The organism is Paenibacillus lentus (assembly GCF_042714055.1).
Lineage (GTDB): Bacteria > Bacillota > Bacilli > Paenibacillales > Paenibacillaceae > Fontibacillus > Fontibacillus lentus_A.
This window is the reverse complement of the sequence record NZ_JBHGVC010000004.1, coordinates 230686-288356: the sequence shown is the minus strand read 5'-3', so window position 1 is coordinate 288356 and position 57671 is coordinate 230686. Positions and strand designations below refer to the sequence as shown.

The window sequence follows — 57671 nt, the reverse complement described above, 5'->3', positions numbered from 1 at the left end:
AAACCCCAAATTCGTAGGCCTGGATAACTTCAAGCAAATATTCAGCGGGGATGCCAACTTCATGAATGCAAGCTGGTTCACAATCAAATATGCGATTTTGTATATCCTGCTGGTGAATGTGCTGGCGATTCTGCTGGCTCTTGTCCTGGACATGAAGCTGAAATCCACGACCTGGCTAAGAGCCGCCTTTTTCATTCCTTATATTCTTAGCTTGGTTATCGTCGGTTTCATCTGGAAATTTATCTTCATGCAGGGCTTTGAATCGCTCGGAGCGAGCACGGGCTGGGGGATATTCAAGCTTAGCTGGCTGGGCGAACCGAATCTTGCGTTTATTTCCGTGCTGCTCGTCTCCATTTGGCAGTCGGTCGGTTTCTATCTCGTTATTTACATCGCCGGCTTGCAATCGGTGCCGGACGATATGAAAGAAGCAGCTAAAGTGGATGGCGCTGGCCCTGTACGCCGGTTCTTCAGCATTACGCTGCCTTTGCTGGCCCCGTCCATCACCATCTCTGTCTTTATGGCGCTGACGAACTCCATCAAAGTATTCGATGTCATCCTGTCCCTCACGGGCGGCGGACCTGGCGGTACAACCTATAGCGTCGCTTATGACATTTATCGCGATACGTTCCAGAACAATCTGTATGGATATGGTACAGCCAAGGCGCTCATTCTATTTGTCGCGGTGCTGATCATTACCGTGATCCAATTGACGATCTTCAAACGCAGGGAGGTTGAGGCATAATGACGAACAAAAAGGCAGGCCGTATCGTCTTTGAGGTATTCATGGTCATCCTCTCGCTGCTGTTCCTGTACCCATTGTTCTTGACCATTATCAACTCTTTGAAGAGCTTCTCCGAAGTTATGACGGACGTCATTGCTCTTCCGAAAAGCTTGGCCTTCGAGAACTACAGCTATGTATGGAAATACATTAACTATCCGAGATTGTTCTTGAACAATACCGTAATTACCGTGCTCGGGCTGGTCGGGATCATTCTGATCTCCTCCATCGCTGCATATAAGCTGGCTAGAACGAAATCCAAGATGAGTAACCTGATTTACTTCATTTGCATTATGCCGATGCTGATCCCGTTCCAATCGATCATGCTGTCTGTACTGCAAATGGCGAAGAATCTGAATCTTTCGGACAGCACTTGGGGCCTCGGCATCCTGTATTGGGGCTTTGGCGCACCGCTGGCCATGTTCATTTACCACGGCTTCGTGAAGGGGATTCCGAAGGAAATTGACGAGAGTGCGACGATTGACGGCGCTTCCGGTTTCCGCCTGTTCTTCCAGGTAATCTTCCCGCTGCTGAAATCGGTAACGACAACGATCATTATTATTGACGTTATGTGGATCTGGAACGACTTCCTGCTTCCACTTCTTATGGTCAACGGCTCTCCGACCACGAAGACATTAACGTTGGCAGCTTATACCTTCGTAGGACAATACACCTCGGATTGGCAATATGCCATGACGGCGATGGTTATGGCTGTCCTGCCATCCATCATCGTGTTCATGTTCCTGCAAAAGCATATTGTCAAGGGTGTTGTTGCCGGAGCGGTAAAAGGTTAAGCAGTAGAAGCATCTGTTTACAGCATATAAAAAACGCCGGGTTCTGCGGTTTAATTCCGCTACCCGGCGCTTTTCTCTTGCTGCTCCCAGCTATCTCTTCTTGTTGTTAATGATCCCCGCCTGGAAGTTGAGAAGGCTGATCATTTCCTCTGCATTCTGATGAATTCCATCACTTTGCATACTATTTGCCGGACGACTCATATGGTTAGCAGCAGGGGCCGATTCAGCATCCTCCTGAAGCTCACTAATTAATATTTGCGTACCGTCCGCTTTCACTAAATATTGCCTGATATAGCCGCCCTCCCGGCTGGTTACTAGCTTTCCGGAATGATCTTCCTTCTTCTGCTCTTCGTCTGACTCCGATTCCTCTAAGGAAAATTTATATTCTAAGGGAGCCTGACTCCGGCTGATATTCTGCGCCTGTGGAGAAGCAACGTTATAATTGTGCCCTATATTGTTCCCGAATGAGATACGCATATTTAACCTCATCTCTTTAATTAAATTTCACCAGAACGCTCCTAACCTGTATATCGGTAAGATTTTTGAGATACTTTAGCATAAGAACCCTGATGAAGTTCCTTAGCTCTATTCTTCTTAGCATCCTGCCATACCGCTTTCATGCAGGCATCCGGTTTGATACAATTCTAATGAGAGATGATAATGATGAAAAGAGGCTGATTCCCGTGAGAGACGAAATCATCAACAGATTTACCTCCTATGCCCGAATCGATACGCAGTCCAATGAAGATAACGAGATTTGCCCGTCTACTCCTGGACAACTCACTTTGGCGAGACAGCTGGTTCAAGAGCTGCAAGAGATCGGTATGGAGGACGCCAGTATGGACGACAACGGCTATGTCATGGCCACCCTCCCCGGCAACACGGTCAAAGACGTACCGGTTATCGGATTCCTTGCTCATCTGGATACGGCTACCGATTTCTCAGGCGCTAATGTACAGCCGCAAATCGTTGAGAATTACGATGGCGGAGACATTCCATTGGGGGAAGCCGGAAATATCGTGCTATCCCCCCGGGAATTTCCGGAGCTGCACAAATATATAGGACATACGTTGATTACGACAGATGGCACCACCCTGTTGGGCGCTGACGATAAAGCGGGGATTGCCGAAATTATGACCGCGATGGCCTATTTAATTAACCATCCCGAGATCAAGCATGGCACCATCCGGGTCGCCTTTACACCCGACGAGGAAATCGGGAGAGGGCCGGAGCGCTTCGATATAGCTGCTTTTGGCGCCGACTTTGCCTATACGGTGGATGGCGGGCCCTTGGGTGAGCTGGAATATGAAAGCTTCAATGCCGCTACAGCGAAAATTACGTGCAGAGGGGTAAATGTACACCCGGGAACAGCCAAGGGCAAAATGATCAACTCGGCGAAGATCGCCATGGAATTTAACGCCCGGCTTCCGGTCGGCGAAGCGCCCGAGCATACCGAGGGGTACGAGGGCTTCTATCACCTCTCCTCCATCAAGGGGGATGTGGAGCAAACCCGGCTGCAGTACCTCATTCGCGATTTTGACCGCCAGCAATTTGAGGCCCGAAAAGCTAGAATAGAGAGCATTGTCCATGACTTAAAGGCTCAATACGGTCAGGACAAACTTGTCCTCGATATCCGGGACGAATACTACAACATGCGTGAAAAAATCGAGCCGGTCATGGACATCGTGAACGTCGCCGCCGAGGTCATGAAAGGCCTTGGGATCGAGCCGATCATGACCCCGATCCGGGGCGGCACCGACGGCTCCCAGCTATCCTACATGGGACTGCCGACGCCTAACCTGTTTACCGGAGGCGAAAATTATCACGGCAGATTCGAATACATTTCGGTAGATAACATGATCAAGGCAACCGAGGTTATTATCGGTATTGCAAAGCGGTTTGAGGAGCAAGCGCAGTCGTAAGCGGACTGCGTCTTGTTCTTCTTTGTTTAGATAAAAAAATCTACCTCCCATGTTACTGAGGGCGGTAGATGTCTGAGCAGAAATCCGGTTATCGGCTTCCTTTAATATATGGTTCCCCTGCGGCCTTAGGCCCCTCTGCTTTGCCGACGAAGCCGGCCAGTACGATAATCGTGAGCACATATGGCAGCATTTGAATGAATGCAGTAGGAATATAAGCAGAGAACCCAAGCACTTGTGCCGAACTATTCAGTGCCTGCACACACCCGAAGAAGAGGGAAGCGCCCAGCACGCCGAAAGGATTCCATTTTCCGAAAATGACCGCAGCGAGAGCAATGTAACCCTGTCCCGAAATCGTGCTATAGGAGAAGTTACTGGTTGTCGTTAGGGTAATGATCGCTCCGCCTAAACCCGCTAGTGCCCCACTAATCAGCACGCCTGTGTAACGCATTCTTCCAACATGGATCCCCATTGTATCCGCTGCTGCCGGATGCTCGCCAACAGCACGCAGTCGCAAGCCAAATGAGGTCTTAAATAGAAGATACCCGCACAATATGACGACGAGTACCGACAGATAAGAGGTTGGGTACGTCTTGAAGAGCATCGGCCCGAGATAAGGAATTTCGCTTAACCAGAGAATATCCCATTTTGGGATTAGTGTCTTGAGCGTTGTTGTCTGTGCCGACCCGTTAAACAGCTGCTTCGTTAAATAGATGGACAAGCCCAGCGCCAGGAAATTAATCGCCATCCCATTAACGACCTGATGGGCACGAAAGGTTACGGATGCGACAGCATGCAGAATAGATAACAGGACACCTGCCAGTGCGCCTGCAGCCAGCCCGAGCAGCGGAGAATCCGTCCATAAGGTTACGACAGCGCTTGCAAAAGCTCCAATGATCATTAATCCTTCGAGGCCGATATTGACGACACCCGATTTTTCAGAGAAAACCCCGCCAAGCGCTGCGAAGATCAAAGGGGTTGCATATATAACGCCATTATGGATGATCGTTGTGAGAATGCTTAGTAATTCCATGTTTAAGCCCCTCCCTTTCTGCCGGGAAGCGGTATTTTTTTGAAGAGGCCGAGAACGCTCTTGGCAATATCGCTGGAAGCTATAAAGAAAATGATAAACGCAATAACGATGCGGATGATTTCATAAGGAACATCGGAAGCCATTTGCATATTTTGCGCTCCGAAGGTAAGGGCTCCGAACAGGATCGCGCCTAATATAACGCCAATCGGCGTATTCGAACCAATTAATGCAACAGCAATACCGTCGTATCCTACGCCGGGAAACACGCTAGAGATGGTCATATAACCGTAAACGCCAAGGCCTTCCGAGGCTCCACCTAAACCTGCAAGAGCACCGCTGACAAACATCGCCTTTATAATATTGCTCTTAACGTTCATGCCTGCGTACTTGGCAGCCGATGGGTTAGAGCCTACCGCACGCAGTTCAAAGCCTTGCTTCGTTCTCCACAGCAAAAAGTACATCAGGAACGCGAACAGCAGCGCAATGATGATGCCTAAGTGAATACGGGCTCCTTGAAACAAATCACTCAGCCAGCCAAAAGAAATCGACGCCGTCGGCTGAATATCAAGACTTCTTTCCGACTCCGCCTTCATATAGGTACGAATCAAATAATTCGTCAATATAAAAGCAATCCAGTTCATCATAATCGTCGTAATAACCTCATGAACTCCACGCTTAGCCTTCAAATAGCCTGGAATCGCTCCCCATAAACCAGCGGCAATGGCTGCAGCGAGAAGAGCGAGCGGGATATGGAGAAAAAACGGAAGCTTGAAGAAAATACCGACAGCTACCGCGGCTAGCTGCCCAACAAGAAATTGCCCTTCAGCACCGATATTGAACAACCCTGTACGAAACGCAAATGCAACCGCCAGCCCTGTAAAAATCAAAGGTGTTACTTGTCTGATCGTCTCTCCCATCAAATACGGACTGCTGAATATTCCATCAAAGAAGGAAGCGTATGCGCTGATCGGATTATAGCCAGCCAGCAACATAGCTACCGCACCTACTAGCATAGCTAATAGGATCGAGACAAAAGGAACACCTACGTTGTTCTTCTTCATGTTAAGATTCATCTGCGGTCTCCTTCCCCTTGATACGGCCCGACATCAAAAGTCCCAGCTCCTGTTCGGTTGTCTCCTTAGGATCCACAATACCTACAATTCTTCCTTCATAGATGACTGCAATCCGATCGGACAAACTCAATATTTCCTCCAGTTCGAAGGACACTAACAAAACAGCCTTTCCCTGATCACGCTCATGGAGTATTTGACGATGGATAAATTCGATTGCCCCAACATCAAGCCCGCGCGTTGGTTGGGCCGCGATCAGCAGCTGAGGATTGCCTTCGATTTCTCGTGCAATGACCGCCTTCTGCTGATTGCCGCCGGATAAGGCTCGAATCTTGGCGGATTCACTTGGCGTACGAATATCGAACTTGTCGATCAGCTTTCGAGCATGGGACTTAATCGATTTCTCAATTAATAATCCCCGCTTGTTAAATTTCTCTTTGAAATAGCTATTCAGCACTAGATTTTCAGAGAGCGTCATATCCATAACAATGGCCGTACGGTGACGATCTTCTGGAATATGAGCGACTCCCATCTCGTTAATCTGCCTGGTATGAAGTCCTGTAATATGATCTCCGGCCAGGACGATTTCGCCGGATTGAACTTGCCTTAATCCTGTGATGACCTCAACTAACTCCGATTGGCCATTGCCATCAACTCCAGCAATCCCGACGATCTCACCGCCGTATACTTCAAGGTCAATCCCGTGGAGTGCCTCCAATCCACGATTGTCCCGTGCTCGAACATCACGAAGACTTAAAACGAGTCCTTCCCGTTCCTTCTCTTCCTTGTCTAGCTGCAGTGTTACTTTTCGACCTACCATTTTCTCCGCCAACTCTGCTTCATCCGTGTCTTTGACCCTCAAGGAGTCGCATACTTTCCCCCGGCGGATCACGGTTACGGCATCTGCGATGGCTAGTATTTCTTTGAGCTTATGTGTAATAAGAATGACCGTCTTGCCTTCATCCGTCAGATTTTTCATAATGCTCGCTAGCTCCTGAATTTCCTGCGGGGTTAGAACGGCTGTCGGCTCATCAAATATTAGAATATCAGCGCCTCGATACAAGGTTTTCAGAATTTCCACGCGCTGCTGCATACCGATCGAGATATCCCTGACCTGACTGTTAAGGTTGATCTTAAGTCCGTATTGATTCGATAGAGTCTCGATTTCTTTCGAAGCCTTGTGATAATCTATCGAAGTTCCCTTGCGAGGCTCAGCTCCAAGAATGATATTCTCAAGAACTGTAAATTTATCAACGAGCATAAAGTGCTGATGAACCATCCCGATCCCTAGCTGAATAGCCATCTGCGGATCTGATACCTTTACAGGTTTTTCATGAATCCGTATTTCTCCCTGATCAGCTTGATACAATCCGAACAGGATGTTCATCAATGTAGATTTACCGGCTCCGTTCTCACCTAATAACGCATGAATCTCACCCTTCACCACTTGAAAAGAAATATCGTCGTTGGCCTTCATGCCGTAGAACGTTTTGGTGATGTTCTTCATCTCTACTGCAAGAGTCATACCTGCCACCTCCTATGGGTCACTTTGACCACCTGTCCGAAGGAAGGGCATTGCTGCTCTTCCCTCGGACGCTATACGCCGTTCAGATCATGGAAACTGTTTGGAAAATTCATCATGCGTACGAGGAACGACAATTTTGCCATCAATAATTTCCTGACGGAATTGAGTGACTTTCTCCAGGATCTCAGCGGAAACATTGACCGAAGAGGTATCTGCAATCGACACGCCGCCCTCATTCAATCCGTACTGAACCTCCTTGCCTCCCTGGAATCTACCTTCCAAGAAATCCTTGGAGATCTGTATGACTGCGTTATCTACACGCTTGATCATGGAGGTCAGCGTTACTTCTTCGCCAAATCGCAGGGATTGATCCATATCCACCCCGATCACCCACACTTCTTTACCTGCCTTTTTACGCTCAATTGCTTCGTTAAACAAACCGTCTCCAGTCCCGCCTGAAGCGTGAAAAATAATATCGGCACCCTGGTCATACATAGTGGCTGCATTTTGCTTGCCTAAATCCGGAGCCCCGAACGATCCTACGTAAGCGGTTGCAATTTCTGCGTCAGGATTAGATAGCTTTACTCCTGCTTTAAAACCGATTTCAAAACGGTTGATGGTGGCGCTGTCCATGCCGCCAATAAATCCGACTTTGTTCGTCTTGGTCGTCAGTCCCGCAATGACACCCACTAGGAAACTGCCTTGCTCTTCTCTGAAGGTTACAGCTACTACATTGGCGGGGATATCTCCGCCCAGGTTAGAATCGATAATTGCAAACTTCGAGTCAGGATTTGCCCCAGATACTTTCTTAATCGCCTCCTCTAGCGGAAAGCCGATACCGTAGGTTAAATCCCATCCCTGCTTTACAAAATTATTCACATTTGTCTCATAATCGGCGTTAGACTTACTCTCCAAATACTTGACCTTGACGTTTTTCTCTGTCTCGCCAAGCTTCTGCAATCCGCTCCATGCCCCCTGATTAAAGGAGTTATCATTGACACCGCTTGCATCAGTAACCATACCAATTTGCTTAGAGCCTTTAGGATCAGCACCACTATCCCCTGAGCTGCTTCCTTTGGCATTGCCGTTGTTCCCTCCTGCTCCGCAAGCCGACAGAACCAATACACTAATAAGGAGTACCGACAATAACGCATGAAATCTGAAAACAATCTTTTTCATATCCATTTTCCCCCTCAATCTTCTTCATGCCTATTCAGGTAAATGCGGCATCGAGCCGTTCTGCGTTACTACCTTCGATGAAACTTCAATCGCTCTCTGAGCCGATTTTCGAATATCTTGAGTCCTGTAATATTTCGCTAGAAAACTGCCAATAAAAGAATCTCCAGCTCCCGTCACATCAATGGCTTTGACATGCGGCGGCTTCAGATGAATGATGTTTTGTCCCTCCAGAAACAAGCAGCCCCCCTCACCCATTTTCAAAATAGGATGCGGCACAAGTTCAGCAAGCTTCATTAGAATACGTGTTGGTTCAATCGCTCCAGTCAGATACATCCCCTCTTCAAGATTCGGAAACAAGAAAGTGATGCCGTCCAGAAAATCAAACAGAACCTCTTTATGATCTCTTAAGTTATAGGTTGAACTCGGATCCAGCGCGACTGGAATCCCTTGGCTCAGGGCAATTCCTTTGGCGTGGGTAATCGCTTGTCTTGGCTTGTCCGCAAACAAACTGTAGCCGGATAAATAGAGCAGCTTGCTTTGCTCTACATTAACAATATCTTCACTGCCCAGCTCCAAATTAGCGCCACGGTCAACGATCATGGAACGTTCGCCTGTATCGTTATCGATCATGACAATGATTTTTCCGGTAGGATGGAGAGGATCTGCTTTCACCTCGCAGCGAATCCCGTATTTCCTGGCATGAGCCAGGAGATGGAACCCAAAAGGATCATCTCCCACTCTGCCAATCAATTGGCATTCCACACCTTCGTGCGCAATCCAAGCGGCAACATTATTGCCTTGCCCTCCACAGTGCAGCCGAATGGATGCATCGGTATCCGTACCGTAATTCATCACGTCCCGATGGACGATAATATCCGATACTAGGTCACCGATTACCGTAATCATGACCGATGGTAGGCAACCGCAATTTGCGCCGCCGTCAAAGCGTTATTTTTCATCAATTTGATGTTCGACTGCAAGCTTTGTCCGCCTGTACTCTCTTTGATTCGAGTAAGAAGGAACGGGGTAACTTCCTTGCCGTTAATGCCAAGCCCTCCTGCATCTTCAAGCGCCTTCGCAATGGTGGATTCCACTAGCTGAGGATTAAGCTCGGCTTCAACAGGAATCGGAACAGTCACGGAAACAGAACCTTTTAATTGGAGTTCCTCTTTTACTTTAAGCAGCTTGACGAGCTCTTCCTTCTCAATCTTCTCTACAGGCAGTCCAGAATCCCGAACATAGAAGCCAGGATAGCGATCTGTCCCAAAGCCGTATACAGCTACACCAAAAGTCTCCATATATTCCACCGACTTAGGGATATCGAGAATCGACTTTACACCGGAGCTAACAATACAAATATTCAAATCTGCCAACGTTGGCAAGTCTGCCGAAATGTCATATGTTTCATTCACGCCACGGTGAACCCCACCCAATCCGCCTGTCGCAAAGAAACGAATGCCTGCTAATTCAGCAGCATAAGCGGTTGTAGCTACTGTGGTTGCGCCAACCATGCCGAGTGCAAGTACTTTTGGAATATCGCGAATACTTGCTTTGAACACGTTTTTATCCGTACCTAATCGTTCGATTTCTTCCTTTGACAGACCTACACATATTTTGCCATCCATAATCGCAATTGTTGCAGGAACTGCTCCCTCTTCGCGAATCAACTGCTCTACCTCTAATGCCATCTTCACGTTGTCAGGGTACGGCATGCCGTGAGAAATGATCGTAGATTCCAGGGCGACAATCGGTTTGCCTTCTGCCAGCGCAGTTTTGACTTCTTCATTGAGTTTCAGAAATTCCATTTCGGTGTTCCTCCTTGGGTGTGGTTTTATATTCAGTGATGGTTACATCACTTCATATCGCGTTTTGTCTATCGATGGCAATTTGTTTTATAAAAATAGGCCTTAGCCTATTTTTTGTTCTACCAATGATGCTCTGTGGATAAGCGTCGGAGCTACGAGGGTCCTTTTCGCTGCCGGGTCTTCGGAATGAATTTGCTCTATGAGCATATTGAGAGCAAGCTCTGCTATGTCTCGCTTAGGCTGGCCAATGGTACTGAGCGCTGGAAACATGTATTCTCCGGTTCGAATATCATCTACCCCAAGCACCCCGATATCCACTCCTACTCTATATCCACTCTCATATATTGCCCGGTATACGCCTAGGGCACGCTCATCCCCAGATACGAAAATGGCCTTGGTGCCTTCTGACTGAATTTGTCTCAAGCTTTGCTGATAAACAGACTCTAAATCCGATAAACCAAAAATATGCTTGCTCTTGATTCCTTGCTCCAAACAATATTGTTGAAAGCCCGAGGCTCGATCCTGATTAATCGGGGAGCCTTCGCTTCCAAGAAGAAGAACGAAATCCTGATAACCGTAGGAATGAATCGTCTTGGCACCGACATATCCCACATATTGATTGTCTACATCAACATACGAGGTGTCATACCTGCTGACATCCTTGCCAATAACAACAAATGGAACAGAGATATCCTTCAAATAAGTTATTCTCTTATCCCCAATATTGGGATCAAACATGATGGCGCCGTCGCACATCCCATTCTTAACGAGGTAGAACCCATCGTTCTCATCCTCTTCAAAGCTATCGGGTGACGATGGTGAAATCACCATTCGGTATCCCTGCTTCTTCATCACACGGTGAAGCTCATGGAGGAATTCGTTATGAAAGGTTCCCCAGTACATTCCCCGTCTTCGGTCAATGAATACTACAATTTGATTGGTCTTCATCTCTTTCAGGCTTCTAGCCAGCAGGTTGACCTTAAAGCCAAGCTCTTCAATGACCGCTTGCACTTTAGCTCGGGTTTTGTCCTTCACATTCGGATCGTTATTAATAACTCGAGAAACGGTACGAATAGACATTCCGCTTTTTTGCGCCACATCCTTAATCGTTACTCGGCTCATCTGAACACTCCTATAATTCTTTGCCATCGTTGGCATTTCTATTTGACTTTAGAATACTTCCAACTGACTTCTCTGTCAAGCACTTTAATTTTTATATAAAAGGAGCTATTCTGAAAGCTCAGGCAATAAGATTACTGCTGCACTTGCAGTCAAATGCATTTTTTAGCACAATAAGTTCAATCCAATCCATTGAACTGTACTTACAATTCATTCGTACATTAAGGAGGTACTAATGAAAATTAGAGTATCTGCAGTACAATATCATCTTCATACGATCCGCTCGTTCGAGGAATTTGCCGAGCAATGCCGGCATTATGTTAGAACGGCAGCCGAATATGATGCCGAATTCATTTTGTTTCCTGAATTTTTCACGACGCAATTGATGTCGATCGGGGACGAGCAGGGCCATGCGCTGACCATTAACGATCTTCCCGACTTTACGAACCGATATTTAGAGCTCTTCACGGCCCTGGCGAAAGAGAGCGGCACCCATATTATCGGGGGAACCCATGTTGTACGCAAAGCCGGCAAGCTGTATAATTCGGCTCATTTGTTCTATCCGGACGGCAGGATCGCCGAGCAGCCCAAGCTCCACATCACCCCAACAGAAGTGAAGGAATGGAATATGAGCGCGGGCGATGGGCTCCAAGTGTTCGAGACGGACAAAGGGACGATCGCCATGCTAACTTGCTATGATATCGAGTTTCCGGAAATCGTGCGAATGGCCAAAGCCAAAGGTGCGGACGTAATATTCTGCCCATCCTGCACCGACGACCGTCACGGCTTCCATCGCGTTCGCTATACGAGCCATGCCCGAACGATTGAGAACCAAATTTACGTCGTCCTGACGGGAACGGTCGGCTCACTGCCGACGGTGGACTTCATGCGGGCCAATTTCGGACAGGCCGCGATCATTACGCCGAACGACATTCCATTCCCTCCGCGCGGGCTGCTGGCAGAGGGCGAAATCAACCATGACATGATCGTTACCGCCGATCTTGATCTGGAGCTGCTCTACCAAGTCCGAGACAGCGGATCGGTAACAACCTGGCGAGATCGCCGCACCGATTTGTATACGGATTGGAAGTAGCTAACCGGTCATCCTGACGTATCAGCACCAACGATTGTTGGAATTAGCAGGATGATTCGTCATGGAACCTGTCCAACCTGTCTACCTGTCCATCTGCCTGTTAAGGAGGCTTGTTCATGTATCGTAAGGAGCTATATGTGTTTGACGGGAGCCTCCCTGTTCCCGCGGTCATTCGAAATTATGAACAGCGTGACTTCCCCGGTCTGATCGCTATCCAGCAGGAGAGCTTCCCTCCCCCCTTTCCGCCAGAGCTTTGGTGGAATACAGAGCAGCTCGGCAATCACATCAGGCTGTTCCCGGAAGGAGCATTATGTATCGAAGTCGATGGGCAGATCGCCGGCTCGATGACAGGACTGCTTGTCGGGGACGAAGCCGTTCGTCCAGGGCATGCCCATACATGGGAAGAGGTGACGGACGGCGGATATATCTGCAACCATAATCCCCATGGCGACACGCTATACGTTGCCGACATTAGTGTCCGCCCGACTTACCGGAAGCTGGGGCTTGGGAAATGGCTCATGCTGTCAATGTACGACGTCGTTGTCCAGCTCGGACTTCGGCGGCTGCTTGGCGGAGGCCGGATGCCCGGGTATCATCTGCATTCAGAGCAAATGACGGCTGGGGAATACCTCGAAGCCGTGGTCGCTGGCAAGCTGAAGGATCCCATCGTCACATTCATGCTTCGCTGCGGACGTACGCCGGTCGGCGTTGCGGCCAATTATTTAGAAGACGAAGAGTCCTGCCATTACGGGGCGTTAATGGAGTGGCGCAATCCTTTTTACAAGTAAAATAAGAATCGATTAGGAGGCCTTTTGCATGGAATATCATCGCATTACGAATATTGAAGATCCCCTCTTCCGCAGCATGCACGAGCTGATGCAGGAAGTATTCCCGCCGGAGGAGGTGCTAGAGTTCGATTTATGGAAAGAGCCCCTGGAGGATCCGGGCATTCGCGTCTTTGTCGCGGTGCATGAAGGCAAAGTAGTTGGCGCTACAGAATATCGTTACTATGATGATTTTAACGTCGCCATGACGGATTTTACGATTATCGGACGTTCCGGGCTCGGAATCGGTCGCTTTCTTGCCAAGAACCGGGGCAAAGACTTAGAGGCGCTGGCTGCCGCAAACGGCGTGAAGCTGCATGGCATGTTCGCGGAAATCTACGATCCTTACCGGGTAGAAGAGCATGAATTTGGCGGAGTGAAGCCGATGGATCCCTTCGTACGCCGGGAAGTTTTATCGCATCTCGGATATAAACGGCTCGATTTTGAATACGTGCATCCTTCCTGGAACAATGACGGAGAAGCCGTCACAGGGCTGGATTTGTGCTTCCTGCCGACCGATGACGAGCAGGTACAGCTGTCAGCCGAGCTGATCGTTAGCTTCCTGAAGCGCTACTATGCTGTGCTGCCTAACCGGCCGCAATCCTGGTATGACATGGTGGAGCGTCTTGAAGGCCAGACCGAGGTAGCATTGCTGCCTTTGTAACCTAGCCAATATCGCTTGGCGGCGACATGCTTTATTTACTTTAAATAGCTTAAGACCCGTTCCCAGTATCATTCAGATACGAAAGGTCGGGTCTTTTATCTTTTTGGGTAATCGGAAAATAGTGTGGAAAAGTCAGCACCATAGTTGATATTGGTTCTATTTAATATTTGACAAATAGCTAGCTGCTACTTTGTTCAGAAAATAAGTGTAGCCTACTTGCCATTGCTCGAGCACATTTCTATGAAAATCGTCAACGATGAAAAACTCTGTTTGATTCAGAAAGTCTTGCGGTGTTGATGGATGATCTTTTTTTTCTAAAAAGGATAAATGTTCTTTTACACGATCCAAAACTTTTGAATCATTCGGAGAGAAACCCTCTTGTAAAAACCGAATCATATCTTCATTAAATGACTGTGCTTCCATGGCAGAGTCGTTCATTGATTCTACATCAATTGTTTCATTCGACAAGTCCAAATCATATTCTTTTTTCAAATGTTCATTTTGGTCTTTTAAGGCTTCTTGCCATTCTTCTTCAGTTTCAAAACCTTTAAACATTGTTTCCATATCTATATCAACTCCTTCTTTAGTATTTTTAATAGACGAATTGATCGTCTTGACTAGTCCTTTAAATCGATCGATTTTTTGTTCTAGTAAATATTTTTGCTGGATCAAACGTATTTTCCCTGTTGATTTCGCCATTTAATAATTGTTTAATTTCCTTAAGAGGAAAGTCCAATTCTTTGTAAAAAAGTATTTGCTGTAATCGTTCTAAATCTTTTTTTTCATATAAGCGATAGCCGGCCTCTGTCGTTTGCTCCGGAATCAAAAGACCTATTTTGTGATAATGGTGTAATGTCTTTACTGTTGTATGAGCTAGTTTTGCGACTTCATGAACGGTATACAATTTTCCTCCTCCTTTCAATTGCTCTTTATACTAAAGTATCCTCTAAGGTAAGAGTCAACCATCAAATATACTTTGTATAAAAAGTTGAGTTGAAATGAATTTTATACACAACCCTCATTAATACTGATCTCGCCCAAGTGAAAAACGCCCAAGTGAAAACTTGGACGTGGTTCTTTTCGTATTTGTAAATTAATAAAATTACACACAATTATCCGAATACGCCGCCGTGTTTTACTTCGCTACATATCCGCCATCAATCGGCAGCTCGATGCCGGTGATGTAAGAAGATTCATCCGAAGCCAGGAACAATACACCAGCCGCAATATCTTCAGCCTTGCCCAGGCGCGGAAGCGGCGTCATCGACAGGAACCAGTTTCTCATTTTCTCATCAGCCATCATGTCGACAGTCATCGGCGTTTCAATAAAGCCCGGATGGACAGAATTCGCACGAATATTATGCTTCGCAAAGTCAACGGCCGTTGCCTTGGTGAGCATGCGAACGGCTCCTTTACTTGCTGTGTAAGGCCCGGTGCCGCTTCCGCCCGTCAGCCCCGCGATGGAGGAAATATTGATGATTGAGCCGCCGCCATTGTTGATCATGTGCGGGATCACATGCTTTTGCCCAAGAAATACGCCGGTTACGTTAATCGACATCGTCTTCTCCCACTGCTCGAGCGTCAGCTCCAAAAAAGGCGTCGAATTGGAGACCCCGGCATTATTGACAAGAATATCGATCTTACCGAACTTCGCTATCGTCCCCTCTACAACGCGAGTCCAATCCTCCTCAGAAGCTACGTTATGGGCAAAGCCAATGGCCTCCCCGCCCAACTGTTCAATTTCCCGGACGACCTCCTGAATCTTATCCTCCTGAATATCGGAAATGGCCACTTTAGCTCCTTCCTTGGCAAAAAGAAGCGCGTCAGCCTTCCCCATCCCTCCAGCTGCACCTGTAATAATAGCTACTTTGTTCTCTAATCTGCCCATAGTGCATCCTCCTTGTCATTTAACTTTATAATCTTTTACCGACTGGCAGCAGGCTCACCATCTTCTCGTAGGCATTTAACAATGCATCGATCTCTTGCTCTGTCAGGTTGTCCCACAAAGGCTTAGTTAGCTCCTCATACTTTTCGAGCATCCTAGCTTTAACCTCTCGCCCCTGCTCTGTAAGCTGCAGATACACACTTCGCCGATCAGTTTCCGGCGTGATTCGCTCAATGTACCCTTTATCAACTAATTTCTTAGTCAGGTTGGTGACCGCCGGCAGCGTGACATCCAATTCCTCTGCCAGCTCGGAGCAGTTTTTCAGCTCGCTATCATTCAAAATCTGGATGATCAAATACTGAGGTGCCGTCAAATCATGTTCAAGCATCTTGGCATATCCGACTACAAAGCGGTTCATATACTCTGAAATCTGGACTGACAAGCGTTCCTGCTTATTCAGCGTCATCACCTCTATTTGCGACCTTTTCAAATTTAATTAAAGGATATTAATAGTTTAGACCATTTAATTATCATATTTTTATCTTAAATCTAAGGAGATGAAGAGTCAACTGCCCCTTAAATACCCCTTTGTCGATTTTGTGTCTAACTGCCCCATCCTATTCATCGCCAGAAAAAAGAGCATCCCTGAGACATAAACTCCCAGAGATGCTTCATGAATTACAACATGATTACTGTGCGATCATTCCACTCCGCAGGCAACAGCCTCGCATAATGCGGTTGCAGATATCGGTCATCTACCAGCACGAGCAAACCGGTATCCTGCTCAGAACGAATGAGCCGTCCCCCGGCCTGCAGTACCTTATTCATGCCCGGAAATACATAGGCATAGTCAAAACCATTTCTCCCCGTGTGATCAAAATAGTCCCGAATGATATTTCGCTCCAGGCCGATTTGGGGCAGGCCTACGCCGACAATGACTACCCCCGTCAAACGGCTCCCAACTAAGTCAATGCCCTCCGAGAATATACCGCCCATGACGGCAAATCCCACTAACGTCGTTTCTTTGTCGCCTTCCTCAAAGGCAGCTAAATAATTCTCCCGTTCCGCCTCTGTCATTTCCCCATGCTGCAAAATCGTTTCTACCTGCGGATTGCTGGTCATAAAGCGATCATAAATCATATTCATATAGGCATAGGAGGGGAAGAAGAATAAATAATTTCCGGACCTTCCCTCTGCTAATTGCTGCAAATATTCCGCCAGCGGCTCCATCGACACCTCGCGATCGCGATAGCGCGTGGAAAGGGGCAGCAGTACAACCTCCAATTGCTCGCTGGAGAATGGGGATGGAATGGACACCGTGTAATCGTCTCGATCTGCCCCCAGCATATCTCTGTAAAAACCGATCGGCGACAGCGTTGCCGAAAAATAGATATGCGACCGATATCCCTTGCCCATTTCCCGCAGCAGATGAGAGGGATCCAGACAAAATAGCCTGACCCGAACCTCCTGGCTGGAAATGTCCGCATACGTCACGAAGCGCTCATCGTAAAGCTTCCCGATTTTTACGAAATTAACCGCTTCAAAATACGCTTCGAGCAGCAGCGATTCTGTCGCCGGAGCTGCACGGCTCGCACCCGCTGCCAACTCACGCTCGGCCTGCTGGACAAAATCCTCAATAAGCTCCAGCAGCTCAACCGGAGCTTCACGCTCGATCATGTGCTTCTCCTTTGTCTGCTTGCGCAGCCGGATAAAATAGGCATTCACCGCCTTGGCTGCTTCGAACACGCCCTTATTCACGGTTTTATACTCCCGCTGCAAAGCGAGGAATACCGACTTGCTCAGCGCGCTAGAGAACATTTCGCGGGAACGATCTACTAAATTATGCGCTTCATCAATAAGCAGCGCAGTCTGGCGCTTCTGCTCGGCGAACTGCCGCTTTAACGATACCCGCGGGTCAAAAATATAATTATAATCGCAAATCACCGCATCGGCAGCGTAGGCCGCATCCAGCGAAAATTCAAACGGACAGACGCGGTGCTTGCGTGCATAAGCCTCTACGACCTCGCGATCCATAAGCGTCTCGTGCCCGAGCATGTCCAGTATGGCTTCATTTACCCGATCATAGTAACCGTCCGCATAAACGCATTCTTCTTTGCGGCAGTTGATCTGCTCCTGGAAGCAGATCTTCTCCTTCGCCGTTATGGTCAGCGCATGAAGGTGCAGGCCCTGGGATTGCATCCGGGCAAAAGCTTCCTCTGCCGTCGTACGCGTTATCGTCTTGGCTGTAAGATAGAACATTCGCTTCAGCAGTCCCGTACCCATCGCTTTGACGGTCGGAAAAATCGTGGACATCGTCTTGCCTATTCCCGTCGGCGCCTGGGCAAACAGCTTCACCCCTTCAGCAATACTGGTATACACCGAACCCGCCAGCTTGCGCTGCCCTTTCCGGTATGCTGGAAAAGGAAACGCCAGGCTCGCGATGCTCGCATCCCGCTTCGTCCGGTGGCGGTGCAGCATTTCCACATACGGGGCGTATTTCTGAACAACGTCAGTCACGAATGCTTCCAATTGCTCCCGCGCCATCGTCTGAACGAACCGTTTATGCTCCTCCGTATCGACCTGCACATACGTCAGCTGGATGTTTAGTTCGGGGACGTCATGTGTCTTGGCATACATACAGGCATAGCATTTAGCCTGAGCCCAATGAACAGGGAAGGTATCCGAATCGATTCCCTCCAGCTCCATCGCCGTGGATTTGATCTCATCGATTGTGATCGTTCCATCCTCATCGACTAATAGACCGTCACAACGCCCATCTATAACGAACACGAACTCGCCATAGGGAACTTCCATGGACAGATAGACTTCCTTCTGATCCTGTTCGCCGTACTGCTTCTGTATCTTCTGATGCGCTTTCGTGCCTTCCGTCAACGTAGAGACGCTCCGGAAGCCCCCTTCCAGACTTCCGCCCCGGAATACATACTCTACAAGATGGCGGACGGCTACTTCTACCCGATGATTCACGAGTTCACCTGCCGATCATTTAAAGAACGTTTGTTCTCTATAGTATACCATGCGCAATAAGGGTTAGTCCCCATTTTCCCCTACGAACACAAAAAACAGGCAGGTGAACACCTGCCTGTGGCATGATTCCGTTAAACGGCTTATTTATTATTTCACTTTATCCACGCGTATATTATAGTTATATGCATCGATCAGAAGAGACACCTGGGAGAAATAGCTGCTCATTATCATGTTATCCCTATTGATGCTCGTATCACGGGTCTCCAAAATTGTTAAAATATCCGTCGCCGTCCCGATCACCTCTTGCAGGGCAGCGTCCAGCTCCGGAAGCGTTGTCCAGGATTCCTGCTTTCTTCGCTTATCCTCCTTCGCATACTTCATGAACTGCTTTGAGTCATCGACCAGCCTGTCGAACAACCCCCTGTATTCCTCTACATTATAATCCAGAATATTCTCATCATAGATCTCGGCTTCATAAAATGCCTTCTCAATATCCTGAGCGCGCATAACCACACTTAGAGCATAGTACCGGATTAAAAAATCCTGCTCCTTCAGCGTCTCCAGATCCTTCAGCTTTTGCTGTGCCGCAATCTCGTCGAAATCATTATAAAATTGATCGGCCAAAGGCTCGTATGTATTATATTGGGCAATGAATTGACTGTGCAGTTCCTTACCTCTATGGAATTGATCCTCCTTGAAGGTTTGGGCACTATAATAATCAGAGATTTCCTCCATCGTATCCAGTAAATCGAGCATGGCGGGTCCTAGTTGAATGAGCGCTTCATCTGCAGCACCGTATGACGGTTCGCCGGCGGCGCGATCCACTGCCGTATTTACCGTTCTTACCAATCCATCCAGTCCAGGAACGGAGGTAAAACTGTCGAAGTCTTCACCGATATAAATTTCTTCACCCATACCAAATTCGTCAGTATAGCTCTCAATGGCTCTATCGAACATTCCGCCCGTCATTATATTATTTAAGTTAATATAGGCGCTGTATTTGGCTGCGGCATGCTCCTCCTCTACGCTTGCTCCGTTAACATTGGAGCTTCCCTTAAGCTCATCAACCAAGCTGCAGGAGGTTAGCAGGATACAAAACAGTAAACTGGATAATACGAGATGTACGCGTCTCCTCATTTTATTGTAGGCCCCCATTCTATTTACCCATCTGCTTTATTTATCGGCTAAACTTTGGGGATTTTTTACTAACATATCCATTCCTGAACAGGAACAACTCCATTTTATTTCGGTAAAAACAACGGATTAATGCTCTCCCCGCTATTCCTCCCAAAAAAGGTCATTCAACGTCTTGGACAAGGTTTTGCAGATGGCCACGCATAAACTCAAACTAGGATTATATTTTCCCAGCTCGATTAATCCGATTGTTTGTCTGGATACGCCGACAAGCTGGGCCAACTGCTCCTGGGACAAATCCTTTTCGACTCTAGCCAGCTTCATTCTAATATTTTTCATTCGAGCTCATCCTTGTTCACATACGTGCTGGCTTTATTGGCTGCCATATGAAGGCCGAAGGTCAACAACAGGAATACTGGGGCATAAATCATCAAGGAGACTGTAAACACAAGAATGAAGTACCATAGGGATTGCGTTGTCCCATCGGCATATAGGCTTGCGCTGCGGAGGCCGAAAAACAAGGCCAGCCCTAACCCCAAGGCACTGCCTGCTACAATGTTCTTGGTACTCATCTTAAATTTACTGCTGCGATCATGAACCTCAACCGCATCCGAATACACCCCCAGGGAAACGGAGCGAATCAAATAATACAGACTAGAGGCCAGCATAATGACTACCTCTGTAATTACCGAGGTATCCGTCCCCAATGCAACAAATTTAACAATAACCGATAACAAACAGATCAACATCACCAGCGTATATATTTCTTTATAAATTTTGTTCTGTGTATTAACGATTCTCTCATCCATCTGCTTACGCTTGCTCGAAAGCCACGGAAACCATTTCATTCTAGACACCCTCTCCATGTAATAGATACTTCACTTATGCATCAAATTTACTATAAACATGTCTTTATGTCAAATATATATTGCATTATAAATAATATAAATGACAACAGAACTTGACTCACCACAATTAAAAAACGCCCTCCCTCGCCGCCTAAGCTGCGAAAGAGGACGTTCCCTCCCTGAGTTTCCTCAAGGCTTATCCCTGATCGGTCATGTATCAAAACGGGAAAAATAATGGCAGCACCGCCACCATCACTAAGCCGATTAATATCTGCAGCGGGAGGCCGACTTTAATATAATGGCTGAATTTGTAGCGTCCTGCCGACATGACGAGAGCGTTCGGCGGTGTGGAGAACGGGGATGCGAAGCACATGCTCGCCCCGATCGATACCGCAAACAAATAAGGATACGGACTCGCTCCAAGCTGAATCGCCGCGGTCAAAGCAATCGGCGCAAACAGCACCGCGCAAGCCGTATTGCTAATGAACATCGTGAGCAGGGACGTCGTAAAATAAACGCCGGCCAGCAGCGCAATCGGGCCATAGCCTCCAAGCGTGTTGACCAGACCCTCGGACAGCAGAGTAGCGGCTCCGGTCTTCTCAATGGCAATCGACATCGGAATCATTCCGCCAATCAGCACGATACTTTCCCAATTAATGCTTTTATAAGCTTCTTCCATATTACGAACACAGCCAAAAACGACCATTAATACGGCGGCAATCATCACCGCTGCCACCGCGGGCACCAGCTCCGTTATGAGTAAAATAACCATGAGCAGCATAATCCCTGCAGCGATCGGCGCCTTGATATCCATCGTTACCTTGCGCGCTTCTTCGATCGGCTGCCCTACCACAACGACATTTGCCTGATCCGCCGCCAGCAGCGCGATGTCCTTCCACGTGCCTTGAACAAGCAGAGCATCGCCGAATTTCATTCGTTCTTCTTTCAAATTATGCAGCAGATAATGCTCCTTCCGCTGAATGCCGAGAATATTTACCCGATACTTTTCCCGGAATCCCGAATCCTTGACCAATCTGCCGATCAGGGTGGAATTCGGCGTCAGCATCACTTCGGCGATACCGACCTCGCTGGTCGCATACTGTTCCGCTTGCTCCGGCTGCGGCCCGCTTCTTTCCGGGACGTGCTGGTCAAGCAAGGTTAGCCCATAATGCTGGGCAAATTGCTCTGCCCGCTCAAATGTGCCATTCACATACAAAATGTCATCCTCATGTATGACCGTGTCCGGGCCGGCAATTTCCTGGTTAATCGTCTTAAAAAACTGGTTCTTCGCTGATATTTTACGGCGGATTTCTATGACATTGACCTCGAATCTAGCGGAAATGTCCAGCTCCAGCAGCGTTTTGGAGTGAATTGCCGAGTCTTTCCCCACCTGAACACGGAATAGATTCTGCGTTAATTGGTACTGCTTGGCGAGCTCCTTCAGCGAGCGGCCCTTCTTCTTGCGCTTGCCCTCCTCCCTTTGATGATCAGGCAGGAAACGACGCAGAAAAAGGAGGCCGATAACGCCTGTCAGCAAACAGACGATGCCGATGGGCGCAAAGGAAAAGAAGGACAGCCCCTTGTACCCGGCTTGCAGGAGCGTCTCCTGAATAACAAGGTTAGGCGGTGTACCGATTAGCGTAAGCATACCGCCTAAGCTACTGGCAAAGGCGAGCGGCATAAGCAGCTTCCCCGGATGGGTTCCCGCGCTCATCGCCAAGCTCACTACGATCGGCATCATAACGGCAACCGTACCCGTATTGCTGACGAAGGCCCCGATGACCGAGGTAACCAGCATGACCATAATCAGCAGCCGGGTCTCGCTCGTACCGGCCAGGCGCAGCAGCATCCGGCTGGCCATCTTGGCCAAGCCGGTCTGAAATATGCCTCCGCCCACAACGAACAGTCCGATCATCATGATGACAACCGAATTGGAGAAGCCGGATAACGCCTCAGCAGGGGTCAGTATGTTGAGCAGCATCAAAATGATTAACGAACCGATCGCGACAAGATCGGAGCGGATTTTCCCCGAAACAAATAATATCGACGCTGCAAGCAGAACGATAAGAGTGATGATCATAGGGCTATTCACGGTTGTTCCTCCTGTGTAATTCTTAGTTTTATAGTTATGTAAGAACCCTGCTACACTAGCAATATCATAACATTGCGCAAGGCTTCGGAACAGATTTATTGGGCTTGAAATAGACTTTCCGACAAATAGCCTGAATGGACTGCACATCATTTCTGACAGCACAAAAAAATCCCCTTCCGCTGTTCACGAAGCAGAAGGGGAATAGCTTCTTTCAAATCGTGTCTTTATTTCGCACTCTCTCTGACGGCTCTAGTCAGCGTAACCGGCTAAGCCTTTATCCATCAAATAATCCATCTCCAGCTCCAGAATCGTCTCGACGGTCAGCTCGTCCAGCTTCACGTCCGGACGGCTCACCACATAGTCAACGAGTTCATCGCCGTCGATATCGACCTCGCCCTTGGCTCCCTTATGGGCATTGTTAATAAACGCATTCTCATGCTTCAGCACAAGCCGGATCGCCTCCGGCTTGGCCTTGGATCGCTCGGCTATGTATTGAACCAGCTCTTGCTCATTGATTTGTTCGCTCATAGATAGTCAGCTCCTCTTTCACGTTAGGTTATGCGCATCAGCATAAAATCTCATACAGTTTCTAGCTTGCCCTGATGTCTGTCATTGTACCACAGGATAAGGCGGGATTACCCTCCAATTATCATTGCAGCTCGCTTCAATCGTCCCGTGCTCCCGAATATATTCCGCGACCAGCTCAGCCATATCGGCCCCGATTTCGCGCACTACGGGCTTGCCTTTGAACATCTCATAATCTCCCCCGCCCCCGGCCCGGTAGCTATTCATGACAACCTCTGCCTCCATCTCGTCCTCCATGGCCGATCCGTCCAAATATGTCAGCTTCACGACCCGCTGCCCGAGCGGCCTGGAGATATCAAGCTCATACCGAATGCCCTCCCACATATCATAATTGTAATGCTGAGCCTTGGGGGCGATGTAAGCCGGATTGATCGCAAGCCTCCCGTCGGAGCCGACGACGAAGTACGCGGCGGTCTGCTCCAAGGCCGCCCGGATATCCCTCCCCTGAAGACGAAGCACGGTCAGGGTATTGGGGTACATGAAATTGCCCAGCACATCCCGCATGGTGATCGTCGGGCCAAAGCCTTGGGATTCATCACTCAATAGGGCGGCGCAGGATATCGGGGCTCCAGCAACCTCCATTTGCACCTTATTTACGAACTCCATGAACGGATGATCCGCCGTTCGGCAAAGGAACGGACTAGTTATGCGCAAATCTCCCTTCACCTGTCCAATAGGCTGATCCAGCCAGCTCTGCGTCTTAGCCTCCAGGCCGGAGAGCATTGCTAGAATCGTTTCATCCGCACTCACCGATTCATCGACCATCAACAGTTCGGCGGACTTATGCCGAATTTTCCATTGATCCCCTCGCTTCTCCCAATCCACCAATATTCTACCCAAGGCCTGTCCATGGCAGCCAGGCTGGATGACGGTTACCCCGTCCAGCTGAGTCGCCAGCAATCGATGCTGATGCCCGGTAATTAGAACATCAATCCCTTCGATTTCCCGGCAGATCGCATAACCCTGGTTCTCGCCGGTTAGCTTCTCGGTAGCCTCGCCGCTGGCAAGATCGCGCTCGAACCCGCCATGGTAAGAGACAATAAGCAGATCGGGACGCTCTTGCTCGCGGATATGAGATACCCATGCCCTCGTCGTCTCAAGCGCATCTCGAAACTCCAGTCCCTGAAGATGGAGCGGATTCTCCCAATTGGGGATATAATGCGTCGTAACTCCAAGAATCGCTATTTTGACGGGATCGGCGGAAGGACCTGCTTTTTTGACGATATAAGGTCTGCCAAAGGCAGGCTCCCCCGTCAGCCGGTCAATCATTCCCGCCGATAACCAAGGGAAATTAGACTCCTCTATCACACTTCGCAGTATGTCTTGCCCATAGTTGAACTCGTGATTCCCCGGAACGGCAGCATCATAGGCCAGCAGATTCAATACAGCGACCGCAGGGTGGGATTCGCCGCTGCAGTGCTTGACGCAGTACGAGGTCAGCGGAGACCCCTGTATCAAATCACCATTGTCCAGCAGGAGCAAATCGGGTGCGTGCTGCCGTTCCCGCCGAATTAGCGATGCTATTTTCGCCAGGCCGAGGTTCTTGTCCTCTGCGGTTCTGTAATCCGTCGGGTAGATATGCCCGTGAATATCGCTTGTGACGAGTATTTCGCAGACAGCTGTTTGGTTTTTCTTCATCCCCGTCTCCTAACCCCTTCCATATCAAATCCAATCGTCCTTTCTCCTTTAGTCTATCAAGCGAAATCACGTTTTATATTAAATGGGCCGTTTTAAAAATCACAATTTTTTACATAATGCTATATTTCCGCTGACGAGCCGTTAATAAACCTCTCCTATAGTTAAATGAGCAATCCAAAATAGATTTATGGAGGTCATACCGTTTGAGAAAAATAACCCGATTCCTTCTGCCTTTGTTCTTATCCGCCGTCTTCCTTAGCGGCTGCGGTACCAATGCTGCGGTCAGCAACACCGGGAAAGACGCTGCGGCGAACCAATCCGCCAATCAACAGGAGAACCAGCCTGCGAATACACCGGAAGCTACCGGGTATGTACCGGAAACGTTAACCGTTCAATTCGTTCCATCTCAAAATGCGGACACCCTCGAAGCTAAAGCCAAGCCTCTGGAAAAGCTGTTGACAGACCGTCTCGGCATTCCCGTCAAAGTCAGCGTATCGACCGACTACAACACGATTATTGAAGCGATGGCTTCCAAAAAAGTAGATGTCGGCTTCCTTCCGCCGACCGCTTATGTCTTGGCCAAAGAGAAGGGCGCTGCCGAGGTCATTCTGCAAGCTCAACGCTACGGGGTGCAGGATGATACAGGTGCTCCTACCGAAGAGCTCGTCGATTTCTACAAAGCGATGATTATCGTCAAGAAGGACTCCGCTATTCAATCCGTAAGCGATTTGAAGGGGAAACGCATCGCTTATCAGAATGTGACATCCTCCGCAGGATTCGTATGGCCTGCCGGCAAGCTGATGGAAGCTGGACTCGACCCCCTCAAGGACGTTCAAGCCATTACGGTCAAAGGACATGACCAAGGCGTGCTCGCCGTATTGAACGGCGATGTGGATGCCGCGGCGATTTTCCAGGATGCGCGAAATATCGTGAAGGGCGACTATCCGACGGTATTCGAGGATACGCAAGTCCTGACCTTCACCGAACCGATCCCGAACGACACGATTACTGTTCGCACGGACATGAACGCAGAGTGGAGCGAGAAGATCGCCAGCGCCTTCATCGATATCGGCCAGGATGAAGCTGGACGCGCGATCATTCAAGAAATCTACTCCCACGAGGGCTACGTGAAATCCCAAGACAGCACCTTCGATATCGTGCGTGAATATGGGGAGAAAGTGAAAACGGAGTAGCTGAACTTGGGAATGGCTGTCTCTGGACAACCTTACGCGAATTGAGCCAAGCCAGTTGGAGTGCTGCCGCACTGTGACTGGCTGAGCTTGTTCTTAGAGGTGTTATACCGAAATGTACGATAAAATTTCTTATAAGGAATGATCATATACGTGATAGAGCTGTCGAATGTATCTAAAACCTACCCGAATGGAACCAAGGGTCTGAATCATATTAATCTGTCTATTTCCCAAGGCGAGTTCGTCGTCATCGTCGGGCTGTCGGGAGCAGGCAAATCAACGCTGCTGCGCTCGATGAACCGCCTGCACGACATTACTGAAGGGGACATCCGAATTGGCGGCAAGTCGATCACCAAGGCATCGGGACAGCAGCTCCGCAGCATTCGGCGCGATATCGGCATGATTTTTCAAAGCTTCAATCTGGTCAAACGCTCTACCGTGCTGCGCAATGTCATGGCCGGTCGGGTCGGCTACCATTCTACGCTGCGTACCGTGCTGGGGCTATTCCCGAAGGAGGACACCGACATTGCCTTTGGGGCGCTTAGCCGCGTCAACATTGCCGAGAAGGCCTACGTCCGGGCCGATCAGTTGTCCGGCGGACAGCAGCAGCGGGTCGCGATCGCCCGCGTACTCGCCCAGGAAGCCAAAATCATTCTCGCAGACGAGCCGGTGGCCTCTCTCGATCCCCTGACGACGAAGCAGGTCATGGATGATTTGAAAAGAATCAACCAGGAGCTCGGCATTACGACGATCGTCAACCTGCACTTCATCGATTTGGCGAGAGCCTATGCCACTCGAATCATCGGGCTTAGAGCCGGAGCAGTCGTCTTCGACGGCCCTGTGTCGGAAGCGACCGACGAGGCGTTCGCCTCGATCTATGGGCGGCCGATTGGGCAGGATGAGCTGCTGGAGGAGCGGGTCGTATGAACGCCAAGCCAAGCATCCCGATTCAAGCACGCCCCAAGGCACCGAGCCGGCTGAAGCATATTCTGACCGCAGCCATTATCCTGCTCCTGCTCTGGGGCAGCGCGGTACAGACGGAGTCCACGCTCGGCGAGCTTGTGGCGGGCATCCCTAATATGCTCGATCTGCTGCGGGAGATGTTCCCGCCGAAATGGAGCTATTTCAATCATATTGTCGATGCGATGCTGGAGACGATTCGTATGGCCCTCGTAGGAACGACGCTGGGAGCGATCGCCGCCATGCCCGTCGCCCTGCTGTGCGCCAGCAACCTGGCGAGATCCGGCTGGGTTTATTATCCGGTACGCTTTCTGCTTAATCTCGTTCGTACCATCCCGGATTTGCTGCTGGCCGCCCTGTTTGTCGCCATTTTCGGGCTTGGACCGCTGCCGGGCATATTCGCCCTCGCGGTCTTCTCAATGGGCCTGATCGCCAAGCTGACTTATGAAGCGCTGGAAACAATCGACCAGGGCCCCTTGGAGGCGATGACCTCCGTTGGGGCGAACGCGCTGCAGCGGATTTCCTATGGCGTCATTCCGCAAATTCAAGCACATTTCGTCTCTTATGTGCTCTACACCTTCGAAATTAATGTGCGCGCAGCAGCGATTCTCGGCTTGGTCGGGGCCGGCGGCATCGGGCATTATTACGAGGTGACGTTAGGTTTTCTGGAGTATGACAAGACCAGTGCGATCATTATTTTTACATTGACTATCGTTCTGGTGATCGATTATATAAGTATGAAGCTGCGGGAGAAACTGCTATGACTAAATCTAGGAACGAAATCGTGCGCAAGCCGCGGAAAAAAGCCTATCGCTGGCTGATTTATGCAGCGCTTGCCATCATCTATATTTGGGCATTCGCCGGTATACCCTATACGGGCATCAAAGAAACGGCCGGGCAAATTTCCAAGGCAATCGTAGCCGGAATCTTCTCGCCAGACTGGGATTACGTCTATTTGCCGGACGGCGAGGATTTGCTGCGGGGCCTGCTGGATACGCTGGCGATTTCCATGCTCGGCACCTTTATTTCGACCATCGTCTGCATTCCCTTTGCCTTCTGGGCCGCGACCAATATGAGCTCATCCAAATGGGTATCCGGCTCGGGGAAAATGCTTCTGAGCTTCATCCGCACCTTCCCGGAAATCATTATGGCCATCCTGTTCATTAAAGCGGTCGGCCCCGGCTCCTTTGCCGGCGTGCTTGCGCTTGGACTGCACTCCGTAGGGATGCTGGGCAAGCTGTTCGCCGATGAGGTGGAGAATTTAGACAAAGGGCCCGTTGAAGCCTTGATCGCGTCGGGGGCGAATCGCTTGCAAATCATGTGGTTTGCCGTAATCCCCCAGGTACTGCCGGGCTTTCTATCCTACACCTTGTACCGATTCGAAATTAATGTCCGCTCAGCAACGATTCTGGGTATCATCGGAGCAGGCGGAATCGGCACGCCGCTCATTTTCGCCTTAAGCTCCCGCAATTGGGAGCGAGTCGGTATTATTCTGCTCGGCATCGTGGTCATGATAACGATCATCGACATGATCTCCAGCTCCATCCGCAAAAAACTGGTGTAATCATCCGCTCCTGCAACATTTCATGGAGTCGTCCCGTCTTGACTTGTAGCTACATAAATTACAGGTTGAGAGGATTGTTAACATGAATACAGCTACTTTGAAAACATCACTGGCCATGCTGGCCTTATCTACAGTCATCGCCTCCGGCGCCGCTTCTGCCGACTCTGCGATTAGCCTTCCTGCCGCCTCGGCGGATGTTACACCCCTTGCGTCCCCGGCGCAGACATCAGCCATCACTATTGAAATCAATAGAACGCTTCTGCCCGTGACGGCCTACCAAGCGCAGAACGGAGACGTAACGATGCTGCCGCTCCGCGCCGTTGCTGAGCAGCTGGGTTATAGTGTGAAATGGAGCCAAGCCGATCGTTCTGCGACGATAAGCAAGGACGGCGTGAGCGCAGCCGTTAAGACCACAGTGGAGGAATATGCGGTCAATGGAATATCCGCTTCTCTTCCGGTCGCTCCAGAAATGACGAAGGGGCAATTGCATGTGCCGGCCGCCTTCATCGAAAATGCCCTGCATGCCTCCGTAGCGATCAACGCCGGCGCCGTCTCGATTACAACGCAGGCGCAGGATGCACAACAGCCAGATCAACCGGTGCAGCAGCAGAGCGCACAGAGCAACGGCGTCATAACCGCCATCCATGAGAGCGATAAATATGCTTCGGTGCTAATTCAAGGAATCGGGCCCGATGGACTTGTTCTAAATGTAAGCGAGGATACAATATATCAACGCGCTGACGGCACAAAGCTCCAATGGTCGGATCTGCAGCTCGGGATGACCGTTCAAGCAGATCATTCCCTGGCCATGACTCTTAGCCTGCCGCCTCAAACCCCAACCTACGCCATCACCGTGCTGGACACGGAGCTGCCTGGCGAGCTGCTCGGTACCGCGGGTACGGTTGAGGAGATCCGCACGAATAAACAAGGACATATCAGCTACGTGGTCAAAGGACAAGGACTGACTGACCTGTCCCAGGACGAGATTGTTCTTCAATCGAGCGCTGACACGGCCATCGTGGACAAAGAGGGCAAGCCAGTAGAGCAAAGCTCGATCAAGCAAGGAACGAAGGTCATCGGCTTTTATCAGCCCGAGATGACAAAAAGCCTGCCTGCGATCAGCCAAGCTGTCAAAATCGTGGTGGAAGCTGAACTGCCATCAGAGCAATAATAACGACTTTATAGAAAAGCCCCACAGTTGGAATCATCCACTGCGGGGCTTTTTGCCGTTCATCCAAGAAATGCCTCAGTTGCGCTCCCAATGACGATGGGCCGCAATCGCTTCAATGAAGCTGGCCGCGAATTCGCTGCCGCTCTTCCCCGTAATGACGCCAGGGCTGTTCTCCATTTGCGGCTCAAGCCACTTCAACCCGTCAGCGGCAGCCCCAATCGGCTTATAATGCGAGTAAGCCTCCTGAATGAAATAGGCTGCCTTCATGTGCGAAGAATCGACGAGGAGCTCTCCACCCAGCGCATAAATCGCATCGAACAATACGGAATCCGCGGTGAGGAAGGTATGCGTTATTTCGCACTCCGTCTCCTCCGACCCGCGGAGCACCCCGAGCTTCTCGCTAATGAATTCAACCTGGACGCCTTCGGCGATCAGCGCATTCAGTACGGACATCGCCTCGGCTCCGTCAAAGTTACTGCCTACGATAACGCCGACCTTGCGGGTCTTCGGCGATTTTACCGTGTTCTCCTGGCTGAGCGCCGGGGATGACTTGATGGACTGCGAACCTGCGCCTTGCGGAGGATTTGCCCCGATGGCCTCGGCGACCGGCACGGCCAGCTTGAGGCTGACATTGCCGAACATGTCGACCACCTGCTGGCGTACTGACTTGCTCTTGACCTTGCCCAGCTCGAACGAAAAGGCATCGATGATATGCTGCTTCTCCGCCAGGCTCATACTGTTCCAGAAGAGCGTCGCCTGCGAGAAGTGATCCTTGAAGCTGTCGCTGCGGGCGCGAATCTTGCGGCCCTCCACCTTCTCCTGATAGTGGACATAGCCGCCCTCTGCTTCGGATGCAGGTGCCGGTGTATTCCCGGCCAGTGAATTGTTATGATAGCTGACCTGCCCCACATTGATTGTCTGGCGGCCATAGCCGTCCCGCTGATTGTTATGAAACGGGCAGACGGGCCGGTTAATCGGCAGCTCGTGGAAGTTCGGGCCGCCAAGGCGAATGAGCTGCGTATCGGTGTAGGAGAACAGCCTGCCTTGCAGCAGGGGGTCATTGGTAAAATCGATCCCTGGCACGACATGCCCCGGATGGAAGGCCACCTGTTCCGTCTCCGCGAATACGTTATCCACGTTACGGTTCAAAGTCATTTTTCCGATCAGTTGCACGGGAACCTCCTCTTCCGGCCACAGCTTGGTCGGATCCAGGATATCGAAGTCGAATTTGAACTCATCCTCTTCCGGCAAAAGCTGAACGCCAAGCTCATATTCCGGGTAATTGCCCTGCTCAATCGCTTCCCATAAGTCGCGGCGGTGAAAGTCGGGATCTTTACCGGAGATTTTCTGCGCCTCGTCCCAAACGAGCGAGTGCGTTCCCAGCACGGGCTTCCAGTGAAATTTCACGAAATGGGCCTTGCCCTGCTCGTTGACAAGCCGGAACGTATGCACCCCGAAGCCTTCCATCATCCGGAAGCTGCGCGGAATAGCACGATCCGACATCGCCCACATGATCATATGCGCCGACTCCTGGTTGTTCGCCACGAAATCCCAGAACGTATCATGCGCTGTAGCCGCCTGCGGCATCTCATGATGCGGCTCCGGCTTCAGCGCATGAATCAGATCCGGGAACTTAATGGCATCCTGGATGAAAAATACCGGGATGTTGTTGCCCACCAGGTCGTAGTTTCCTTCCTCGGTATAAAACTTCGTGGCAAAGCCCCGCGCGTCCCGCACCGTTTCCGCTGAGCCGCGCGAGCCTGCTACCGTAGAAAACCGAACGAACACGGGTGTTCTCGTACCCGGATCTTGCAGAAATTTTGCCTTCGTATATGGCCTCATCGATGTATAAAGCTCGAACTCTCCGTGAGCCGCAAAGCCCCGCGCATGCACGATAAGCTCCGGGATGCGTTCATGGTCGAAGTGCGTCATTTTTTCCCTGAAATGAAAGTCCTCCATTAATGTCGGGCCCCTCTCCCCTGCTTTGAGGGAGAACTCATCCTCCGAGACGCGCAGCCCTTGATTCGTCGTAAGCTTCCGGCCTTCATCCTTTACGCGAAATTGCTCCAATTGCTCCTGCTTGCGGTTACTGTTTGCCTTGCGTTGTTGTTCCATTATCCTGTTTCCTCCCCGATCGAGATCGTTAGTCAGAGTACAGAGTACGTCGCTAACCTTTACCCCAATGAGAGTCCCGGCAAACAAGTTAAGAGCATCTTCATGCCGCCTGATTAGAGATTCTTGATATCCTCTACGGAGCCTTTATGGATCGGATATACCTTCAGAAACACGGTCACCATATCGATAAATGTCACGAGTGCCACGATATAAATAAACCATTTCCTGCCCTCGTTCCAGATCGATTCGACCCATTCAAACGCCTCACTGCCCGGTGTCATGACATTTAGCTGCACCAGCTGCTCCATAAAATGCGGATTCCAAATGGCCGGGTCTTTGAACATAATGACCATCAGTATGAACAAGGCTGCATTAAATGCCATATGAGACAGCATAACGCCGCGCGTCCATTTTCCTAAGATCATCTTGACCGATTCCTTCATGATGCTGAGCGCCGTCAGCCCCCAAATGAGCGGCAAGTACCGGGCGAAGTTCTCGACATGGAATATGGAGGCGGTTCCTATGAACTGGCCCTCCTTAAAAACAATCGCCCCGATCAGCTCCACCGAAAACGTAAACAACACGGCAAAGAGCACGGAAAAAATAATCCCCGCAATAGGCTCGCTCCGCTTGATGAGCAGCCTGCGGTCAGGAATCTCGGGCAGATCGGCAAGAGACCATTCCCGCCTGCTGCCCCAATCCTTTGGCTTCACGCCGGCGTATTCAATAATGGCAAAGGACAAGGTCACCCAGGCGAAGCCCTGCACGCCGATCGTTATGATCGATACGATATAGGAAATAAAATGCTGTAGCGTCTCCCCTGGCGTAATGAGAGCTTGAACGGCAAAGCTGACTGTAAGTCCAATACCAATAGAAATCATGACAATACGCAGTATGGAGATATATGCATCGAAAAATGCGGGGCCAATCAAGTATCTTGGCCATGCTCGATATTTGACCGCAAGCTCCTGCGGACTTCCCAGCTCGCGGAGTACCGCTTCGATATCGCCATCCGACACTGGCTCTCCCTGCGTCCGTTCCTCCAGCATGTCTTCAATCAAGCCCTGCAGCTCCAGCTTAATGTCCTCTCTCTGCCCTTCGGGCAGCTTCTGCGTTACAGCATAAATATATCTCTGAACATAATCCACGAGTCACTCCTCCTAAATATTCAATTCAAATCAAGCAGGCCTTCTACGCTTTGGTTCATTTCCCGCCAATCCGCGCATAACTGCCGATATACCTCTGTTCCAAAATGGCTGCGCCGATAATATTTCCGCGGGCGGCTTTCCGACGTGTCCCACTCGCTCTCCAGCAGCCCCTGCTTCTCCAATCTTCTGAGCAAGGGATACAGCGTGCCGGGATCGATCGCCATGCCCTTCTCTTCCAAAATCATTACAAGCGAATAACCATATTGGGGCTCTGACAATTGGCTCAGCACGCCAATGATGATCGTTCCTCGCCTTAATTCCTGCAGTAATCCATTCACGACCTCTTGAATATCAGTCATCCTGATCAACTCCTGCTTTCAATATACTGTATGGCACACACTATTGTAAAGTGCATATTATTAATTATTTTTAACTGCATAAAAATAGCATGAGCAAGATTTATAATCTCACTCATGCCAGTCGGTTTGCAGATGGCTTAGCTTTTGGGGATTGAGCAGCAAATATAGATTTTGAATACCGTTCGCTTCGCTCGTCCATTGGAAGCATAGCATCCCTTTCAATTGGCCCTCTTTCTTGAATATGAGGTTCAATTCTCCGTTTACCTCGGTTACCACGGCTTCCCAGCCACGCAATTCCTTAAACGCTTTGGGAGAAGTCAACAATGCCAACACGCGTTTCCGGCTTATAATCGGGAAAATAGCGGAACGGGTATATCCACCTCCATCGGTAATCATCACCGCATCCTCCGCTAGCAGCTCAAGCATCTCCTCTACCTGGTATCGCTCGAACGCGGCAATAAATCGCTCGATCAACGCTCTTTGAGCGGCCTCATTATTGGAAGCTGCATGATCGTCCATTCTCACAGCCTCGGCTTTGAGGCTCTGCTTGGCCCGACTGCATATTTTGCGACAATTGCTCTCCGACTTGCCCAGCATCTCCGAAATCGCATAATAGTCGTACTGGAACACTTCCCGGAGAAGATAGACCGCTCGCTCCATCGGAGTAAGGCGCTCAAGCATGACCAGATAGGCATACGATATCACATCCTGGCGTTCTAAAATCCGCTCAGGAGAATCATAATCCGCGACAAGAGGCTCTGGAAGCCATTCGCCGACATACACCTCTCTCTGTTTGCGTGCTGATTTCAACACGTTCAGACTGCGATTGGTAATTCCTTTTGCCAAATAGGCTTTTACATCCCGGATTTCCGTCATATCCTTGGCTTGTATCTCTGTAAACCAGTCCTGAACCACATCCTCAGCGTCGGATACGACACCCAGCATCCGATAAGCGATAGAAAAAGCATACGTTCGGTAATTCCGATACAAAGCATCGATGTCCATCCCCGTCTGCTCGGCAGCTCCATTTCCTCGGATTTTCCCGGTTTGCTCGGATTGCCAGGCTTGTCTGCTCTCCCGAGATTGCACGATCTGCTGAGATTGCACGACCTGCTGAGACTGCCTAACCTGCTGAGTCCGAATCTCCTCATCCCGCGATGACGCCGACAAGGCGTTCACCTCCTCCAAATGCCAAAAAGAAGCCGGAACGGCGGCTTCCTATTGGTGTATCCTCTTTCTTTTTCTTATATTACCATTTTATGATTTAAAGCAGCCGGGAAAAAGCCCCGATGAAATGGCCAGGCGATTCCAGCTGTTAATCGTATTTATGGCGATAAGCAAATCCACGTATTCGCTCTCGGTTACGTACTCCCGCACCTTCTCATAGACCGCCTGAGGCACTCCTTCCCGCGAAATGTTCGTAACACATTCCGTAAGCTCCAGAACAGCCCGTTCCTTATCCGTGAACAAGTGCGGAACTTCCCGCCATACGCTTAGCAGCAAAATCCGGTCGGCATGGTCGCCCATCGCCATCAGATCTTTAGCGTGCATATCCAGGCAGTAGGCACATCCATTGATTTGCGACGCGCGAAGCTTAATCAACTCATTCGCAACAGGATCCACGCTGCTATCCTTAGTATACTTCTCCAATCCAGACATCGCTTGATACGCTGCAGGGTTGGCCGTTCGAAAATTTAATCGCAGACTCATTGGCTCATCTCTCCCTCATAATGTGATACAGGGTAGACAAATGAACCTCCGATTTTGTGACACTCACAGGCGCAAATTTCAGCGTTCGGCACTGCGCTGTAAGACAGCGATCCATCGACACTTCCCTTTCATGAATTGACGGCTTCACCTGTAATCGCTACTATTTGGAACAGGAGGTGTTGTATCTATGACAACATTGTTGCTGCTCGGAGCGGGCATGATGTTTCTTGCTGTAGCCCTAGGGGCGTTCGGAGCCCATGCCTTGAAGAAGAAGCTCTCCGAGGAAATGATGAAAATTTACCAGACCGGAATCCAGTACCATATCGCACATGCGCTAGGCTTGCTGCTGTTAGGCTTGATCTCTGCGCAAATCGAATCAACGTCCCTTATTATGCTTGCAGGCTGGTTCCTGTTCGCGGGAATCATCCTTTTTTCAGGCAGCTTGTACGCGCTAAGCTTATCAGGCATCCGCAAGCTCGGTGCAATTACACCGCTAGGCGGCGTGGCCTTCCTTATCGGCTGGGTTCTTATGGCGATCGCGGTGATTTAAGCGGCGAGTCCTCCGGGTTCAACAAGCCGTACTTCGACTTCACCCGGGTCAGGATTCGTATCCATACCCCGGAGAATAGCGTGATAAAGAAAACATTCGAAAGCGCATGAGCCAAGTCGAAATAGAAGCTGGCCGCATAGGCCGACGCGAAAACCGGCCAGGATAATTGATCGTAGAGGTCGATTAGGAACCACAAATTCATGATCCAGCCAAAAAGAAATCCCCATAGAAAGCCAAAGAGATTTCTGGCCCACATCCTTTTCATGAAAAAAGTATCCTTAAGCAGCCCTGCCGTGAATCCGATCATCCCCCAGCAGAACATCTGCCATGGCGTCCATGGCCCTTGTCCCAGGAAAATATTCGAGGCGACGGCGGCGATGCTGCCTACGAGAAACCCCGTCTCAGCCCCGAAGACAAGCGCTGCCATAATAATGACGAAGGACGTCGGCTGCACGCTGGGGAGCGGCGCAAACGGCACTCGGCTCACCGCTGCGATGGCTCCCAGCATGGCTACAAGCAAGATCTCCTCCGCCCGCAGCTTCTTTCTCTCGAATCGGATAAAGAACGGGATCATGGCTAAACCAATCAGCAGGAAGCTCAGTGGCATATAATAATCCTCAAACCATAACACCGCGGCTAGCAATACGATGACTGCGATCATACTGCTGACATAGAAAATGCGCTTTATTTTTCCCATGGCAGTCCTACATCCTTCATCGTTATGGCCCCCGGAAATAAGTCGCCCGCTGTGCGATGAATAATCGTCGTGTAAAAGTAGTTGTTCCGCAGAAACTCCCTCGTCTCCTCAATCGCAGCCAGCTTGCCATCAAACAGCAGGCCGCATCGGGTCGCATAGCTTGCCGCAAACTCGATGTCATGGCTAACCATCAGAATGGTCGTCCCCTTCTTGCGGATGGCTTCGAGCTGTGCGGCCAGCTTCATTTTGGAGGTGGGATCAAGTCCCTTCGTAGGCTCGTCGAGCAGCAGCAATCGCGGCTCTGCGAGCAGGACGAGAATAAGCGCTACCTTCTGCTGCTGTCCTCCGCTTAAGTCAAGCGGGTGCATGTCCAGCGCCCCCTCCAGCTCAAACAGCTCCACCAGCTCGGCCAACCGCTCCTGCCTGCCGACGGCAAGCGAATGGCCCTGCCCGCTCCCTGTTCCTGAACCTGCCTCCAGTCGTTCTATTCGATCCTTGAGCTGCGCCCTTACGGTATCCCGCGTGAAGTAGAGCAGCGGATTCTGGGCAACGTATCCGATGAACCGGCTCCTCTCGGCGGTACTGCTGCGCAATAAAGATTTTCCATCCAAGAAAATGTTCCCGCGCTGCGGCTTCCTGGCACCTGCGATTTGATACAGGAGCGTGGACTTGCCCGAGCCATTCCCACCGAATAGGGTGAAGAAATCCCCTTGCTGAATACGCAGTGAACAGCCCTTCAACACAAGGGGCGCGTTTTTCTCGTAGGTAAAGAACAGTTCTCTGCATTCCAGCAGCGGCGTCGTTACTGACCGTGCTGCTTGCTGTCCCGCTTGCACCTGTCGTACCTCTTGTCCTCCTGCCAGTCCCACTGCTTGCTTCTCCGCCTTCGGCTCGGAGGCTAATGACATAGCAAGCGTCTCTACCGCCGTTTCTGTTGATACAGCAGCTTTATCCAAGGACAGCAGCTTCTCACGATGCTGGCTGATCCAGTGGCGGCCCGCCTTTACGGTCAAAGGAACAGGCTGTTCTCGCTCTTCCTGCGGAGCGTCAGCATTAGCTCCCAAGTATAATCGGCTTACAGCAGGCAGGTAGGGAATAAAGAATTCATCCCGGCCGTTCCAGATTTTGCGTATGATTTCTTGCGGGGCTCCGGCGTAGGCCACTTGCCCGGCCTTAAGCATGACGATCTGTGAAGCTAGGGGGAACAGCTCCTCTATCCGATGCTCGCTAATAATAACCGTGATAGACAGCTCCTCATTGATCCGCGCCAGCAGTTGAATAAATTCCTTGGCGGCTATCGGGTCAAGCTGAGCCGTCGGCTCGTCCAGCAGCAGTACTTTGGGCCGTAAGGACATGACGGAGGCCAGGTTCAAAAGCTGCTTCTGACCGCCGGACAGCTCATGTACTCCCAGCTGCAGCCACCCTTCCATGCCAAAAAACTGAACGAGCTCACCGATTCTGCGCTGAATCTGTTCCGTGGGATAACCCAGATTTTCCATCGCGAAAGTGAGCTCCTGCCAGACCGTATTCATGACGATTTGGTTGTCCGGATCCTGAAAAACCATTCCGATTTCTTCGATAGAACGCCGCTCTTCCAGGTCTTCCAGCAGGCACCCGCGATACCGAACTTCCCCCCCTCGCTGTCCCTCTGGCCTAACCTCCCGCTTCAACTGGCGAAGCAGCGTCGTCTTGCCCGAACCGGACGGCCCGCACAATAACACAAAGTCTCCCTCTTCAACAGTAAGATTTATGTCTTCGAGCATCGCATCCATCGCTTCCGGGTACTTGAAGCTTACATGCTTGATCTGATAATGCGCCAATGCAGCCACTCCTTCCCATTCATCACAAGGGGAATTGCTATGAATATTCCATAACTGAATAAATGAATCCCAAGCTGGAAAGACCAATGCAGCGCCTGCAGCCGAGGGTACACCTCATATTGATTAACGCCGAAGAACGCCCCAATCGCTACGTTTAGCCCTGTGATGATCATGATCCACAGCACGATGCTGTCCCGGCGATCCATCCGGTAGGCCGTGCCGCTGCTTCTTCGCCCGATCCCGTAGCCCCTCGCCCTCATGGAGCTGGCCGTCTGCAGCGCTTCCTCCAAAGACCAGCCGACGAGAGTATGCAGCGTCTCCATCCCCTCTCGCATCAGGAGCTTCTTATTTCCCCCGGATTGCAAGTAACCCATCACCTTCTGAATCGTCATAATTTGCTGCAATCTGCGGGTTAACAGAGGAACAAAGCGCAGGGTCACAGTAATCACAAAAGCGGTTCGCGGCGCATACGGCGTCAGTAAATACAGCAGCTTGTCCGGCGTTACTACCAAATTAAAGGCGACGAAGGCCAGCAGGATATTCAGCAGCGATAAGGCAAAAATCGCACCATATACAATGGCCTCCAGCGTGACGGGACGATCCCAAACGTAGAACAGGATCGTAGCGCCTCGGCTGGAAAACAACGGGTTCGAAATCAATATGATGAAGGCGATCAACAGATAGCCTTTGATCACTTTTTTCAAAGCCCGCCCCCCGTCGAGAGAAAAGAGGAGAGCTATAATGCATAGAAAGGACGCCAGCAAATAAACCGGATGCTGAAACATCATGCATGCTCCCAGCAGTACGATGAAATACAGCAAGCTTAATCGTGGATGCAATCCTGAAAACCCGTAGACCATATCAGCTCTTCCCATCCCATAATCCGTCATCCGTACCTGCTCCCAAATCCTTGCCCAGATCCTCCGTATACAGCCATCGAATGTCATCCCCCGAGCTCAGCGGCCATACTCCCGCACTCCGGTTAGGAAATTTGCCATTCACGCTATACATCCAGCCGCTGCCCGAGCCCTTATCGAATTCATATAAATTGTCGATGCCCTGCACATAAGCGGTTGCCCCGCTTCCGGTATACTCCATTTGCATCTTTTGGCTACGTGTAGCCTTCTTTAATACATCCAGCACGGTCTTCGAATCGCCGATGTCCACCTCGATCGTCTTCATAATCGTCCCGATATCCGGTGACCCCACGATAGTCAATGTAACAGCATCCCCGGAGCCTGCTTCCGCCTGCTTGGCACTCTCCTTATCCTTACCTGGCTTCGTAGCAGCACCCGGCAGAGGGGAAGAGGTCGCTGCTTCTAAGCCGCTTCCGCTAGGCGGTTGAGCTTCTGCAGTAGTATCGGTTTTCTTATCGTCATCCCCTGTCTGCTTGCCTGCTTTAGGCAAAGGCGCAGTCTGAGGAACAGTTATGGAGGACTCTCTATCCTTCGCTCCCGCTTCAAGAGCTGCTGCACTTCCGGAAGCACCGCTGTCGCCATTTCCAGAGAACGGCTTCTCTTCTGTATTCCCGGCCGGTAATGAAGAGGATGGCTCCTCCTGCCCCGACACCACCGGCTGCGGCGACCCGGCCTCCCCGCTCGCTGCTGTTCCCGATTCCTCAGCGCCTGCCTCCGTCGGCCCCGCTGAATCAGCGGAGGCGTCTCCGCCTGCATCACCGGATGACTCCAGCTGCCCTGGGCTTGGCTCTGCCGTGGAATTCGCCTGCTGCACCGCCTCGAGCTTAGTCTTTGGCTCTGGCTCTGCTGCTGGACGCCCTCCCCCGTAAAACCATACCGCAGCCAGCACAATAGCCATAACAGCCAGCAGTCCGAAGAGTTTATTTTTGTTGCGCCACAATGCTCTGCTCCAATTCAGCATATGTCCACCCCAAGCTACGATAATCGTATAAATAGGGAAAGAAGGAGGCTTAAGTCTCCTTCTCCCGGTTGGTTCTATGAATTGATCATTTCATGCATTTTCACGATCACAACGGCAGCCATTTCTCTAGTCACCTGCTGCTGCGGTCTGAAATAGTCGCCATCCCCTGACATCAGGCCGGATTGGAAAGCCAAGTCCACATAAGCGGCAGCCCAATCGGATACCTGCTCACGATCTTTGGGAACGCGATTTGTTGTCGCGCCATCCGCTATATTCGGCAGCGCTTGTCCTTGCATGCGTACAAGAATCGTAGCCATCTCTTGTCTTGTAATTTGCTGATTCGGCCCAAAGGAGCTTTCGCTCAGACCGGAAATCAAGCCTTTTTCCTTGGCTGCAGCTACATATCCGGCATACCAGGAGCCTTGGCTGACATCCTTAAATCCGGCTGCCTCGCCGGATGGCTGTTCGCCTGCCAGCTTGACGACCAGCACCGCAAATTCTGCACGCGTTAAACTACGCTTCGGTTCAAACTGCGGCGTTGTCGCCCCCGTCCCTGTCATCAGGCCAAGCTCTGTTGCTCTACCAACCGCTTCCTTGGCCCATGCAGATATGGATGCTTCATCCCCGTATGCTGCCGGAGCCGGTTTGGAAGCAGAAGCTTGAATATCGGACATATCAAACAGCGTGCTTTGCTTTTGCAGCATCCGCTCATACGCCCCAAGCGCCATCAGGCCCTGATGAGTCGCCATATAATCGCTGGCTCCTCCAACCGTATGGGCAAAGCCGCCATCCTTGTTCATATAGACCTGCAGCGCCGTGAGCAGATCGCCGCTGGTCTTGACAAACCGCTTGTCATCCAACGAAATGTTAAGGCTGGACAAGGCAATGATGACTTGCGAAATGCTTTCGCTCGTCTCTACGCCCCATGCTTTAAAGCCGCCGCTCGCCAGCTGCTGCTGCGACAGCCAGGCCAGCGCGCTATCCGTTGCCGCCTTGACCTCTTTCCGATCCTGGTATTTCGCCAAGGCTTGCAGGGCCATAGCTGTCATATCAATATCGCTTTGACCATTGGACTCTTTACTGATCGGGAACCCGCCATCGGAGTTCTGCTGCTGCAATACAGCAGCGACCAGCTTATCCCGCGTCCACAGCGCATCGCCTGGAATTTCGGCCTTCGCTGCGTCAAGAGCCAGCAGGGCGAACACGAGTCCATTCGTTCCCTGATTGGTCATACGTGCATTATTATAGATTTTCTCCAAGAAATTGAACCCGGCTACGTTGCGCGGATCCTTGCCGATCGAGGCGACGGCCAGCGCCATGCGCTCATAATCCGTCACTAGGCGGAATTCGCCGTTTTTCTCCCGAACATGGCTCTCGAGCACGGAATAATATTCCGCAGGGACTTGCTTGCCGGAGCGTGCCAGCGCAATGGCATCCCAATCATTAAAATTGTCATGCTTGGCAAAGCTGCGATTGCTCAAAATCCAGGCCGATGAACGAGCAATAGCCTCCTTGATGCGTGCCAGCGAGGCCGCTTGCTGCTCTGGCGTTGCCGCCGCAGCTTGTCCTAGCGATCCGCCGGCTTCGCCTCCCCCTGCTGCTCCTCCAGCTCCAGGTGTTCCTGGTGCCGGTGCACCGCCTCCAGCATCCTCGTCTTTAAGGTCTTTCCCTAGATTTGTAGTGTATCGCCAGCGAAGGACATCACCGTTCTGCAAAACGTACAGTCCTGCACTATAATTCGGTTCTATACGATTTACGTGATACATCCAGCCGCTCTCCGGCCCTTTATCGAACTCACCTAAACCGTCTATTGCCTGTACATACAGGGTTGCATCCGAACCAATGTAGTCAACCGATATGCCCCGAGCTTGCGCGGCTCTTCTAAGAACTGTAAATGCGGTATCTCCGTCCTGCAGCGTAACCGATACCGGTGAGATGATATCTCCCTCACCAATCGTACGCTTCTCAACAGATAGAGTAACTGTACGAGCCGCTGGTGGATTGGTTACACCACCTCCACCCGGATTCCCGCCACCGCCAGGCGTACCGCCTCCGTTACCTGGGTTGCCGTTTCCACCGCCATCTCCAGGGCTGGTTCCGCCGTTCCCCGGCTCGCCGCCCTGCCCAGGGTTATCCTTGGTTTTTAAATCATAAGCGATAAACTCGGTAAAATGCGTCGTCTTAATGACTAAATCCCCGTGTTCATCCGCATAGGCATATACAGCATCCGCTCTTGCTGATGAGTCGCTGTATTTCGGAATCGGGTTAAAGCTGCCATCGTGGCCGATCCATCCGGCATGTCGGCCGCCCTGACCCGTCAGCTTCAAAGTCACGTGGCGATTGAAATCGATCCGTTCATTGCCGCCTACCTTCACGCGAATCGCGATCTGGGTAAGCTCCTCGTTCGTTGAAGCCAGAATAGCACTTATCTTGCTGATCAACACAGCGTCCGTAGAGCTGAGCTTGGTCGGCAGTTGGATGTGCCTATCCCAACCGGAAGAGGTAACCTCCGTATTCGGCTCAATGTCAAAATACGTGCTGTCCGTGACGGAAGTGACCTGTGGCAATTCCGGCTTGCTGAACTCCAGAATGACTTTATCTCCGGTCAGCGGGTCTGTATATGATCCATGTTCAAAATGAGTCTCACTGTCCGGAACATGAATAATCTGTTCCTCAACCGGCCCGGTATAGGCCGGAACAACAATGCTTACCGCCTCGCTGTCGCTCTGGCCGCCCAGAGCTCCCGCCAAGGCCTGCACGGAAATGTTGCCTTCTGCAGCTTGGCCGGTAAATGCAATGCTAGCTTGTTGGTTGTTAACCAGAGTTATGCTAGCCACCTGCAGTCCAGTCGAACCAGAGTCGATAAGCCAATGGTTCGCCTGCTGCGCAGCCGGCGTAAACGTATCCCCTACCAGCTTCATGTCAATCGCCGGGTTTACGGCTCCATGGCTGATTTCAGCCGGTGTCGTCGATAGACTGGCCCAGCGGCTGTAATAGAAATGCACTTGATCGCCGGATTGAATGACATAATCGCCCGCCCCGACATCAGGCATAGTTCCATTAACGGTGTACATCCAGCCATCCCAGCCCCCGAAGGTCCCGGCGGCTTGACCGGCTATCGACTCGACGTAGGCAAAGCTTCCGCTGCCTGTAATGGTGTAATCAATGGACGGCACAGCCGTATCCAGTCCCTGCTTCATAACGTCAAGTGCCGTTACTTCCTCACCGTTTGTCGCTACCGTTACGGTCTGAGGCGCATAAATTTCGCCGTCCATCCCCGTCACCTGCAGCTGTGCGGCAATGCCAGGTTGGGCTTGCTGCCCAGCTGCAATACGGTACCAGGTCGATTGGCTATGCTGGATGTCCAGCAGCCCAATAAGCGCCTGCTCCGTAGACATGCTGTTCGTTCTCGTATCGGCCGCTTTCCATTTGAAGGAGCCGTCAGCCAGCTGGAACAGCTCGTACGCATCCAATACCGAATGGCCATTCTTCATCCATTCGGAGGATAAAGCATCATCGCCTACGGCGACAAGACCGGACACCGTAGTGGATAGACTGTTCGAGTTGTCTCCAGATCCCCATGTCCCGGGTGAATCGAATCCGCCATTGTCGAGCTGTCTCTGCTTCAATAGCTCCTTCGCCCGCAGAATAGCGCTGTCTACGGCACTTTGCCCCTGATATTTCCCCAGCGCCAAGAGCGCCATACCCGTAATGTCCGTATCTCCGAAGCTTCCACTCGGGCTTAGTCCGAATCCGCCGTCATCATACTGGCATCCAAGCAAATAATTTAAAGCTTTCTGCGCCGCGGTGTCATCCCATTGTCCTACATCTGCGCCAAGCTTGATACCCGCATCGAGGGCAAGCATAGCCCAGATATGCTTATTAACTCCGCCAATCGCTCCGGTATCGGGGTTCTGCTGGGCAGCCAGCTCGGCCCATAAATTCCGATCCGTCTCCCAGGCATGCGCCGGGTCTTGACCCATAGCCAGCAGCCCGAATATGTATCTGATATGCTCGGTTCCATAATTTTCCGGCTTCAAATTAGGTGCCGTCGTCTCCCAGGCAGGCAGTCTCCAATTTCCATCCTGCAAATTTACTCCTGCACCCCACAAAGCTACGAGTTCCCACCAGGACTCGATCTTTTTTGTCGAGCCTGTGTCACTATACTGCTCGGCATAGTAATCCACGGTGCTTGCAATCATACGGTTCAGTTTCGTGTTGTCTGCCCCTTCTGCCGCCTTGGCGAGCTGAGGATTTACTAGCGACAACAGCAACACGAAGCTCATCAATGCAGGCAAGCTTCTCTTCATCCAATTCTTCCAACTGTTCAACGTCTGCTCTCCTTTACCCTTTTATTTGTGGACAACACAAAAAAACATCTTTCCCGTAGAAAGATGTTTCGAAGATTTGTCCGTGTAACACTATACACACTCGGGCCGCCCTAATGACTATTACGACAGCAGCACGAATTAACATCTCCATCTCATCCTCGTGAGAAAATTATAGAGCTCTTACACGGCAGGTCTCCTGGCTTCGCATCATCGCTTCGACTATCTCCTTCCCGTTGATGGATCAACAGTGGATTTACGATAGTCAGCTCCGCGTTACAGTGGCGGGACCGCGTCGAATTTACATCGAACTTCCCTATTAAGCTGCTTCATCATAGATTATTGGCAGCACCGTATAAGTAAAATATGAAATTGATTGATTCGGGGTAATTGTAGCAGACTTCCTCCATTTAGACAAAGGAATTTTATGCGTCGCATGTTTAATGCTGATGTGATAATTGCAGCGAGTCTGCGGGAACGCTTGGGCTGTTTTTTGTAAACCGCCTTTTCAAATAGTCCGTTAGTCTCAGCTCGATAATTTGATAGGAAATGTGTGAGACAGCGATAGAAATGACTAACGATAATACAGCATATACAACGAATACGAGCCAAGGATAAGGTGCAACCGCACCTAGCTTGGGCATGATTTTTTTCAACGGAAACATGACCATCGTATGCCACATATACAAGCTATAGCTGATTTTCCCCAAATATTGCATCGGGCGCAGCTGCAGAAGCCGTGACATGAATCCTCGCTGCAGCAAAATAGACTGAAAGAAAAAATAGCTAATCATTAGCGGAATCAGTATATACACATGCCGGACGCTATAGTGGTAGCACATATACAAGAGCCCGAATAATAGAATCCCGTTCAGGTAAAACACCCTCCTGTGAGGGTACGCCCTGCGCAGGAACGGCTCCGTGAAATAGGATGCGATTCCGACGATAAAGAACAGCATGTTCGGATGATAGTATATGAGCACTGCACTAACCAGCAGCAAGACTCCTAGCAGTAGGGCTTTAACCAAAACGGGCATAGAGGGTTTACGATAAATGACGAACACCAGGCCTGCAAGGAGATAGAAAACCATTTCATAGCTTAATGACCAAGCTACGATTTGAGCAATAGGCAAGGGGAATACTCCCGGAAGCAGAAGCAGATTGGAGATAAAATGGGCCGCATAGCTTAATATGCCGATATCCTCCATCCACTTATAGCCGATCCATGGCCCGGCCGCGAAAACGATAATATGGATCAACAAAAACACGGGATAAATCCGAAGGATGCGATTTAAGGCAAACCTCCTCACCGTCCCGTGCTGAAGCAGTGTCCGCGTAATAAGATAGCCGCTGATAATGAAGAAAAGATTAACGGAGATCGGCCCTGCATAATGAATCAGGTAGCTCCAATGATTGCGCGGGTATTCCCTTAAGTAGCCCTCTAGAATCGATGAGCCATAAATATGAAAAATGACGACCGAAATCGCCAGCCATCCCCTAAGCCCTGTCAACGTATCATTCATCTTCTTCATAAGCTGTTTATTCTCCCGATTCATCCGATATGGTTCATTTACTTCAATACTAGTACATTACCATAAAAGGCCGTGAAAATAGAATTGCTGGACGATGCTTCCGGGAATTAAAGTCGCTATGAAACAATAAAAAGGCCCCCTACGCAATCCTATGCACAGGAGCAGCCTCAATTTATACTGTTACTAGAGTTATGCCATCTAATCGAATCGCTGCGTCTTGTACCATTTGCTCTCGCGATGCGTAATCTTATCCACGATCATGTTATAGGTGGCGCGGAGTGAAATAACAAAAAATAATTGGGCATAGGTAAAATACGTCAAGCAAGACAAAATAAAATTGCGGACGTTGCTCTGCCCGATATCCGACGCCAGCGCCAGATTGATCTGCAGTACATACAAGTAGTACATTAACGCCCAGGCGATGATCAGGTAGATGTATACATCGCCTTCGAACTGAAATGGGGACAGTACCTCCGGCTTAAACAAAGCGATGAGCCAATAAACGATATTCACGATAATGATCAGATCGGAAATTACAATCGTGACCAAGAACCAGAAATAGCTGGCCGCATAGTAAAGCACATGCAGCTTAATACGCCAGCTGGAGGGCTTGAACAAGTGATGGAAATTGTCCATCACAACCTGGTAATTCCCCTTGGCCCAGCGCTCGCGCTGCTTCATATACACGCGAAGCTGCTCCGGCTCCTGCTGGTAAGCCTCGGCTTGCGGAGCAAGCGCGATCAACTGGCCGCGCGTAAGGATTTCGAACGAAATCGCCGTATCCTCGGTTAATGCCTGCTCGTCCCAGCCGCCGATTTCTTTAATCAGCGCCGTTTTAATAATAAAATTCGTTCCCGGAATCGTCCCCAGCTTGAACAGCTCCCACATCCCGGCATTCCCATATACAAGCTCATACGAGAAATGCCGCAGCACAACATCATAAACGTGAAACAAACGGAGATTTCGAGCTATTAAGACTATATTCTACAACGGGTATCTAGACACTTTCTTAACAATTATCCTAAATTAAGGAATTTGTATAGCCGTCTCGGCAAGCAATGGAAGAACATTGTCGAAAAAATGGGTATTCTTATTGAATACATACCCGCCAGAATAAGAATTGTCCCTATTTTTTAAAGTTATCATATGTTTGTGCAGCTGCTTGGCCCATTCTTTATCCCCGCACTCCAAGGCCAACAGTATGGCAAGGCCATAAACGGAAGGAGACTCATAGGAAACCTCTGCCACCCGGGTTGCCCGGTTATAGCGTCCTTTGATCGTCTTGTTCTCCCGAAATTCATTTTTGAGAAACGAAAGTAAGGCGGTTGGCTTCTGACCCAGCTTTGCGCGATGCATACCTACAATCAATTGATCAATCAGATTAATCTGATTGTCAAAGGAATACTCCAGCTTATGAACATCGAAGGTTTTAGGATAAAAAACACCGTCATCAGGCATTTCGGAGATCACCCGCGCATATTGCTCGTAAGTGCCTGAGTCGATGAGCTGGTTATCCCTCATTAACTTCAGCGCCGCTATATCCACATAAACCAGGCTTAGCGTCGAGGGAGACTCATGTCTGGAGAAATCATGAAAATCGACGAAGTACCCGCCGTTTTGTACATACATCTGCAGCGTATCCGATATTTCCCTTGCCGTAGATAAGTATTCATCCTTCTTCCAGAGCTGCGCCGCATTCAGCAGGCTGTCGATGATACGGAGATCGTCACCGAGGGCGTTTGTATTTACTTTGGCCCGGCCATCCGGCTCCAGCTTCCATACGATATACTTCTCCGGGGTTAAAAACTTGCTCTCCAATATTTGATAGCCGTGTGCAAACAGCGCTTGATCCCGCTTCATGACGGCGTATTGCATCCAAAAGCCCAATGACTCGGATAGCGCCTCGCGACCTGCAACAATATCGGGATTCGTAGAGGTGTCCGGCTTTAAATAAGTGGCCAAGGTTCCATTGGCATTCGTCATATGCTTCGTAATAAATTTCTCTGTAGACGAATTTGTGCTTTTCATGGCCGCCTCCTTGGAATACACACCGATGGCGGTGGAAAGTCCTAAAATGATCAGCGTGGAAATGATCAGCAGATTTTTGCAGCTATAGCGCCGTACGGGCATTGTTCTCACCTTTTCCTTTCAGGTATTAAATCCTATGCATCCATTTTATTCAATGGAAACCGACATAAATTTCGAGCTTGCAGTTTTCATTCTATCCTATAAATACCAAACATGCTGTATGTATTTACAACTAGTTCTAGCACCTCTCCTCGCTTCATGGTAAGTTTTTGAATAGGGTGCCCTGGGTTCCTGTTCCTCTATTTAAGCCTATGGGTTCCGTGAACAGCGGTCTGTTGACGCTGTCGGCATTTCATAGCACGGGCGCGCGCAGATTCGATTTGCCGGGAAAGGAAAGCTGGCTGCGGCAGCAGCTGGATTTGGATCGTCCAGCTCGTTTTGCAATGATTCGACATAAAAAAAACTCCCCTTGATCAGGAGAGTAACATGCACGCGTAAAATATTTTAGATTAAAGCGATCGCCAGCAGCGTAAAAAGGCTTAACGTCAAAATGTCGTTCCCATAAAAGCCTGGATAGAATGCCGAGGTTTTGACAACCCCTCTGGCATCAGGACGCAAATAAACATTATTATAGTCCACATCCATAATCGTTCCCGTATACTGCCGTCCGTCCCTGGTCAGAATGCGAACCCTTTTATTTTTACAGCGCAGGCAATTATAATAGGCTTCAACCAAAATCCTCATCCTCCTTTTTCATATTACATATTAGTCTATGAGAGGAATGAGGGACGGTAACGGCATAGGTCTATAGGTCGCAGGATCATTTACAGCGCAGCCGTCTAATTCAAGATATTCTCTTATCCTTCTTAATCTGCTTGCTCCGCAGCTGACCGCAGGCCGCATCGATATCGGTGCCGTGCTCCAAACGAACGCTGCAGTTGATTTCCTGCTTCTTCAGCACGTCATAAAAGGCCAGAATCGACTCCTTGCGGCTTCTCTGGTACTGGCCATGCTCATCTACCGGGTTATACGGAATGAGGTTAACCGTAACCCCGCTTCGGCGGTCGCCGATCAGTTCTGCAAGCTCCAGCGCATGCTCCGGGCCATCATTAACATCCCTTAGCAAAATATATTCCAGGGTGACCTTGCGATTCGACTTCGCCAGGTAATAATCTATGGCCTCCATCAACTGTTCAATCGGGATGGCCCGGTTGATTTTCATAATGCGCGTCCGCAGCTCATTGTTGGGGGCATGCAAGGAAATCGCCAGGTTAACCTTGAGATCGGAGTCGGCAAACTCGATAATTTTATCCGCCAAGCCGCTAGTCGACACGGTAATTCGCCGCGGGCCGATAGCCAGACCCTTATGATCCTTCACGGTTCGAATAAAATTGGATACGTTCGTAAAGTTGTCAAACGGCTCGCCGATTCCCATAACGACAATATGGCTGACCTGCTCCTCCTGACCGGCCTGATCCAGGTGAAACTGCACCTTCATGATTTGCTCCACGATTTCGGCACTCGTTAAATCACGGCTCTTCTTGAGCAATCCGCTCGCGCAGAAGCTGCAGCCGATGTTGCAGCCCACCTGAGTAGTAACGCAAACGGACAGACCGAACTTATGTCGCATGAGGACAGTCTCGATTAAGTTGCCGTCGGACAGTTTAAAAAGGAACTTGACCGTTCCGTCGGCCGACTGCTGCTTCACCTGCTCCGTTAATGTCTCCAGCACGAAGTGCTCCTCCAGAAGCGCAAGAACATCCGGTTTGACATCATTCATATCAGCAAAGCGGTTTACCCGCTTGCGGTAGAGCCAATCCCATACCTGGAGTGCGCGCGATTTCTTATGTCCCCGCTCCTCCAGCCAGGCGATAAGCTGATCTAGCGTTAATCCATAAATGGATGGTGTGTTCATATATTTTATCCTCTTTTCAGAACTTAAAATTCTGCTTATTATTGTCCCAAATCTTTTTTATTAAAACAAGGCTCTATTATTGAGAAATATATCCGAAAGTGTAACTTTGTCCCCCTATTAACGTCTACATAATTAAATGGACGGTGAAATAGGCCGCTTGAGTCTTGCAAAAATCAACCCCGCCCATGAAACACCGGGCGTAGAAATGGAGTTGTTGTGCTTATGACCGGAAAGATCGTCTTGGCTGGGGGAACCGGCTTCATCGGTACCTATTTAAGTGAAAAGTTTCAAGAGCAAGGTTACGAGATCATACATATTTCAAGGCAGCCCGAACATATTTCTTGGAGAAACCATAAGGGAATCGTGCAAGCGCTAGAAAAGGCGGACATGCTGATCAATTTGGCGGGGAAGTCCGTCAACTGCCGTTATACCGAGAAAAACAAAAAAGCCATTATGGACTCGCGCACGGAGACAACACAGCTTCTCGGCGCTGCCATACTGGCATGTAAAAATCCGCCTGCCCTATGGATCAATTCCAGCACCGCTACGATTTACAGGCATGCCGAGGATCGGCCCATGACAGAAGAAAGCGGCGAGCTTGGAACGGGCTTCTCTGTTGATGTGGCCAAAGCATGGGAGCAAGCTTTTTTTGCTTTTAAATTGCCGGCAACAAGACAAGCGGCACTGCGCATCGCCATTGTTCTTGGAGAACACGGGGGCGTGATGACCCCGTACAAAAACCTCGTACACTTCGGGCTTGGCGGTGTTCAAGGGCCTGGAACTCAGCGCTTCAGCTGGATTCATGTCGAAGACATTTACGGGATAATTTCGTTTCTGCAGACTAGGGAGGATCTGAGCGGCGTGTTCAACTGCGCTTCGCCGAACCCTGTTACAAACCGGGAGCTGATGAGTAAAATGCGGCAGGCGATGAATCGCAGCTTCGGTCTGCCTTCTCCGAAATGGCTGCTCGAGCTGGGCGCCGTAATGATCCAGACGGAGACGGAGCTGATTCTAAAGAGCCGCTGGGTGATTCCAGAGCGCTTGGAGCAGGAAGGCTACGTGTTTAAGTTTCCAGAGCTGGATCAGACGCTTCGTCATATTTTACATGGATAGGACAGTGAAAATGAAGCTAAAAAAAGGGCTGCGGCGAGCATTTATATTTCTGCTCATTTTGTCCGCGTTTATCTATTTAAATAATTCCTCCCTGCTTACCAAGGGACGCAGTGGATCCCCCTTCCTGCTGGCCCATCGCGGTCTAGGGCAAACATTCAGCATGGAAGGGATCGAAGGGGATACCTGTACGGCTGCCCGGATATTCGATCCCGAGCACCCTTATCTGGAGAATACGATTCCCTCAATGGAAGCTGCTTTTAATGCAGGGGCGGATATGGTAGAGCTGGATATCAAGCCTACGAAGGACGGGCAGTTTGCTGTTTTTCATGATTGGACGCTAGAATGCCGAACGAATGTGCAGGGCATGGTCAGTGATTACACGATGGCCGAGCTAAAGGAAATCGATATCGGTTATGGCTATACCGCCGATCATGGCGCTACGTACCCGTTTCGCGGCAAAGGGATTGGTCTGATGCCTTCGCTGGATGAGGTGCTGGCCTATTTTCCTGATGGTACTTTCTTGATTCACATTAAGAGCAACGATTCTGGTGAGGGCCGCCAGCTTGCACAATATCTCGGTGAGCTGCCGAAGGAACGTTTGGCTCAGCTTACCGTTTATGGTGGAGATGCCCCGATAGCTGCGCTGCACGAAGATTTGCCAGAAATAAGAGTAATGTCAAAAGCTACGTTAAAGAGCTGTCTCCTATCGTATGAAGGGATCGGGTGGAGCGGATATGTGCCGCCCGGCTGCAGGAATACGCAGCTGCATATTCCCGAGAAGTTCGCCCCTTGGCTGTGGGGGTGGCCGAATAAATTCCTGAACCGGATGGATAGCGTCAATACTCGGGTCATTGTGGTCGCAGGCAGCGGAGAGTGGTCGGAAGGCTTTGATACCGTCGACGATTTAACCAGGCTTCCTAAGGATTATACCGGTGGGATATGGACGAACAGAATTGACCGGATCGCACCTGCCTTGAAATAAGATATGGTCGACCGACTACTGGCATGCAGTGCAACACGGTGAGCGAATAGGAAGTAAAGCAAATAACCCGCTAAAAATTTAGCGGGTTATTTGTATGCCCTAGGCTTACAGTGCATATTTGAGGTTACTAAAGCTCTGAACCCTCGTTCTTAGGAGCCAGCGCCCTTGTAGCGTTTAACTCCCATATTCCAGGCCAGCAAGCCGATGCCGAGGAATATCGCTCCCATCACCGGAGTGAGCAGCGCCATTCCCGTCATCTCCTCGCGCTGCAGGAACAGCGCCGATGGGTAGATGCCGACAAAGGCGAACGGAATCACCCAAGTAAGCAGAACTTGAATCGTCCGGTTATAAATCGTCACCGGATAGCGCCCATAGTTCTGGATGTTGAACATGAGCGGAAGAATCCCTGTCGGTGCATCCGAGTAGAACGATAACGAAGTGAGCGCAGTGTAGATGCCGGCATAAATCGCTACCGCACTAAGCGTTAGAATCATGAGCGCCGGAATTGTCCACCATTCGAACGGCAGCCCGAGCTGCCCGCCGCTGATCACCATGATGATCATGCCGACGATAGCGCCAATCAATGCGGGCGGATCGATATTTTCCAGGAAGATCTGAAATAAATGGTGGGCCGGGCGCGTCAACACGCGATCCATTTCCCCTTTGACGATATAGCGTTCGCTGAAATTCCACATGTTGACGAAGCAGCTGAAGACGGCATATGGCACCATGAAGAAGCCGTAGACGAAAATGACCTCGCTCTGGCTCCAGCCGCCCAGGCTGTCGGTATGCATGAACACGACTAATATGAAAATAAAGTTCGTCGCCTGGAACAGTAAATCGGAGATCACCTCAACCCAGAAATCGGCCCGATAGGTCAACCGGGTTTTCATGTAGTTTTTGAAATATTCCACAATCAGTCCTAAATAGTAAAACATCCTCGTCATCCTTACGCTAACCTCCTTGCACAAACAGACGCTGCCGAGCCGCCCGGTATAACAGAATCATCGGTACGATCAAAACCAAAAACCAGGCTACTTGAATGCCCAGCACGTTCCAAATACCCACGCCCTGCACTCGTCCCGTAAATACGGAGCCCGGTAAATAAGTGATCGCCTGAAAAGGCAGCACCTGCAGCACCTGGGACAGCCAGCCCGGAAACAGGCTGATCGGCACGATGAGCCCTGAGAAGAGATCGACGACGACGCGCTTCATTCGCATAACGCCCTCGTTATTCTCAATGAAGAAGGCCGAGAGGCCCGTAATGACATTGATCTGCGAATTGATCAAAAAGCTGAAGAGAAGCATGACGAGAAACCCAGCCCATGCCGACGGGGCGGTGGGCAGCTGTACCGGAAACAAGAGCATGGCAATGGCCATGCCGGGGATCATGAACAGCAGGAAGCGGAACATGCCTTCCCCGAGTCCCTGCATCATTTTGACGAATACATAGTTATAGGGACGTATGAATTGAATCGCAATGCTGCCGTCCCGAATATCGGTCGATATTTCCCGATCCAGATTGTTAAAATAGAAAGCTCTAGCCATCCAGGATACCGCGACATAGGTCGTCATCTGTACGGCGGTGAAGCCGCCCAAGGAGTCTCCATCGCCGTAAATGGCCTTCCAGGTAAAATAGTTGACCCCAATATTGAGCGTATAAATCAGAATGCCGGTGTAATAGTTGATTCGGTAAGCAAGCATGGTCAGAAACCGAATACGGATAAAGTCCAAGTATGCGCCCAGCAGCAGGCGTCTTCCGCTAGAATGCGGCTTTCGTCCGCCCGGGTGGGCCGATTTGGCTGATGAGAATTCTGTTGAAAGATGCTTAGACATGACTAACCTCTCTGTCCGTCATCGAGCTGCTCGAATCTTCCGCCTTCTCCGCTGACCCGGATTGATAGATGCTGCGGACAATCTCGTCGGTGTTCGTCTCGATGATTTTGATATCCGTAATGTCGGCTTGCCCCACAACCCGGCCGAGTACGTCAGAAACGTTAAGCTCCAGCGGAATCCAGACCTTGGCGTTGAGATCGTTCTCGGCCGACCATTCTACAGCCAGGCCCGCAGTCCAGTGCCGCAGCGTCTCCAGCTTCGTTGCTCTTCCGAAATGGAACAACACCTCACGCCCCGTTCCCCAGCGCTGCTTCAGCTCCTCCAGCCCGCCATCATAGATGATCCGCCCATCATCGAGCATAATAACGCGGGAACAGAGGGCCTCGATGTCCTGCAAGTCATGCGTCGTCAACAGGATCGTCGTTCCGTGCTCGCGGTTCATATCCTTCAGGAAGTCGCGAATTTCTGATTTCACCACGATGTCGAGTCCAATCGTCGGTTCATCGAGAAACAGGATCGACGGGTTATGCAGCAGCGCAGCAACCAGCTCGCAGCGCATGCGCTGCCCCAGGCTGAGCTTGCGTACCGGGCGGTTCAGCAATTCCTGAAGCTTCAGCCGTTCCACGAGCTCATCCAGCCGCTTCTTAAAGTCCTGCTCGGATACCCGGTAGACCTTTCTCAGCAGCTGGAATGATTCGATCACGCCGATATCCCACCACAGCTGGCTGCGCTGTCCGAACACAACGCCGATGTTCTGGACGAAGCGCTCCCGCTCCTCATAAGGAACGTAGCCGCCGACCCTGAGATTGCCGGAGGTCGGCACCAGTATGCCGGTCAGCATCTTGATGGTCGTTGATTTACCCGCGCCATTTTCCCCGATGTAGCCGCAGATTTCTCCCTGGGGAATGGCGAACGTAATGTCTTTAACGGCAATGACCTCCTGATACTGCCGCTTGAACAAATCCGCGAAGGCTCCCTTGAGGCCTTCACGATTCTTTTGTATTTTGAAAGCTTTGCGCAAATCCTGCACTTCTATTGCGTTCATATTTACCTACCTCACTAACTATGACTTGATGTCTCGTTCCAAGCTCCTATTATAAATTACAACTTCTTAAACCTCTACACAAGATGGTCAACTCTGAGTAAAGCAGACGGCAAACACGTGAAAGGGGGAGCATTTTTGTGTATCTCTCTGCTAGAAAGAAAAATAAAAAACGCCTGAACGGCGTCTTTATTACTCGATTCTGCTCAACCCTTCGCAATAGGGATCATGATCGTAAATTCCGGGTGCTCGCTATAAGGATCCTGACGACTGGAATATATTTCGAAATGCGTCAGCTCCTCGCCCTCCTGCGGGAGCGCCTTTAACCCTTGCTGCTCGATCCAGGCATAGATATTACTGTAGGACTGGTCGATCTTCTGCTCTGCTTGGTGTTCGTATTTCGCATATTTCATCGCTGGAACGTGAACCGTAACCATACCGTCCGGGACATGATCTTTATTGGGGCCGGACACTTCGAATACCGCATAATGCACAAAACCGTTTCCATCCGGATATGCATGGTAAGACAGGCCATAGAAATTGCTGGAGTCGACAATGCCGTGGATTTCCTCACAACGTTGGCGCAGCTCCTGGTGTATTGCACGTATACCTCCTGCTCCCGCCTCGGCAAATGTTCCCTCCCAACGCAGCCCCACTGCATAAAAAGCCTGTTTTGTAACGATTACTGTCTCATTCACCTGCTCCATTACACACCTCTCCCATATCAAAAATATCACTTATCCTCAAATACTATTTTACTATATCACTCTTACAATATCTGTAATTACTTTTTAAGGCTTGAATCGTTTCTGTGATACCTCTCTCAAATGAAGTGCTCGGGATGGGGCCTATCAAACGTTCATACTTTTTACCGCTCAAGATAACCGGCTCCTTGGTCAAATACAGCATCTCTACTAAAAAATAAAAAACATAATGCCGACTGCTTGCTGCAGTCGGCATTATGCTTGAAATGCTATCTCCCTTACTCCGCTAATGGCTCGTTATCCGAGAATAAATCCGGATTTTTCAGCAGCATGTCCGTAAGGATTTCCGTCGTCTTCACCGTATCGCACACCAAAACCTCAGCATCGCCTAGACGTGCGCGATAAAGCGCTCCCTGTTCTTCAAGTACGTGTTCAACCTTCCAGAAGTGCTCCGACCAAGACAGGCCGCAGTGGCGGCGGGATGGAACCAATACCTCTCTGCCGTCGGGGAGCACCGTGTACAGCTGCTCATGCCCATCCGTCATTCTCCCCGGAATATCGACCCATTCCTCGATTCCGTGAATAAACGTATTTCTGCGCAGGTCAACGCCCACGAGCAGAATGGTCGCCTTTCGATCCAGCAGGCGGCCCCAAGCCGATTCCCGGTGGCATGGCGTATCCCAGCGCTCGTCGCCAGCCGTAAACTCAGCCGCATCCTTCCCAAGAGCTGCTACGGAATGCGTTGGGTGCAAAGAGCGGATAACGCCTGGACGTTTACGGAACAATTCAGGCAGAATACCGACACATACCTTGGATGACTCGACATAAAACTTCGGATTATCCGCATTAATATAAGACCAAGTATGCGTAGGCAAAACTAACAGCCCGTCTTTCATATATTCCGAAAGGGCATCCAGAACCGTGTCAGCTCCTCCCTCTACTTCACCGATACTCTTCATAGATGAATGCATCAGCACGGTTCCATGCCGGTTAATGCCAGCGCTTTCAAGCTGATCCATCAAACTTTTCTTCGTGTGCATGACAAACCTCCAACTGTTGTTAATTGAATGATCCATCATCATTATACCTGTCCTGCCTATAACAACAAGCCTTGTTTGGGCAAGTCAACGAGGAAAAGTCGTACAATATGTAGAACTACTGTGTATGAAATCATTTGATAGAAGCCGAGGGTAAAGACAATATGAATAACGAACTTAGTGACATTATCGAATTAAAACAAGCTCAGGAAATTTTGGATAAAACGCAGCAGGGCATTTTTCCAACATTCGCATACTCAATTCTAAGCCAATATTTACCTGGGCAAATCTACTTCGATTCTACAAAGAAGAGCGCCTTAATCGGCACTCGTTCCGGGGTTTTCGTCACCGCTGGTGACGAGCGAAGCAAGGAATTCCAAGATCTTCTGCTGGACGTGTACACACGCCGGAAACATGAAGGGCAGCGATTCACTTTATTCTCACCTTCTGAGCAGTGGAGGCAGGCCATAGGCTCGTTGTTCGGAGGCGAGCTAAGGCAGTTGCACAGATACTCCTTTCATTTCAATAACAGCAAGTATAATGCAAATACCAACACCGGCGTCCTGCAGAAAAAAGAAGCGAACGAACCGTTTCATGCCGGCAAAATCACGGCCGAGTCCGTAACCCAAAGCCTGGAGTTCAATGAGTCTTACATTCTTGAGTATTGGGGATCGATATCCCGCTTTCTTCAGCATGGTTTCGGGTATTGCTTGCTGCATCGTGATAAGATTGCCAGTGAATGTATATCGATATTTGCTTCGCCAAATTATGCCGAAATAGATATCGCCACTCATCCCGATTATCGAGGAATGGGGCTCGCTCACCGTGCAGGGGAACTGTTTATAGAACATTGCCTGGAGCATGGCCTGATCCCGAAGTGGGACTGTGATATTGATAATATCGCCTCGATCAAGCTGGCGGAAAGGCTTGGGTTCGACAAGCCCCAACCCTATTCCGTTTTCGCCAAAAGGTAGGTACTGTCGGTAGAAACGAAGCCCCCAGCCTAGGGGGCTGCCTTATAC

54 protein-coding genes, 1 pseudogene and 1 riboswitch (1 of these 56 running past the window's edge) are annotated in these 57671 nt (G+C 50.1%); of the genes and pseudogenes, 15 read left to right on the top strand and 40 right to left on the bottom strand.

The genetic code is table 11. The features are described 5' to 3' along the window. Positions 1-742 carry the 3' portion of a carbohydrate ABC transporter permease gene (locus tag ACE3MQ_RS11240; RefSeq protein WP_379392702.1) on the top strand. 146 nt of this gene lie to the left of the window's left edge, so the window shows 742 of its 888 coding nt (coding positions 147-888); its start codon lies off the left edge, out of view; its stop codon occupies positions 740-742. Further along, positions 742-1572: a carbohydrate ABC transporter permease gene (locus ACE3MQ_RS11235; protein WP_379392701.1), complete on the top strand. Its 831-nt coding sequence runs from the start codon at positions 742-744 to the stop codon at positions 1570-1572. The genes ACE3MQ_RS11240 and ACE3MQ_RS11235 overlap by 1 nt, the downstream gene beginning before the upstream one ends. 90 nt (positions 1573-1662) lie before the next feature. Here the strand turns inward: ACE3MQ_RS11235 and ACE3MQ_RS11230 are convergent, their stop codons facing one another. Next, entirely contained in the window at positions 1663-2049 is a 387-nt protein-coding gene (locus tag ACE3MQ_RS11230; RefSeq protein ID WP_379392700.1) for a hypothetical protein, read from the bottom strand. A gap of 206 nt (positions 2050-2255) precedes the next feature. Between ACE3MQ_RS11230 and pepT the strand changes: the two genes are divergently transcribed. After that, the gene (pepT, locus tag ACE3MQ_RS11225) at positions 2256-3494 is read left to right on the top strand and encodes a peptidase T (protein WP_379392699.1); all 1239 of its coding nucleotides are present in this window, start codon (positions 2256-2258) and stop codon (positions 3492-3494) included. Positions 3495-3582: 88 nt separating this feature from the next. Here pepT and ACE3MQ_RS11220 read toward each other — a convergent pair whose 3' ends face one another. The 7 genes from ACE3MQ_RS11220 to ACE3MQ_RS11190 form a co-directional block, all read right to left on the bottom strand. Beyond that, positions 3583-4524 carry an ABC transporter permease gene (locus tag ACE3MQ_RS11220; protein ID WP_379392698.1) on the bottom strand — a complete coding sequence of 314 codons (942 nt, stop codon included), beginning with the start codon at positions 4522-4524 and terminating at the stop codon, positions 3583-3585. Positions 4525-4526: 2 nt separating this feature from the next. Further along, positions 4527-5597: an ABC transporter permease gene (locus tag ACE3MQ_RS11215; RefSeq protein WP_379392697.1), complete on the bottom strand. Its 1071-nt coding sequence runs from the start codon at positions 5595-5597 to the stop codon at positions 4527-4529. After that, positions 5587-7119 carry an ABC transporter ATP-binding protein gene (locus ACE3MQ_RS11210; RefSeq protein ID WP_379392696.1) on the bottom strand — a complete coding sequence of 511 codons (1533 nt, stop codon included), beginning with the start codon at positions 7117-7119 and terminating at the stop codon, positions 5587-5589. Before ACE3MQ_RS11210 ends, ACE3MQ_RS11215 begins: the two co-directional genes overlap by 11 nt. Before the next feature lie 87 nt (positions 7120-7206). Beyond that, on the bottom strand, positions 7207-8298 hold the full coding sequence (locus ACE3MQ_RS11205) for a BMP family lipoprotein (protein WP_379392695.1): 1092 nt from the start codon (positions 8296-8298) through the stop codon (positions 7207-7209). 30 nt (positions 8299-8328) lie between these two features. Further along, positions 8329-9204, bottom strand: a complete 876-nt coding sequence (locus ACE3MQ_RS11200; RefSeq protein WP_379392694.1) for a carbohydrate kinase family protein — start codon at positions 9202-9204, stop codon at positions 8329-8331. After that, complete coding sequence (locus ACE3MQ_RS11195) at positions 9201-10103, bottom strand: pseudouridine-5'-phosphate glycosidase (protein WP_379392693.1); 903 nt, start codon at positions 10101-10103, stop codon at positions 9201-9203. Before ACE3MQ_RS11195 ends, ACE3MQ_RS11200 begins: the two co-directional genes overlap by 4 nt. 102 nt (positions 10104-10205) lie before the next feature. Next, complete coding sequence (locus tag ACE3MQ_RS11190) at positions 10206-11225, bottom strand: LacI family DNA-binding transcriptional regulator (protein WP_379392692.1); 1020 nt, start codon at positions 11223-11225, stop codon at positions 10206-10208. A 232-nt stretch (positions 11226-11457) separates the two neighbouring features. Between ACE3MQ_RS11190 and ACE3MQ_RS11185 the strand changes: the two genes are divergently transcribed. The 3 genes from ACE3MQ_RS11185 to ACE3MQ_RS11175 all read left to right on the top strand — a co-directional run bounded on the left by ACE3MQ_RS11185 (position 11458) and on the right by ACE3MQ_RS11175 (position 13803). After that, the gene (locus tag ACE3MQ_RS11185; protein ID WP_379392691.1) at positions 11458-12315 is read left to right on the top strand and encodes a carbon-nitrogen hydrolase family protein; all 858 of its coding nucleotides are present in this window, start codon (positions 11458-11460) and stop codon (positions 12313-12315) included. Between the two features lie 116 nt (positions 12316-12431). After that, positions 12432-13103 (top strand): GNAT family N-acetyltransferase, encoded by a 672-nt coding sequence (locus tag ACE3MQ_RS11180; RefSeq protein WP_379392690.1) that lies wholly within the window; start codon positions 12432-12434, stop codon positions 13101-13103. A gap of 28 nt (positions 13104-13131) precedes the next feature. Continuing rightward, positions 13132-13803 (top strand): GNAT family N-acetyltransferase, encoded by a 672-nt coding sequence (locus tag ACE3MQ_RS11175; protein ID WP_379392689.1) that lies wholly within the window; start codon positions 13132-13134, stop codon positions 13801-13803. 156 nt (positions 13804-13959) lie between these two features. On the opposite strand, the gene ACE3MQ_RS11170 is transcribed toward ACE3MQ_RS11175, so the two are convergent. From ACE3MQ_RS11170 to ACE3MQ_RS11120, 11 genes are all read right to left on the bottom strand, one after another. Further along, positions 13960-14367: a hypothetical protein gene (locus tag ACE3MQ_RS11170; RefSeq protein ID WP_379392688.1), complete on the bottom strand. Its 408-nt coding sequence runs from the start codon at positions 14365-14367 to the stop codon at positions 13960-13962. Between the two features lie 61 nt (positions 14368-14428). Next, entirely contained in the window at positions 14429-14707 is a 279-nt protein-coding gene (locus tag ACE3MQ_RS11165; protein ID WP_379392687.1) for a MerR family transcriptional regulator, read from the bottom strand. Between the two features lie 231 nt (positions 14708-14938). Further along, a complete protein-coding gene (locus ACE3MQ_RS11160) occupies positions 14939-15691 on the bottom strand; it encodes an SDR family NAD(P)-dependent oxidoreductase (protein ID WP_379392686.1) in 753 nt (250 codons plus the stop codon). Between the two features lie 25 nt (positions 15692-15716). Then, positions 15717-16154, bottom strand: coding sequence for a MarR family transcriptional regulator (locus ACE3MQ_RS11155; protein WP_379393080.1), 438 nt, complete (start codon positions 16152-16154; stop codon positions 15717-15719). A 212-nt stretch (positions 16155-16366) separates the two neighbouring features. After that, positions 16367-18673, bottom strand: coding sequence for an ATP-dependent DNA helicase (locus ACE3MQ_RS11150; RefSeq protein WP_379392685.1), 2307 nt, complete (start codon positions 18671-18673; stop codon positions 16367-16369). 147 nt (positions 18674-18820) lie between these two features. Next, the gene (locus tag ACE3MQ_RS11145) at positions 18821-19810 is read right to left on the bottom strand and encodes a DUF3829 domain-containing protein (protein WP_379392684.1); all 990 of its coding nucleotides are present in this window, start codon (positions 19808-19810) and stop codon (positions 18821-18823) included. Positions 19811-19951: 141 nt separating this feature from the next. Beyond that, positions 19952-20146: a helix-turn-helix transcriptional regulator gene (locus ACE3MQ_RS11140; protein WP_379392683.1), complete on the bottom strand. Its 195-nt coding sequence runs from the start codon at positions 20144-20146 to the stop codon at positions 19952-19954. Continuing rightward, positions 20143-20655: a DUF6773 family protein gene (locus ACE3MQ_RS11135; protein WP_379392682.1), complete on the bottom strand. Its 513-nt coding sequence runs from the start codon at positions 20653-20655 to the stop codon at positions 20143-20145. The genes ACE3MQ_RS11140 and ACE3MQ_RS11135 overlap by 4 nt, the downstream gene beginning before the upstream one ends. Positions 20656-20872: 217 nt before the next feature. Next, complete coding sequence (locus ACE3MQ_RS11130; RefSeq protein ID WP_379392681.1) at positions 20873-22747, bottom strand: SLC13 family permease; 1875 nt, start codon at positions 22745-22747, stop codon at positions 20873-20875. A 249-nt stretch (positions 22748-22996) separates the two neighbouring features. Next, on the bottom strand, positions 22997-23275 hold the full coding sequence (locus ACE3MQ_RS11125) for a hypothetical protein (RefSeq protein ID WP_379392680.1): 279 nt from the start codon (positions 23273-23275) through the stop codon (positions 22997-22999). 81 nt (positions 23276-23356) lie between these two features. Then, the gene (locus ACE3MQ_RS11120; protein WP_379392679.1) at positions 23357-24970 is read right to left on the bottom strand and encodes a bifunctional metallophosphatase/5'-nucleotidase; all 1614 of its coding nucleotides are present in this window, start codon (positions 24968-24970) and stop codon (positions 23357-23359) included. A 203-nt stretch (positions 24971-25173) separates the two neighbouring features. On the opposite strand from ACE3MQ_RS11120, the gene ACE3MQ_RS11115 reads away from it, so the two are divergent. From ACE3MQ_RS11115 to ACE3MQ_RS11095, 5 genes are all read left to right on the top strand, one after another. After that, positions 25174-26163 (top strand): phosphate/phosphite/phosphonate ABC transporter substrate-binding protein, encoded by a 990-nt coding sequence (locus ACE3MQ_RS11115; protein ID WP_379392678.1) that lies wholly within the window; start codon positions 25174-25176, stop codon positions 26161-26163. A gap of 150 nt (positions 26164-26313) precedes the next feature. Continuing rightward, on the top strand, positions 26314-27087 hold the full coding sequence (phnC, locus tag ACE3MQ_RS11110; protein WP_379392677.1) for a phosphonate ABC transporter ATP-binding protein: 774 nt from the start codon (positions 26314-26316) through the stop codon (positions 27085-27087). After that, positions 27084-27884, top strand: coding sequence for a phosphonate ABC transporter, permease protein PhnE (gene phnE, locus ACE3MQ_RS11105; RefSeq protein ID WP_379392676.1), 801 nt, complete (start codon positions 27084-27086; stop codon positions 27882-27884). Before phnC ends, phnE (ACE3MQ_RS11105) begins: the two co-directional genes overlap by 4 nt. Next, complete coding sequence (phnE, locus tag ACE3MQ_RS11100) at positions 27881-28684, top strand: phosphonate ABC transporter, permease protein PhnE (RefSeq protein WP_379392675.1); 804 nt, start codon at positions 27881-27883, stop codon at positions 28682-28684. Before phnE (ACE3MQ_RS11105) ends, phnE (ACE3MQ_RS11100) begins: the two co-directional genes overlap by 4 nt. A gap of 82 nt (positions 28685-28766) precedes the next feature. Beyond that, a complete protein-coding gene (locus tag ACE3MQ_RS11095; protein WP_379392674.1) occupies positions 28767-29855 on the top strand; it encodes a copper amine oxidase N-terminal domain-containing protein in 1089 nt (362 codons plus the stop codon). 75 nt (positions 29856-29930) lie between these two features. Here ACE3MQ_RS11095 and ACE3MQ_RS11090 read toward each other — a convergent pair whose 3' ends face one another. The 5 genes from ACE3MQ_RS11090 to ACE3MQ_RS11070 all read right to left on the bottom strand — a co-directional run bounded on the left by ACE3MQ_RS11090 (position 29931) and on the right by ACE3MQ_RS11070 (position 35187). Next, the gene (locus ACE3MQ_RS11090; RefSeq protein ID WP_379392673.1) at positions 29931-31970 is read right to left on the bottom strand and encodes a catalase; all 2040 of its coding nucleotides are present in this window, start codon (positions 31968-31970) and stop codon (positions 29931-29933) included. 113 nt (positions 31971-32083) lie between these two features. Further along, positions 32084-33118 (bottom strand): HAAS signaling domain-containing protein, encoded by a 1035-nt coding sequence (locus tag ACE3MQ_RS11085; RefSeq protein ID WP_379392672.1) that lies wholly within the window; start codon positions 33116-33118, stop codon positions 32084-32086. Between the two features lie 20 nt (positions 33119-33138). Next, complete coding sequence (locus ACE3MQ_RS11080) at positions 33139-33477, bottom strand: PadR family transcriptional regulator (protein WP_379392671.1); 339 nt, start codon at positions 33475-33477, stop codon at positions 33139-33141. Between the two features lie 108 nt (positions 33478-33585). Next, on the bottom strand, positions 33586-34647 hold the full coding sequence (locus tag ACE3MQ_RS11075) for a sigma-70 family RNA polymerase sigma factor (RefSeq protein WP_379392670.1): 1062 nt from the start codon (positions 34645-34647) through the stop codon (positions 33586-33588). A gap of 87 nt (positions 34648-34734) precedes the next feature. Continuing rightward, entirely contained in the window at positions 34735-35187 is a 453-nt protein-coding gene (locus ACE3MQ_RS11070) for a carboxymuconolactone decarboxylase family protein (protein WP_379392669.1), read from the bottom strand. 187 nt (positions 35188-35374) lie between these two features. Between ACE3MQ_RS11070 and ACE3MQ_RS11065 the strand changes: the two genes are divergently transcribed. Then, positions 35375-35737 carry a DUF423 domain-containing protein gene (locus ACE3MQ_RS11065; protein WP_379392668.1) on the top strand — a complete coding sequence of 121 codons (363 nt, stop codon included), beginning with the start codon at positions 35375-35377 and terminating at the stop codon, positions 35735-35737. Here ACE3MQ_RS11065 and ACE3MQ_RS11060 read toward each other — a convergent pair. From ACE3MQ_RS11060 to rlmN, 11 genes and pseudogenes are all read right to left on the bottom strand, one after another. After that, entirely contained in the window at positions 35715-36434 is a 720-nt protein-coding gene (locus ACE3MQ_RS11060) for an ECF transporter S component (RefSeq protein WP_379392667.1), read from the bottom strand. The genes ACE3MQ_RS11065 and ACE3MQ_RS11060 overlap by 23 nt on opposite strands. Further along, positions 36422-38254, bottom strand: a complete 1833-nt coding sequence (locus ACE3MQ_RS11055) for an ABC transporter ATP-binding protein (protein ID WP_379392666.1) — start codon at positions 38252-38254, stop codon at positions 36422-36424. Before ACE3MQ_RS11055 ends, ACE3MQ_RS11060 begins: the two co-directional genes overlap by 13 nt. Beyond that, positions 38227-39144: an energy-coupling factor transporter transmembrane component T gene (locus ACE3MQ_RS11050; protein ID WP_379392665.1), complete on the bottom strand. Its 918-nt coding sequence runs from the start codon at positions 39142-39144 to the stop codon at positions 38227-38229. The genes ACE3MQ_RS11055 and ACE3MQ_RS11050 overlap by 28 nt, the downstream gene beginning before the upstream one ends. Further along, positions 39116-40132 (bottom strand): DUF4430 domain-containing protein, encoded by a 1017-nt coding sequence (locus ACE3MQ_RS11045; protein WP_379392664.1) that lies wholly within the window; start codon positions 40130-40132, stop codon positions 39116-39118. Before ACE3MQ_RS11045 ends, ACE3MQ_RS11050 begins: the two co-directional genes overlap by 29 nt. A 74-nt stretch (positions 40133-40206) precedes the next feature. Next, on the bottom strand, positions 40207-44463 hold the full coding sequence (locus ACE3MQ_RS11040; RefSeq protein WP_379392663.1) for a DUF4430 domain-containing protein: 4257 nt from the start codon (positions 44461-44463) through the stop codon (positions 40207-40209). A 169-nt stretch (positions 44464-44632) separates the two neighbouring features. Continuing rightward, a riboswitch (cobalamin riboswitch) is annotated at positions 44633-44831 on the bottom strand. 69 nt (positions 44832-44900) lie between these two features. Then, positions 44901-45992: an acyltransferase family protein gene (locus ACE3MQ_RS11035; protein ID WP_379392662.1), complete on the bottom strand. Its 1092-nt coding sequence runs from the start codon at positions 45990-45992 to the stop codon at positions 44901-44903. 198 nt (positions 45993-46190) lie between these two features. Then, positions 46191-46889: pseudogene (locus ACE3MQ_RS11030) on the bottom strand (glycosyltransferase family 2 protein); the annotation flags it as partial. 129 nt (positions 46890-47018) lie between these two features. Beyond that, entirely contained in the window at positions 47019-48122 is a 1104-nt protein-coding gene (locus tag ACE3MQ_RS11025) for a glycosyl hydrolase family 8 (RefSeq protein ID WP_379392661.1), read from the bottom strand. Between the two features lie 197 nt (positions 48123-48319). Then, positions 48320-48475 (bottom strand): hypothetical protein, encoded by a 156-nt coding sequence (locus tag ACE3MQ_RS11020; RefSeq protein WP_379392660.1) that lies wholly within the window; start codon positions 48473-48475, stop codon positions 48320-48322. A 49-nt stretch (positions 48476-48524) separates the two neighbouring features. Then, positions 48525-48764 carry an LSm family protein gene (locus ACE3MQ_RS11015; RefSeq protein ID WP_379392659.1) on the bottom strand — a complete coding sequence of 80 codons (240 nt, stop codon included), beginning with the start codon at positions 48762-48764 and terminating at the stop codon, positions 48525-48527. Between the two features lie 100 nt (positions 48765-48864). Further along, a complete protein-coding gene (gene rlmN / locus ACE3MQ_RS11010) occupies positions 48865-49935 on the bottom strand; it encodes a dual-specificity RNA methyltransferase RlmN (protein ID WP_379392658.1) in 1071 nt (356 codons plus the stop codon). Positions 49936-50157: 222 nt separating this feature from the next. Here rlmN and ACE3MQ_RS11005 point away from each other — a divergent pair, with 222 nt between their 5' ends. Both ACE3MQ_RS11005 and ACE3MQ_RS11000 read left to right on the top strand, forming a co-directional pair. Then, a complete protein-coding gene (locus tag ACE3MQ_RS11005; RefSeq protein ID WP_379392657.1) occupies positions 50158-51048 on the top strand; it encodes a TIGR01777 family oxidoreductase in 891 nt (296 codons plus the stop codon). Positions 51049-51058: 10 nt separating this feature from the next. Further along, on the top strand, positions 51059-52030 hold the full coding sequence (locus ACE3MQ_RS11000) for a glycerophosphodiester phosphodiesterase family protein (protein ID WP_379392656.1): 972 nt from the start codon (positions 51059-51061) through the stop codon (positions 52028-52030). Positions 52031-52179: 149 nt separating this feature from the next. Here ACE3MQ_RS11000 and ACE3MQ_RS10995 read toward each other — a convergent pair whose 3' ends face one another. The 5 genes from ACE3MQ_RS10995 to ACE3MQ_RS10975 all read right to left on the bottom strand — a co-directional run bounded on the left by ACE3MQ_RS10995 (position 52180) and on the right by ACE3MQ_RS10975 (position 56652). After that, a complete protein-coding gene (locus tag ACE3MQ_RS10995; RefSeq protein WP_379393078.1) occupies positions 52180-52968 on the bottom strand; it encodes an ABC transporter permease in 789 nt (262 codons plus the stop codon). A 16-nt stretch (positions 52969-52984) separates the two neighbouring features. Further along, a complete protein-coding gene (locus ACE3MQ_RS10990) occupies positions 52985-53779 on the bottom strand; it encodes an ABC transporter permease (RefSeq protein WP_379393076.1) in 795 nt (264 codons plus the stop codon). Between the two features lie 79 nt (positions 53780-53858). Continuing rightward, positions 53859-54911 carry an ABC transporter ATP-binding protein gene (locus ACE3MQ_RS10985; protein ID WP_379392655.1) on the bottom strand — a complete coding sequence of 351 codons (1053 nt, stop codon included), beginning with the start codon at positions 54909-54911 and terminating at the stop codon, positions 53859-53861. Between the two features lie 203 nt (positions 54912-55114). After that, positions 55115-55615 (bottom strand): GyrI-like domain-containing protein, encoded by a 501-nt coding sequence (locus tag ACE3MQ_RS10980; RefSeq protein WP_379392654.1) that lies wholly within the window; start codon positions 55613-55615, stop codon positions 55115-55117. A 275-nt stretch (positions 55616-55890) separates the two neighbouring features. Next, a complete protein-coding gene (locus ACE3MQ_RS10975) occupies positions 55891-56652 on the bottom strand; it encodes an AAC(3) family N-acetyltransferase (protein ID WP_379392653.1) in 762 nt (253 codons plus the stop codon). A 161-nt stretch (positions 56653-56813) separates the two neighbouring features. On the opposite strand from ACE3MQ_RS10975, the gene ACE3MQ_RS10970 reads away from it, so the two are divergent. After that, complete coding sequence (locus ACE3MQ_RS10970) at positions 56814-57623, top strand: GNAT family N-acetyltransferase (RefSeq protein ID WP_379392652.1); 810 nt, start codon at positions 56814-56816, stop codon at positions 57621-57623. Positions 57624-57671 lie beyond the last annotated feature (48 nt).

Coding starts and splice junctions, on each gene's coding strand:
- ACE3MQ_RS11235 (WP_379392701.1), top strand. CDS start 742: ATGACGAACAAAAAGGCAGGCCGTATCGTCTTTGAGGTATTCATGGTC.
- ACE3MQ_RS11230 (WP_379392700.1), bottom strand. CDS start 2,049: ATGCGTATCTCATTCGGGAACAATATAGGGCACAATTATAACGTTGCT.
- ACE3MQ_RS11220 (WP_379392698.1), bottom strand. CDS start 4,524: ATGGAATTACTAAGCATTCTCACAACGATCATCCATAATGGCGTTATA.
- ACE3MQ_RS11215 (WP_379392697.1), bottom strand. CDS start 5,597: ATGAATCTTAACATGAAGAAGAACAACGTAGGTGTTCCTTTTGTCTCG.
- ACE3MQ_RS11210 (WP_379392696.1), bottom strand. CDS start 7,119: ATGACTCTTGCAGTAGAGATGAAGAACATCACCAAAACGTTCTACGGC.
- ACE3MQ_RS11205 (WP_379392695.1), bottom strand. CDS start 8,298: ATGAAAAAGATTGTTTTCAGATTTCATGCGTTATTGTCGGTACTCCTT.
- ACE3MQ_RS11200 (WP_379392694.1), bottom strand. CDS start 9,204: ATGATTACGGTAATCGGTGACCTAGTATCGGATATTATCGTCCATCGG.
- ACE3MQ_RS11195 (WP_379392693.1), bottom strand. CDS start 10,103: ATGGAATTTCTGAAACTCAATGAAGAAGTCAAAACTGCGCTGGCAGAA.
- ACE3MQ_RS11190 (WP_379392692.1), bottom strand. CDS start 11,225: ATGAGCCGAGTAACGATTAAGGATGTGGCGCAAAAAAGCGGAATGTCT.
- ACE3MQ_RS11185 (WP_379392691.1), top strand. CDS start 11,458: ATGAAAATTAGAGTATCTGCAGTACAATATCATCTTCATACGATCCGC.
- ACE3MQ_RS11180 (WP_379392690.1), top strand. CDS start 12,432: ATGTATCGTAAGGAGCTATATGTGTTTGACGGGAGCCTCCCTGTTCCC.
- ACE3MQ_RS11175 (WP_379392689.1), top strand. CDS start 13,132: ATGGAATATCATCGCATTACGAATATTGAAGATCCCCTCTTCCGCAGC.
- ACE3MQ_RS11170 (WP_379392688.1), bottom strand. CDS start 14,367: ATGGAAACAATGTTTAAAGGTTTTGAAACTGAAGAAGAATGGCAAGAA.
- ACE3MQ_RS11160 (WP_379392686.1), bottom strand. CDS start 15,691: ATGGGCAGATTAGAGAACAAAGTAGCTATTATTACAGGTGCAGCTGGA.
- ACE3MQ_RS11155 (WP_379393080.1), bottom strand. CDS start 16,154: ATGACGCTGAATAAGCAGGAACGCTTGTCAGTCCAGATTTCAGAGTAT.
- ACE3MQ_RS11145 (WP_379392684.1), bottom strand. CDS start 19,810: ATGAGGAGACGCGTACATCTCGTATTATCCAGTTTACTGTTTTGTATC.
- ACE3MQ_RS11140 (WP_379392683.1), bottom strand. CDS start 20,146: ATGAAAAATATTAGAATGAAGCTGGCTAGAGTCGAAAAGGATTTGTCC.
- ACE3MQ_RS11135 (WP_379392682.1), bottom strand. CDS start 20,655: ATGAAATGGTTTCCGTGGCTTTCGAGCAAGCGTAAGCAGATGGATGAG.
- ACE3MQ_RS11125 (WP_379392680.1), bottom strand. CDS start 23,275: ATGAGCGAACAAATCAATGAGCAAGAGCTGGTTCAATACATAGCCGAG.
- ACE3MQ_RS11120 (WP_379392679.1), bottom strand. CDS start 24,970: ATGAAGAAAAACCAAACAGCTGTCTGCGAAATACTCGTCACAAGCGAT.
- phnE (WP_379392676.1), top strand. CDS start 27,084: ATGAACGCCAAGCCAAGCATCCCGATTCAAGCACGCCCCAAGGCACCG.
- phnE (WP_379392675.1), top strand. CDS start 27,881: ATGACTAAATCTAGGAACGAAATCGTGCGCAAGCCGCGGAAAAAAGCC.
- ACE3MQ_RS11095 (WP_379392674.1), top strand. CDS start 28,767: ATGAATACAGCTACTTTGAAAACATCACTGGCCATGCTGGCCTTATCT.
- ACE3MQ_RS11090 (WP_379392673.1), bottom strand. CDS start 31,970: ATGGAACAACAACGCAAGGCAAACAGTAACCGCAAGCAGGAGCAATTG.
- ACE3MQ_RS11080 (WP_379392671.1), bottom strand. CDS start 33,477: ATGACTGATATTCAAGAGGTCGTGAATGGATTACTGCAGGAATTAAGG.
- ACE3MQ_RS11070 (WP_379392669.1), bottom strand. CDS start 35,187: ATGAGTCTGCGATTAAATTTTCGAACGGCCAACCCTGCAGCGTATCAA.
- ACE3MQ_RS11065 (WP_379392668.1), top strand. CDS start 35,375: ATGACAACATTGTTGCTGCTCGGAGCGGGCATGATGTTTCTTGCTGTA.
- ACE3MQ_RS11060 (WP_379392667.1), bottom strand. CDS start 36,434: ATGGGAAAAATAAAGCGCATTTTCTATGTCAGCAGTATGATCGCAGTC.
- ACE3MQ_RS11050 (WP_379392665.1), bottom strand. CDS start 39,144: ATGACGGATTATGGGATGGGAAGAGCTGATATGGTCTACGGGTTTTCA.
- ACE3MQ_RS11045 (WP_379392664.1), bottom strand. CDS start 40,132: ATGCTGAATTGGAGCAGAGCATTGTGGCGCAACAAAAATAAACTCTTC.
- ACE3MQ_RS11035 (WP_379392662.1), bottom strand. CDS start 45,992: ATGAAGAAGATGAATGATACGTTGACAGGGCTTAGGGGATGGCTGGCG.
- ACE3MQ_RS11025 (WP_379392661.1), bottom strand. CDS start 48,122: ATGCCCGTACGGCGCTATAGCTGCAAAAATCTGCTGATCATTTCCACG.
- ACE3MQ_RS11020 (WP_379392660.1), bottom strand. CDS start 48,475: ATGTCGAATCATTGCAAAACGAGCTGGACGATCCAAATCCAGCTGCTG.
- ACE3MQ_RS11015 (WP_379392659.1), bottom strand. CDS start 48,764: ATGAGGATTTTGGTTGAAGCCTATTATAATTGCCTGCGCTGTAAAAAT.
- rlmN (WP_379392658.1), bottom strand. CDS start 49,935: ATGAACACACCATCCATTTATGGATTAACGCTAGATCAGCTTATCGCC.
- ACE3MQ_RS11005 (WP_379392657.1), top strand. CDS start 50,158: ATGACCGGAAAGATCGTCTTGGCTGGGGGAACCGGCTTCATCGGTACC.
- ACE3MQ_RS11000 (WP_379392656.1), top strand. CDS start 51,059: ATGAAGCTAAAAAAAGGGCTGCGGCGAGCATTTATATTTCTGCTCATT.
- ACE3MQ_RS10995 (WP_379393078.1), bottom strand. CDS start 52,968: ATGTTTTACTATTTAGGACTGATTGTGGAATATTTCAAAAACTACATG.
- ACE3MQ_RS10985 (WP_379392655.1), bottom strand. CDS start 54,911: ATGAACGCAATAGAAGTGCAGGATTTGCGCAAAGCTTTCAAAATACAA.
- ACE3MQ_RS10980 (WP_379392654.1), bottom strand. CDS start 55,615: ATGGAGCAGGTGAATGAGACAGTAATCGTTACAAAACAGGCTTTTTAT.
- ACE3MQ_RS10975 (WP_379392653.1), bottom strand. CDS start 56,652: ATGCACACGAAGAAAAGTTTGATGGATCAGCTTGAAAGCGCTGGCATT.
- ACE3MQ_RS10970 (WP_379392652.1), top strand. CDS start 56,814: ATGAATAACGAACTTAGTGACATTATCGAATTAAAACAAGCTCAGGAA.